A 45,418-nucleotide genomic window follows, 5' to 3' on the forward strand; every position below is an offset into this window, starting at 1 on the left:
CCGCATCATAACAAGTTCACGACGGGTATAAAACATAATCATATTTTTAATCCTCCAAGAAGATCCTTCACATCTGCATAAACGTCTTGAATGTCCTGCTGGCCATTCACGTTTGCAAGATAACCTTTCTCTGAATAGAAATCGAGTAAAGGCTGAGTTTGCTTCATGTTTACCTCAAGCCGTTTAGAGACTGTTTCCTCATTATCATCTGCCCGTTGATAGAGTTCGCCTCCGTCTTTATCACAAATACCCGGCGTTTTCGGCGGATTAAAGACTAAATGATAGGTTGTGCCGCAAACACTGCAAATTCTGCGTCCAGTCAGACGTTCCATAAGAGCGTCTTTGTCGACTTCAATGTTAATGACATAATCAATCGGCTTGCCGTATTCCTCAAGAATTTCTTCAAGAGCTTCGGCTTGAGCGACTGTTCGCGGAAATCCGTCCAGAAGAAAACCTCTTTCACAATCATCTTTGCCAAGTCTCTCTTTTACAATTCCGATTGTGACTTCGTCAGGTACGAGCTCTCCCTTATCAATATAAGATTTTGCTTCGAGTCCGAGTGGTGTTTCTTCTTTCATAGCAGCACGGAACATATCTCCTGTTGAGATATGAGGAATCCCATAATCCTCAACAATTCGTTCGCCCTGTGTGCCTTTACCGGCACCAGGAAGCCCCATTAAGACTAAGTTCATTCGGATTTCCCCCGTCCTCTCTTTATTAAGAGGGAATGGATAAATCCATTTCCTCTAGTTTTTCATAAATCCACGGTAGTTTCGTTTCACCAACTGGCTTTCTAGTTGTTTCATTGTCTCCAAGGCTACCCCGACAACAATTAACAAAGATGTTCCGCCAATTTGTGCACTTTGAGGCAATCCAGCGAATTGAATGAAAAAGATAGGAAGAATGGAAATCACGGCTAAGAATATAGAACCCACAAACGTAAGTCGATACAAAATGCTCGTAATTCTATCTTGAGTCATTTTCCCTGGACGAACCCCCGGGATATAGCCACCCTGTTTTTTAAGGTTATCAGCCATTTGTTCAGGGTTTACCTGTACAAAAGCATAAAAGTACGTAAAGGCAATAATCAACGCAACATATATCGCCATACCCACCGGATGCGTATTATCAAAGTTGTTTTGAATCCACTTTGTCACATCGTTTGTTCCAAAGAATGACGCGATCGTCCGCGGCGTTATCAAAAACGCAACCGCAAAGATTACCGGAATAACCCCTGCAGGATTCACTTTCAATGGAAGGTGTGTAGACTGACCTCCGCCAGCAGGTGAACGACCTGTGCCTTTAGCATATTGAATCGCAATTTTCCGTACGGCTTGCTGAATGAAAATAACTCCAACAATAACTGCTAAAATCGCAATCACAAGAAGTGCGACTTTCACAATATGAATAAACAACTGATCGTTGCTGCCGACAAATTGAGTCTCATATATTTGCCCAATTGTTTTTGGAATACTAGACACAATCCCCGCGAAGATAATGATCGATATTCCGTTGCCTACTCCATGAGAAGTAATTTGTTCCCCAAGCCACATTAAAAAGGCAGTTCCGCCAGTGAGCACTAAAGCAATGATAAGATATGTCGATACACCGGATTTTTCGATCAGCATACCGTTTGCCAGATTGTTGAATCCATATGACATACCTAACGCTTGGATGAAACCAAGCACAATCGTAAAGTACCTTGTGAACTGAGCTAATTTACGGCGGCCAACTTCACCTTGCTTAGACCACTCAGTAAACTTCGGTACAACATCCATCTGAAGCAGCTGAATGATGATCGAAGCCGTGATATAAGGAGTAATTCCCATTGCGAAAATGGAAAATTGGTAAAGCGCACCGCCGCCAAATGTATTAAGGAGATCAAAAACACCCATTTGAGACTGCGCCTGTAACGCTTCAGCGTTAACGTAAGGCACAGGAATAAACGCACCTATGCGAAAGACGATAAGCATGAGTAAAGTGAATATGATTTTATTCCTGATATCACTCACACGCATAAAGTTGGAGATTGTTTTAAACAAGTTAGATCACCTCAGCTGTACCGCCAGCAGCTTCAACAGCTTCTTTCGCAGAAGCAGAGAATTTATTGGCTTTTACAGTTAATTTTTTCTCTAATTTACCGTTGCCAAGAATCTTTACTCCTGCATTAAGTTTGCTAATAACACCAGTCTCTAGAAGAAGTTCAGGAGTGACTTCCGTTCCTTCTGCAAAACCGTTCAATTTGTCTAGGTTGACTACAGCGTATTCCTTGCGGTTGATGTTAGTGAAACCGCGTTTAGGAAGACGTTGGAATAAAGGCATTTGTCCCCCCTCGAATCCAGGGCGTACACCGCCGCCAGAACGAGCGTTTTGACCTTTGTGACCTTTACCAGCTGTTTTACCGTTGCCAGAACCAATACCACGACCTACGCGATTACGCGTTTTGCGTGAACCTTCTGAAGGTTTTAATTCATGAAGTTTCATTAGGACACCTCCTTATCCGATCAAATATTTTTATTGTTCTTTAACAGAAACTAAATGAGATACTTTATTAATCATACCACGGATCGCAGCGTTGTCTTCATGAACAACAGTTTGGTTTGTTTTCTTTAAACCAAGTGTTCTTACAGTAACGCGTTGGTCTTCCGGGCGACCGATTACACTTCGTTTGAGGGTAATTTCTAATTTAGCCATTAATGTTCCCTCCTTATCCTAACAGTTCTTCTACAGATTTTCCACGAAGCTTCGCAACGTCTTCAGCACGTTTAAGTTCACTTAAACCTTGAAGTGTTGCACGAATCATGTTGATCGGTGTGTTAGAACCTAAAGACTTAGAAAGGATATCAGCTACACCAGCTAGCTCAAGTACCGCACGTACAGGGCCTCCAGCGATAACTCCAGTACCTTCAGAAGCAGGTTTTAACAAGATGTTACCTGCACCGAAACGTCCGATGATTTCGTGTGGAATTGTAGTTCCAACCATTGGTACTTCAATCAAATTCTTTTTCGCATCTTCAACAGCTTTGCGGATCGCTTCTGGTACTTCTTGTGCTTTACCAGTACCGAATCCTACGTGTCCGTTTTTGTCACCGACAACGACTAGAGCTGCGAAGCGGAAACGACGACCACCTTTAACAACTTTCGCTACGCGGTTAACCGTAACTAAGCGTTCTTCTAACTCTAATTTGCTTGGGTCAATACGACGCATAATCATGTGTCCCTCCTTCTTTTATTAAAATTTAAGTCCAGCTTCACGAGCGGCATCAGCCAAAGCTTTTACACGTCCATGGTATAAGTATCCGCCACGGTCAAATACTACGTCAGAAATGCCTTTTTCAGCAGCGCGTTTTGCAACTAATTCTCCAACTTTAGTAGCAGCAGAAGTATCTCCAGTGCTTTCAACGTTCAAGTCTTTATCGAGAGTAGATGCACTAGCAAGTGTTACACCATTTACATCATCGATGATTTGAGCGTAAATGTGCTTGTTAGAACGGAAAACGTTCAGGCGCGGTCTTTCAGCAGTACCGGAAAGTTTAGCGCGAACACGAGCGTGTCTTTTAAGACGAGCAGCATTTTTGCTAGTTTTCGTAATCATCTAGGTCACTCCTTTCTTCACTTTAAGCGATCTTACTTAGCAGATTTACCTTCTTTACGGCGAACAACTTCACCTTCGTAGCGGATTCCTTTACCTTTGTAAGGCTCTGGAGAACGTACAGCGCGGATGTTAGCAGCAATAGCTCCTACGCGTTCTTTGTCTGTACCTTTTACAACTACTTTTGTTTGAGAAGGAACTTCGATTTCGATGCCTTCTTCAGGAACGATCTCAACAGGATGAGAGTATCCAACGTTTAAAACAAGTTTATTTCCGGATTTAGAAGCACGGTAACCGACACCGACTAATTCCAAACCTCTTTCAAATCCTTTAGATACACCTTCAACCATGTTGCCAAGCAGACTGCGAGTCGTACCATGCAGGGCACGGTGCTCTTTTTGATCAGAAGGACGAGCGACTGTAAGCACATTGTCCTCTACTTTAATCTCCATATCAGGGTGAAACGTACGAGTTAATTCTCCTTTTGGTCCTTTCACAGCTACAGTGTTGTTATCATTTAACGTTACTGTAACATCAGAAGGAATCTCAAGTAGCTTCTTACCTACACGAGACATACCAAACACCTCCATTCATGTTAAACTTCTTACCAAACGTATGCTAGAACTTCTCCACCAGCTTGTTTTGCACGGGCTTCTTTGTCCGTTAAAACACCTTGTGATGTAGAAATAATCGCGATTCCAAGACCGTTAAGTACGCGAGGTACTTCATTAGATTTAGCATAAACACGCAAACCAGGCTTGCTGATTCTTTTAAGACCAGTGATAACGCGCTCGTTGTTTTGTCCGTATTTCAAGAAAACGCGGATGATACCTTGTTTGCTGTCTTCTACGAACTCAACGTCACGAATGAAACCTTCACGCTTTAAAATTTCAGCAATTTCTCTTTTCAATTTAGAAGCAGGAATTTCAAGCTTCTCATGACGTACCATGTTTGCATTGCGAATACGAGTTAGCATATCTGCAATTGGATCTGTCATAACCATTATATAATTACCTCCTTCCCTTTCTTGGGGATTACCAGCTGGCTTTTTTCACGCCAGGAATTTGTCCTTTATATGCAAGCTCACGGAAACAAATACGGCAAAGTTTAAATTTACGAATGACTGAATGCGGACGTCCGCAGCGTTCACAGCGTGTGTACTCTTGTACTTTAAACTTTGGTGTACGTTGTTGTTTCGCAATCATAGACTTTTTAGCCACGATTTCGCCTCCCTTTCATTGATTATTTCTGGAACGGCATACCTACTTGAGTTAATAGCTCACGAGCTTCTTCGTCAGTATTAGCAGTTGTTACGATAACGATGTCCATTCCGCGAACCTTTGTTACTTTATCGTAGTCAATTTCAGGGAAGATTAACTGTTCTTTGATACCAAGTGTGTAGTTACCGCGACCGTCGAAAGATTTTTTAGAAACCCCGCGGAAGTCACGTACACGCGGTAAAGATACAGAAATAAGTTTATCAAGGAAATCATACATGCGCTCTCCGCGAAGAGTTACTTTCGCACCGATAGGCATTCCCTCACGAAGACGGAATCCAGCAATTGATTTCTTCGCACGAGTAACGACAGGTTTTTGACCTGCGATAAACGTTAATTCTTCAACAGCACTGTCGATTGCTTTGGCGTTTTGAACAGCGTCACCAACACCCATGTTGATTACGATTTTTTCGATTTTAGGCACTTGCATAACTGAATCATAGTTGAACTTAGTCATTAAAGCAGGTGCAATTTCTTTATTGTACTTTTCTTTAAGGCGGTTCATGAGATAGACCTCCCTTCCTTTTAATACTATTTATCTAGAACTTGCCCAGATTTTTTTGCTACACGAACTTTTTTGCCATCTTCCACTTTGTATCCTACGCGAGTCACTTCACCTGTTTTAGGATCGAGCGGCATAACGTTTGATACATGAATTGGCGCCTCTTGATTAGAAATACCGCCTTGAGGGTTAGCTTGAGTTGGTTTAGAGTGTTTCTTTACCATGTTAACACCTTCAACTAAAACGCGGTCCTTTTTAGGGAAAGCAGCAAGGATTGTTCCTTGTTTGCCTTTATCTTTACCAGAGATAACCATAACTTTATCGCCTTTTTTTACATGCATCCTGATCGCACCTCCTTGAGTAAGGCATTTATTTCATTAGATAACTTCTGGAGCTAGAGAAACAATTTTCATAAAGTTGTTTTCACGCAATTCACGAGCAACTGGTCCGAAGATACGAGTTCCGCGTGGGCTCTTGTCGTCACGGATGATAACACATGCATTCTCATCGAAGCTGATGTATGAACCGTCACTTCTGCGCGCTCCGCTTTTAGTGCGAACGATAACAGCTTTTACGACTTCACCTTTTTTGACAACGCCTCCTGGTGTTGCTTGTTTAACCGTGCAAACAATTACATCACCAATGTTAGCTGTTTTACGTCCAGAACCACCAAGAACTTTAATAGTAAGTACTTCACGTGCGCCAGAGTTGTCAGCTACTTTTAAACGAGTCTCTTGTTGAATCATTATTTGTTACCTCCCTTCGGAAAAAGAATTCCGAACTTTATTAGATAATAACAGCTTCTTCGACAACTTCAACTAGACGGAAACGCTTAGTTGCAGACAATGGACGAGTTTCCATGATCTTAACGATGTCACCGATTTTAGCTTGATTATTTTCATCATGTGCTTTGAATTTTTTTGAGTATTTTACGCGTTTACCGTAAAGTGTATGTTTTTTGTATGTCTCAACAACAACAGTAATGGTTTTATCCATTTTGTCAGAAACAACACGGCCTTGGTAAACTTTGCGTTGGTTACGTTCGCTCATGCTCACGACCTCCCCTCAGTGATTATTTATTAGCAGCAATTTCTCTTTCACGAATCACAGTTTTCATGCGCGCGATAGCTTTGCGCACTTCACGAATGCGAGCAGTATTTTCAAGTTGTCCTGTCGCTAATTGAAAGCGAAGATTGAAAAGTTCTTCTTTAAGAGACTTTACTTTTTGTTCAATTTCAGCAGTGGTAAGGTCACGAATTTCATTAGCTTTCATTTGATTCACCACCAATTTCTTCACGTTTTACGAACTTCGTTTTAATTGGCAATTTGTGAGATGCAAGGCGAAGCGCTTCACGAGCAACCTCTTCAGACACACCAGAAATTTCAAATAAAACTTTGCCCGGTTTTACAACAGCTACCCAACCTTCTGGAGCCCCTTTACCGGATCCCATACGTACCTCAAGTGGTTTAGCAGTGTAAGGTTTAGAAGGGAAAATTTTGATCCAAACTTTACCGCCACGTTTCATGTAACGAGTCATCGCAATACGTGCAGCTTCGATTTGACGGTTAGTAATCCAAGAAGCTTCTAGAGCTTGGATACCGAATTCTCCGAAATGTACTTCAGTACCGCCTTTCGCACGGCCACGCATTTTTCCGCGATGCTCTCTGCGATATTTAACGCGTTTTGGTAATAACATATTATTTTCCTCCTTCCTCAGTTTTCTTCTTAGTAGGAAGAACCTCTCCACGATAGATCCAGACTTTTACACCAAGCTTACCGTAAGTAGTATCAGCTTCAGATGTTGCATAGTCAATGTCCGCACGCAATGTGTGCAATGGAACAGTTCCTTCACTGTAGTATTCAGAACGAGCGATATCTGCACCGCCAAGACGACCAGAAACCATTGTTTTCACACCTTGTGCTCCAGCACGCATAGTACGTTGGATTTGTTGTTTCTGCGCACGGCGGAAAGAAACACGGTTTTCTAATTGACGAGCGATGTTGTCAGCAACTAGCTGTGCATCAAGATCTGCTCTTTTGATTTCAAGAATGTTAATGTGTACACGCTTGCCAGTAAGGCTGTTAAGGGCTTTGCGAAGTGCTTCGACTTCAGAACCGCCTTTACCGATAACCATACCAGGCTTAGCTGTGTGGATCGTAATGTTAACGCGGTTTGCTGCACGCTCGATTTCTACTTTAGAAACAGAAGCGTCAGAAAGGCGTTTGCTAATGTATTCACGAATTTTTAAATCTTCGTGCAGGAAGTCAGCGTAATCTTTACCAGCGTACCACTTAGATTCCCAATCACGAATGACTCCGATACGAAGACCGACTGGATTTACCTTTTGACCCACTACTTATCCCTCCTTCTTTTCTGATACAACGATTGTAATGTGGCTCGTACGTTTGTTGATTTGGCTCGCACGTCCCATAGCACGTGGGCGGAATCTTTTTAACGTAGGGCCTTCGTCAACGAATGCTTGAGAAATAACCAGGTTGTTAGCGTCCATTTCATAGTTATGCTCAGCATTTGCAATAGCGGATTTTAATACTTTCTCGATAATTGGAGAAGCAGCTCTTGGTGTAAGGTTCAAGATTGATACTGCCTCACCTACTTGCTTGCCTCGAATCAGGTCCATTACTAGACGTGCTTTACGAGGAGCAATACGGACTGTTCTTGCAACAGCTTTAGCTTGCATTTAAAAGCCTCCTCTCTTAGCGTCTTGTTTTTTTGTCATCACTAGCATGACCTTTGTACGTACGAGTTGGAGCGAATTCACCCAACTTGTGCCCTACCATATCTTCAGAGATGAATACAGGCACGTGTTTACGTCCGTCATAGACTGCGATTGTGTGACCAATAAACTGTGGGAAAATAGTAGAACGACGAGACCAAGTTTTTACGACTTGTTTCTTGTCTGTTTCATTTAATTTCTCGATTTTAGTCATCAAGTGTCCATCGACAAATGGTCCTTTTTTTAAGCTGCGAGCCATTTTGGAACCTCCCTTCGTGATTGCACTACGGTCCGAAAAGAACCGTAGACAACCCCGTTATTTATTTTTACGACGACGTACGATAAATTTATCGGATTTGTTCTTTTTCTTACGAGTCTTGAATCCAAGAGTTGGTTTGCCCCATGGAGACATTGGTGATTTACGTCCGATTGGCGCACGTCCTTCACCACCACCGTGTGGGTGATCGTTAGGGTTCATTACAGAACCACGAACAGTAGGACGGATGCCTTTCCAGCGAGAACGTCCAGCTTTACCAATGTTGATAAGTTCGTGCTGTTCGTTGCCTACTTGACCGATAGAAGCACGGCAAGCAGAAAGGATCATGCGAACTTCACCAGAGTTAAGACGTACAAGAACGTATTTACCTTCTTTACCAAGAACCTGAGCAGATGTACCAGCTGAACGTACAAGCTGTCCGCCTTTACCAGGTTTTAATTCAATGTTATGCACAACTGTACCAACAGGGATGTTGATAAGTGGAAGTGCATTACCTACTTTAATGTCAGCTTCAGGACCTGACATGATTTCAGTACCTACTTGAATTCCTTTAGGAGCAAGAATGTAACGTTTTTCTCCGTCTGCATAGTTGATTAGAGCGATGTTAGCTGAACGGTTTGGATCGTATTCAACTGTAGCAACGCGTCCAGGTATACCATCTTTATCGCGTTTGAAGTCGATAACACGGTATTGGCGTTTATGTCCGCCACCTTGGTGACGTACAGTCAATTTACCTTGGTTGTTACGTCCGCCTTTTTTGTGAAGGGGAGCAAGCAAGGATTTTTCCGGCTTGTCAGTCGTGATTTCAGCAAAATCTGAAGTTGTCATGCCACGACGTCCATTAGAGGTCGGTTTATACTTTTTAATCGCCATTTTGAATTTCCCTCCTTCTTTTTACAGATAATTAAGCTTCAAAAATTTCGATTTCTTTGCTGTCTGCAGTAAGTTTTACGATCGCTTTTCTGCGACGGCTAGTCATACCAGTGTAGCGTCCAACACGTTTTGATTTACCTTTGTAGTTCATGATGTTGACTTTGTCAACTTTCACTCCAAAGATGCTTTCAACCGCGTCTTTCACTTCTGTTTTGTTAGCTCTTACATCAACTTCAAAAGTATATTTCTTTTCAGTCATTAAATCAGCAGAACGTTCAGTAATGACGGGGCGCTTTAGAACATCACGAGGATCTTTCATTATGCAAGCACCTCCTCTACTTTTTCAACCGCTGCTTTTGTAATCAGAAGCTTCTCGTGGTTGACAACGTCTAAAACGTTGATTCCGTTAGCTTCAACAACAGTAACTCCAGGAATGTTACGAGCAGATAAAGCTACTGCTTCGTTTGCATCCGCAGTTACGATTAAAGCTTTTTTCTCAACAGATAATCCTTTAAGGATAGCTGCCATTTCTTTTGTTTTAGCCGTATCAAGAGTAAGATCTTCAAGAACGATGATGTTGTTGTCGTTCACTTTAGAAGACAATACTGATTTGATTGCCAAGCGGCGAACTTTTTTAGGTAATTTATAAGAATAGCTGCGTGGTGTTGGGCCGAATACGACACCACCTCCGCGCCATTGCGGTGAACGGATTGAACCTTGACGGGCACGTCCAGTACCTTTTTGACGCCATGGTTTACGACCTCCGCCGCGTACTTCAGAACGATTTTTTACTTTGTGAGTTCCTTGACGTAAGGAAGCTCTTTGCATAAGAATAGCGTCGAATACAACACTCTCATTTGGTTCGATACCAAATACAGAAGCGTTTAATTCGATGTCACCAGCAGTAGAACCGTTTTGGTTGTATAATGCTACTTTTGGCATAATCAATTTCCTCCTTTCCTAAGAGAATTATTTAGATTTAACAGCACTTTTAACAGTGATTAAAGATTTCTTCGCACCAGGTACGTTACCTTTGATCAAAAGAAGATTGCGTTCTGCATCAACTTTTACGATTTCAAGGTTTTGAACAGTGATTTGCTCTCCGCCCATACGTCCAGGTAATAATTTACCTTTGAATACACGGTTAGGATCTACAGGTCCCATTGAACCAGGACGACGGTGGTAGCGTGAACCGTGAGACATAGGTCCGCGAGATTGTCCGTGGCGCTTGATCGCACCTTGGAAACCTTTACCTTTAGATACTCCTGTTACATCTACGATTTCTCCAGCAGAGAAAATTTCAACCTTGACTTCCTGACCAACTTCATACGCATCCATTTCCACTCCGCGTAATTCTTTAACGAAGCGCTTAGGAGCAGTTTCCGCTTTTGCAACGTGCCCTTTTTCAGGTTTGTTAGAAAGCTTTTCACGCTTGTCGTCAAAACCAAGCTGGATTGCTTCATAACCGTCGTTTTCAGCTGTTTTCTTTTGAAGAACAACGTTTGGAGCAGCCTCGATAACAGTTACCGGAATAAGATCACCATTCTCAGCGAATACTTGCGTCATACCAATTTTTCTTCCTAAGATTCCTTTGGTCATTCGTCACACCTCCTATTAAGATCATTCTATATTTTAGAATTAAAGTTTAATTTCGATATCGACACCAGATGGTAAGTCTAATCGCATAAGAGCATCAACAGTTTGTGGTGTTGGGTTCACAATGTCGATTAAACGTTTATGTGTACGCATTTCAAATTGCTCACGAGAATCTTTGTATTTGTGCACCGCACGAAGGATTGTGTAAACTGATTTTTCAGTTGGCAACGGAATCGGACCAGATACGCTGGCACCAGAACGTTTTGCCGTTTCAACAATCTTCTCTGCAGATTGATCAAGGATTCTATGATCATATGCTTTCAAACGAATACGAATTTTTTGTTTTGCCATTATTTTCCCTCCTTTTCGCCTACATCACGTTAGACAGTTCTCCGCGAGAAAAACCTGAACACCTTGCCATGGCAAAGCGGCCGGGTGTGTCAGCAACCTCTCACTTCATCGCAGTCAAAGACCAACATACACCATTATACAGAAAATAGGCGCATGTTGCAAGACTTATTTAAAATATGCATGGTTTGCACACTTTTTTTATTATACAGGGGTTTTTCTTATTTATCAAGGATCTATCATAAATGGTGTCGTGCATGTCGACTTAATGTGTTCGCGAATAATGACGGTTCCTCAATATGCGGGGTGTGAGCTGATTTCTCAAATTGAAACCAGCGCTTTTCGGGTGCCTCAAGTTTATGATAATACTGTTTCGATATTTCAGCAGGAACAATTAAGTCATGTTTCCCTGAAATGAAAACACACGGTACTTTAATAGAAGGAACTGATGTAAAAGCATTAAACTGGTACAACTCATCAGTTAAATGTTTTTTACTGTAGCGCAATCCATTAAGGAAGCTGTGCATGTTCCGCACTCCATACTCATTGCCAGTAAGCATTTGAAATAATACAGCTAGAGATTGACGATGACGGCGAGTGAAGCCTCCCCTGCTTAGCTCGACACAAAACCGATAGATAAGGTGCTGGATATCCTGCTTCCAAGGCGGAGCACCAATGAAACGTATGAGGAAAGATAATAAGCTGGCTTTTTTTGATTCAGAAATTTCACGAATATGTTGATAAGCAGTTGATTCTTCATCGTGGGGGTTAACAACCTGGCTGATTCCATAATACGCGTAAAATAAATCAGGACACTGCTGCAGCACATGAAGCGCCAGTATTGACCCCCACGAATGACCGGCTAGGTAAAGTTTTGATTTTGAAAAATGAGCTAAAAGCCATTGAGTGACTTGGATTGTATCTTTAATGAAGTGATTTATTGTCATAGAGTGATGCGAAATTCGCTTAGAATAAGAAAGCCCCGATCCTCTCTGATCCCAATGAACTACTGTAAAATACTGTTCCAGCTCTTTTTGATAATGTCTAACATATCCGATTTGCGGCGTTCCCGGCCCGCCATGTAAAAAAAGCAGCAATGGATTTTTCACATCAACTCCATTAATCATTAGCATTTGCTTTGTATTCCCAATGCTTAGTTCTTTCATGATTGCGATTGATTTCTTTTCAGGAATCATAAATATTAGCCCCTCGAATATGATAGATCCTATTATACAAGAAAAAGATAAGCAAACAAAAAACGAGACCCGTAGGGGTCTCGTTTAAAATCATACTATTACTCAGTGATTGTAGAAACAACGCCTGAACCAACAGTACGTCCGCCTTCACGAATAGAGAAACGAGTTCCTTCTTCGATAGCGATTGTAGAAATAAGTTCAACGTTCATTTCAGTGTTATCTCCAGGCATAACCATTTCTACGCCTTCTGGAAGATGGATGATACCAGTTACGTCAGTTGTACGGAAGTAGAACTGAGGACGGTAGTTAGAGAAGAATGGAGTATGACGTCCACCCTCTTCTTTAGAAAGAACGTAAACTTCAGCTTTGAATTTGCTGTGTGGAGTGATTGTACCTGGTTTAGCAAGTACTTGACCACGTTGGATTTCTTCACGAGATACACCGCGAAGAAGGGCACCAATGTTGTCACCAGCTTCAGCGTAATCAAGAAGCTTACGGAACATTTCAACACCTGTAACAGTTGTTTTCTTGTTCTCTTCTTGAAGACCGATGATTTCAACTTCGTCACCGACTTTAACTTGTCCGCGTTCTACACGGCCAGTAGCAACTGTACCACGACCAGTGATTGAGAATACGTCCTCAACTGGCATCATGAATGGTTTTTCAGTATCGCGTTCTGGAGTTGGGATGTACTCATCAACCGCATCCATAAGTTCGAAGATTTTAGCTTCCCACTCAGCGTCTCCTTCAAGAGCTTTAAGAGCAGAACCTTTAACAACTGGTACATCATCACCAGGGAAGTCGTATTCGCTAAGAAGATCGCGAACTTCCATTTCAACTAGTTCAAGAAGCTCTTCGTCGTCTACCATGTCGCATTTGTTTAAGAATACAACGATGTATGGTACACCAACGTTTTTAGAAAGAAGGATGTGCTCACGAGTTTGTGGCATTGGGCCATCAGCAGCAGATACTACAAGGATAGCTCCGTCCATTTGAGCAGCACCAGTGATCATGTTTTTAACATAGTCAGCGTGTCCTGGGCAGTCAACGTGTGCATAGTGACGAGTTTCAGTTTCGTACTCAACGTGTGCAGTAGAGATTGTGATACCGCGCTCACGTTCTTCTGGAGCACCATCAATTTGATCGTACGCCATAGCTGTACCTTTACCAGATTTCTTATGAAGTACTGTTGTGATAGCAGCAGTTAAAGTTGTTTTACCATGGTCAACGTGTCCAATTGTACCAATATTGGCATGTGATTTGGAACGGTCGAATTTTTCTTTAGCCATTCTAAAATCCTCCTTAAGAGCTTTTAATTAGTAATGTATAGAGTGATAGGAAGTGAAAGAAAGCTTTCACTTCCTCATCTTACAATAGTAGTTATACTTGAGTTAAGCGGCAAAATCAATTATTCGCCTTTATTTTTTTTGATAATTTCTTCTGCGACGCTCTTCGGCACTTCTTCGTAGTGATCCATGTGCATAGTGAACGTACCGCGACCTTGCGTATTAGAACGAAGTGCAGTAGCGTAACCGAACATTTCAGCAAGAGGAACCATAGCGCGAACAACTTGAGCGTTACCGCGTGCTTCCATACCTTCTACGCGTCCGCGACGTGAAGTGATATCACCCATGATATCTCCCATGTATTCTTCTGGAATAACCACTTCTACTTTCATGATTGGTTCAAGAAGAACTGGGTTACATTTGCTGACTGCATTTTTCAATGCCATAGAAGCAGCAACTTTAAATGCCATTTCGTTTGAGTCAACATCATGGTAAGAACCGTCGAAAAGTTTAGCTTTAATGTCGATAAGCGGGAAGCCTGCTAGTACACCATTTTCAAGTGCATCTTCCAGACCTGCTTGAACAGCTGGGATGTATTCACGAGGAACAACCCCACCGACAATCGCATTTTCAAATTCAAAGCCAGCGCCTTCTTCGTTTGGTTCGAATTCGATCCAAACGTGTCCGAACTGACCGCGTCCACCAGACTGACGTACGAATTTACCTTCAACTTTTGCACCGGTACGGAATGTTTCACGGTACGCAACTTGAGGAGCACCAACGTTGGCTTCTACTTTAAATTCGCGTTTCATACGGTCAACAATGATATCAAGGTGAAGTTCACCCATACCAGAGATGATCGTTTGGCCAGTTTCTGGGTTTGTTTGAGTACGGAATGTAGGATCTTCTTCAGCAAGTTTCGCTAAAGCGATACCCATTTTATCTTGGTCAGCTTTTGATTTAGGCTCAATAGCAACGTCGATAACTGGTTCTGGGAATTCCATTGACTCAAGGATAACAAGATCCTTCTCATCACATAGAGTATCTCCAGTAGTTGTATCTTTTAGACCTACAGCAGCTGCGATATCCCCTGCGTATACAGTAGAGATTTCTTCACGGCTGTTAGCGTGCATTTGAAGAATACGTCCAACACGCTCACGTTTGCCTTTAGTAGAGTTTTTCACGTATGAACCAGAATCAAGTGTTCCAGAGTACACACGGAAGAACGTCAACTTACCAACGTAAGGGTCAGTCATAACTTTAAATGCTAATGCAGAGAATGGCTCTTCGTCAGAAGAATGACGCTCAATCTCTTCATTTGTATCAGGACGTGTACCTTTGATTGCAGCAACGTCAGTTGGTGCAGGAAGGTAGTCAAGAACAGCATCAAGTACTAGTTGAACACCTTTGTTTTTGAAGGCAGAACCAACAAGAACAGGGTAGAATTCAACATTTAATGTACCTTTACGAATTCCTGCTTTTAACTCGTCAATTGTGATTTCTTCACCCTCAAGGTACTTATCCATAAGCTCTTCATCAAGCTCACATACAGCTTCAATAAGGCTGTTGCGAAGCTCTTCAGCTTGCTCTTTGTACTCTTCAGGGATTTCTTTTGCATCAGAACGAGTTCCGAGGTCATCTTCGTAGAAATACGCAACGTTTTCTACAAGGTCAATGATGCCTTCGAAGTTATCTTCAGCACCGATCGGCAATTGAATTGCATGAGCGTTTGCTTGAAGACGGTCTCTTAAAGTTCCTACAGAGTAAAGGAAGTCTGCACCGATTTTGTCCATTTTGTTAACAAAAACGATACGCGGTACTCCATAAGTTGTTGCCTGACGCCAAACAGTTTCTGTTTGAGGCTCAACGCCTGATTGCGCGTCAAGTACAGCAACAGCACCATCAAGTACACGAAGAGAACGTTCAACTTCAACTGTGAAGTCTACGTGTCCTGGAGTATCGATGATGTTTACGCGGTATCCTTTCCACTGTGCAGTTGTCGCAGCGGAAGTGATTGTGATACCACGTTCTTGTTCCTGCTCCATCCAGTCCATTTGTGAAGCTCCTTCATGAGTTTCACCAATTTTGTGGATACGACCAGTATAGAACAAGATACGTTCTGTAGTTGTCGTTTTACCGGCATCGATGTGAGCCATGATACCGATATTACGAGTTTTTTCTAAGGAGAACTCTCTTGCCATTGGGTAATTTCTCCTTCCTTATTAGGAAATTGTGTTTTGTTAATCTATAAATCCTACCAGCGATAGTGAGCAAATGCTTTGTTTGCTTCAGCCATCTTATGAGTGTCTTCACGTTTCTTAACAGCAGCACCAGTGTTGTTAGCTGCGTCAAGGATTTCGTTAGCTAAACGCTCTTCCATCGTTTTTTCTCCGCGAAGACGAGCGTAGTTAACTAACCAGCGAAGTCCAAGAGTCGTACGACGTTCAGGACGAACTTCTACAGGAACTTGGTAGTTCGCACCACCTACACGGCGTGCTTTTACTTCAAGTACAGGCATGATGTTTTTCAATGCTTGTTCGAAAACCTCCATTGCATCATTGCCAGTACGTTCTTTAATGATATCGAATGACTTGTATAGGATTGTTTGAGACTTACCTTTTTTACCATCGATCATCATTTTGTTGATTAGACGAGATACAAGCTTAGAGTTGTAAATCGGATCAGGTAAAACATCTCTTTTTGCTACAGGACCTTTACGTGGCATCTGAATATCCTCCCTTCATCAATTATGCGTATTTTCGTATATTATTTTGCTTTAGGTTTTTTCGTACCGTATTTAGAACGGCCTTGTGCACGGTTTTCAACTCCAGCAGTATCAAGCGCACCACGAACGATGTGGTAACGTACCCCTGGTAAGTCTTTTACACGTCCGCCGCGGATAAGTACAACACTGTGCTCTTGTAGGTTGTGACCGATACCAGGAATGTAAGCAGTAACCTCGATTCCGTTAGTCAAACGAACACGAGCATATTTACGAAGTGCTGAGTTCGGTTTTTTCGGTGTCATTGTACCAACACGAGTACATACCCCGCGTTTTTGTGGAGAAGATACGTTAGTGTGCTCTTTTTTAAAGCTGTTGTATCCTTTGTTAAGTGCAGGAGACTTTGAGTTTTCTACTTTACTCACGCGTCCTTTGCGAATTAGCTGATTAATTGTAGGCATGAATTTTTCCTCCCTTCATTACGTTTTATAACCCACATACCCAGGTGGTTCATCAAAAGGCAAAAAACAATGTCTTTACACAAGATGGAATCTTACGCAAAAACAAAAGTACGTTATAAAATAATGGCAACAGCGGCTGCTCCTACCTCAATTCCGCAGGCTTTGCCGAGCTTTTTCATGGATTCAACCATTGAGACAGAGATACCTTGATCTTCAGCAAGTGAAACAACACTTGACGTGAGTATCGGATCTGCGTCTTTTGCAACGACTACTTCCTTTACTGAACCTCGCTTTAGAGCTTTCACTGTTTGCTTCGTACCAATAATAATTGATTTGGCCTGTGATACTTTATCATAAGACATAAACATATCCTCCAAAGTAACAGGTTTATTTCGAGCACCTTGGTTATATTATCATTCTAGGAGACGAATGTCAACAAGGTATGACATTTTTTAGTTTCGTTCTTCTCATAGAGTGACTTTTTCATAAATATATCTGCTGAAAGACTGTTTTTGCAGTCTTTCAGCAGCATTAAATCAGTTATTCAACCGGAACCATATCGTCAGTCGGCTGAACATTTGATACTGGTTTTACTTTACGGTATTTCATCATTCCTGTACCAGCTGGAACAAGCTTACCGATGATAACATTCTCTTTCAAGCCGAGAAGCTCGTCACGCTTACCTTTGATCGCTGCATCTGTAAGGACACGTGTTGTTTCCTGGAAGGAAGCAGCAGATAAGAATGAATCAGTTTCAAGAGATGCTTTTGTAATACCGAGTAAGACAGGACGGCCTGTGGCAGGTCGATTGCCTTCAAGTAATACCTTTTTGTTCGCTTCAGTAAATTGGTGAATATCAAGCAATGTACCTGGAAGTACATCAGTGTCACCGGCATCAATTACGCGTACTTTGCGAAGCATCTGGCGAACCATTACTTCTACGTGTTTATCACCGATTTCAACACCCTGCATACGGTAAACCTTTTGAACCTCATGGAGAAGATACTCTTGAACAGTCGTCAGGTCAGTCACTTTAAGAAGTTCTTTCGGATCGATTGAACCTTCTGTCAGTACTTGGCCTCGAGTAATTTTATCTCCTTCCGCTACTTTCAGGCGGGAGTTGTAAGGTGCCGTATAAGAACGTGTTTCCACTGCGCCTTGAACCACAATTTCCTGTTGCTTATCACGAACTTCATTGATCTCAACGACTGTACCGTCGATTTCTGTAATTGTTGCCTGACCTTTCGGATTACGCGCTTCGAAAAGCTCTTGGATACGCGGAAGACCCTGTGTGATGTCGTCTCCAGCAACCCCGCCTGTATGGAATGTACGCATTGTTAACTGTGTACCAGGCTCACCGATTGATTGGGCAGCAATGATTCCGACAGCTTCACCGACTTCAACATCGGAGCCAGTTGCAAGATTTCGGCCATAGCATCGTTTACATACACCATGAGGCGTATTACATGTGAAGGCAGAACGAATCCACACTTCTTCAATGCCGGCTTCGACAATCTCCAGTGCTTTATCTTCATCGATCAGTTCGTTTTCATTCACAAGCACTTCACCTGTTTCAGGGTGCTTCACTTGTTTTCTTGCAAAACGTCCGATTAAGCGTTCTTCTAAGCGCTCAATTGTTTCGGTTCCTTCTTTAAGAGGCTTAGCAAGAATGCCTCGGTCAGTTCCGCAATCAGTTTCACGGATGATAACATCCTGCGCAACGTCAACGAGACGGCGTGTAAGGTAACCTGAGTCAGCAGTTTTAAGAGCGGTATCGGCAAGACCTTTACGCGCACCGTGTGTGGAGATAAAGTACTCCAATACTGTCAGACCTTCACGGAAACTTGATTTGATCGGCAACTCAATGATACGTCCAGCCGGGTTGGCCATCAGGCCGCGCATTCCGGCAAGCTGCGTAAAGTTAGATGCGTTACCACGGGCACCAGAGTCACTCATCATGTAGATCGGGTTGAGTTCATCAAGTGATTTCATCAGTTTGCCTTGGATAACGTCTTTTGCAGCACTCCAGATAGAGATGACTCTCTCATAGCGTTCTTCTTCAGTGATAAGACCGCGGCGGAACTGCTTCATAACGTTGTCAACTTTGCTTTGCGCTTCCTCAAGAATTTCTTGTTTATCATCGAGTACGACGATGTCAGAAACCCCAACTGTAATACCAGCTTTAGTTGAATATTTGAAGCCTAGGTTTTTCATGCGGTCAAGCATTTTAGACGTTTCCGTAATATGGAATCGTTTAAAGATTTCCGCGATGATTTTACCCAGAATGCCTTTTTTAAACGGCGCATTGATTGGCTGCTGTGCGATAACAGCTTTAACGTCAGCACCTTTTTCTAAGAAGAAACGGTCAGGTGTTTTCTCTTCAATGTTGCTCTTCGTTGGTTCATTCATGTAAGGGAATGATTCCGGAAGAATTTCATTGAAGACAAGCTTACCGACAGTTGTAATTAACAATTTTGAGCGCTGTTCTTCGGTAAATGTCACATTCTTAAGTGAGTTAGCTGCAACAGCTACTCTCGTATGAAGGTGAACATATCCGTTTTGATAAGCAAGAAGCGCTTCGTCTGTATTTTTGAAGACCATACCTTCACCGACAGCACCGGCACGCTCAAGTGTCAGGTAATAGTTACCTAGTACCATATCCTGAGACGGTGTTACAACCGGTTTACCATCTTTAGGGTTCAAGATGTTTTGAGCAGCAAGCATCAAGATGCGTGCTTCAGCTTGTGCTTCAGCAGATAATGGTACGTGAACCGCCATTTGGTCACCGTCAAAGTCAGCGTTGTAAGCTGTACATACGAGCGGGTGAAGACGGATTGCGCGTCCTTCAACAAGCGTTGGTTCAAACGCCTGGATACCTAATCTGTGAAGTGTAGGGGCACGGTTCAGCAGTACCGGATGCTCCTTAATAACTGATTCTAGTACATCCCAAACTTCAGGCTGTACGCGCTCAATTTTGCGTTTCGCACTCTTAATGTTGTGAGCAAGACCTTTTTCAACAAGTTCTTTCATAACGAAAGGTTTGAAAAGTTCAAGCGCCATTTCCTTCGGTAATCCGCATTGGTACATTTTCAAATGAGGACCAACAACGATTACAGAACGTCCGGAGTAATCGACACGTTTACCAAGAAGGTTTTGACGGAAACGGCCTTGCTTCCCTTTCAGCATGTGAGAAAGAGATTTTAACGGTCTGTTACCAGGGCCTGTTACAGGGCGTCCGCGGCGGCCGTTGTCAATTAAGGCATCGACAGCCTCTTGAAGCATACGCTTTTCGTTTTGAACAATGATGCTAGGTGCACCAAGGTCCAAAAGGCGTTTCAAACGATTGTTACGGTTGATGACACGACGATAAAGGTCATTCAAATCAGAAGTCGCAAAACGTCCGCCATCTAGCTGAACCATCGGTCTAAGCTCCGGAGGAATAACAGGAAGCACATCAAGGATCATCCAAGAAGGCTTGTTTCCTGAGTTACGGAAGGCTTCTAAAACTTCAAGACGTTTGATCGCACGAGTACGGCGTTGTCCTTGTGAAGTTTTTAGCTCTTCTTTTAACATATCAACTTCTTTGACAAGATCGATATCTTGAAGAAGTTTATGAATTGCTTCAGCACCCATAGATGCTTGGAATTTATTACCGTATTTATCAAGATAAGCACGGTATTCTTTCTCAGACAGAAGCTGTTTCTTTTCAAGCGGTGTATTCGCCGGATCAGTTACAACGTAAGAAGCAAAGTAAATGACTTCTTCTAAAGCACGAGGTGACATATCCAGCACAAGACCCATACGGCTTGGAATACCTTTGAAATACCAAATGTGGGAAACTGGGGCAGCCAGTTCAATGTGCCCCATTCTCTCACGACGGACTTTAGCCCGTGTTACTTCGACTCCGCAGCGGTCACAAACTACGCCTTTATAACGAACTCGCTTGTACTTCCCGCAATGACATTCCCAGTCCTTAGTAGGTCCGAAAATGCGCTCGCAGAATAGACCGTCCTTTTCAGGTTTTAACGTACGATAGTTTATCGTTTCAGGCTTTTTCACTTCACCAAAAGACCATGAACGGATTTTATCTGGTGAAGCAAGACCGATGTTCATATACTCAAAATTGTTCACATCTAGCAAGGGGCCTACCTCCCTTTTTATCTTCGGATTAACCGATGTCACTTGCCTTTATAACTAGAGATTATTCTTTTGTTACTACATCGCGTTCAACGTCTGCAGATGCTGTTTCTTCCGGCTCTTCATCACCTGATAATGCCAGGCCGTCAGCTTGTTTCGCATCTTCTTCGTCTTCTAAATCTCTCATTTCTATTTCTTCTTCATCACCAGAAAGGATTTTGACATCCATACCTAAGCTTTGAAGTTCTTTGATTAATACTTTGAATGATTCCGGAACACCTGGTTCAGGAACATTGTCGCCTTTAACGATGGCTTCGTATGTTTTCACACGTCCAACCACGTCATCAGACTTAACAGTCAGAATTTCTTGAAGAGTATAAGCCGCACCGTAAGCTTCAAGTGCCCAAACCTCCATCTCACCAAAACGCTGTCCGCCAAATTGCGCTTTACCGCCAAGAGGCTGCTGCGTAACAAGTGAGTAAGGACCTGTAGAGCGTGCATGAAGTTTATCGTCAACCATGTGAGCTAGTTTGATCATGTACATGATACCGACAGATACACGGTTATCAAACGGCTCTCCAGTACGTCCGTCGTAAAGCACTGTTTTGGCGTCACGAGACATGCCGGCTTCTTCAAGTGTTTCCCAGACATCCTCTTCTCGCGCTCCGTCAAATACAGGAGATGCAATGTGAATGCCAAGGTAACGAGCGGCCATACCCATGTGAAGTTCCAATACCTGCCCGATGTTCATACGTGATGGTACGCCCAGCGGGTTAAGCATGATATCAATTGGTGTGCCGTCAGGAAGGTAAGGCATATCCTCTTCAGGAAGAATCTTAGAGATAACACCTTTGTTACCGTGACGACCGGCCATTTTATCCCCTTCAGAAATCTTACGTTTCTGAACGATATATACGCGTACTAACTGGTTAACACCTGGAGGAAGTTCGTCTCCGTCTTCACGGTTGAAGACTTTAACGTCATGGATAATTCCGCCGCCGCCGTGAGGCACACGAAGAGAAGTATCACGAACCTCGCGGGCTTTCTCGCCAAAAATGGCGTGAAGAAGGCGTTCTTCTGCAGTCAGTTCAGTTACGCCTTTAGGCGTTACTTTACCAACAAGAAGATCTCCGTCTTTTACTTCTGCCCCAATACGGATGATTCCACGGTCATCAAGATTGCGAAGCGCATCTTCACCGACGTTTGGAATATCGCGAGTGATTTCTTCAGGTCCAAGTTTCGTATCACGTGCTTCTGATTCGTATTCTTCAATGTGGATAGATGTATAAACATCATCCTTCACTAGGCGTTCACTCATGATGATGGCATCCTCATAGTTGTAGCCATCCCATGTCATGAAGCCGACCATTACGTTACGGCCAAGTGCAAGTTCACCGAGCTCCATAGAAGGACCGTCAGCAAGGATTTCTCCTTTTACCACTTCATCGCCGACACTTACGATCGGACGCTGGTTGTAGCACGTACCTTGGTTAGAGCGGACAAATTTCAGCAGGCTGTATTTATCCAGGTTTCCTTTTACTTTTTGACCGTCTACTTCTTCATAACGGCGAACCCAAACGTTTTTCGCTTCTACGCGTTCAACGATACCAGGGTGTTTACAAATAACAGCGGCACCAGAGTCTTTTCCTGATACGTATTCCATACCAGTTCCAACAAATGGCGCTTCCGGCTGCATCAAAGGCACAGCCTGACGCTGCATGTTCGCTCCCATGAGGGCACGGTTGGAGTCATCGTTTTCTAAGAACGGGATACATGCTGTCGCAGCAGATACAACCTGCTTAGGCGATACATCCATGTAGTCTACACGGTTTCTGGAAACAACAGTGTTCTCCCCGCGGAAACGAGCTACGATGCTGTCATCAATAAAGGCGCCTTCGTCATCAAGACGAGCATTCGCTTGAGCGACAACATAGTTATCCTCTTCATCAGCAGTTAAGTAATCGATTCTGCCCGTTACCTTCCCTGTTTCAGGGTCAACGCGGCGATATGGCGTTTCAATAAAGCCAAAACGGTTTACTTTTGCATAAGATGATAGTGAGTTGATCAAACCGATGTTCGGACCCTCAGGCGTTTCAATCGGACACATACGGCCATAGTGGGAGTAGTGAACGTCACGCACTTCCATTCCGGCACGCTCACGTGTCAATCCGCCCGGTCCTAATGCTGACAGACGACGCTTGTGCGTTAATTCAGCAAGCGGGTTCGTCTGATCCATGAATTGAGAAAGCTGTGAGCTTCCAAAGAACTCTTTAATGGACGCAATAACAGGACGAATATTGATCAGCTGCTGAGGCGTAATTGTATTCGTATCTTGAATTGACATTCTCTCACGAACCACACGCTCCATACGGCTTAAACCGATACGGAATTGGTTCTGGAGAAGCTCGCCTACAGAACGTAAACGGCGGTTTCCAAGATGATCGATATCATCTGTGTCGCCTACTCCGTGCAGCAAGTTGAAGAAGTAGCTGATTGAAGAAATAATATCAGCAGGCGTGATGTTTTTAATCTCTTCTTCGATGTAAGCATTGCCGATTACATTAATAACCTGTTCTCCTTCTTGATCAGTCGGAGCAAAGATTTTAATTGATTGAAGAGTCACTTCATCTTCAACAACACCGCCATTCGGATACAGCTTTCTAAAACCGATTCCGTTTTCTAAGTATGGCAGTACTTTATCAAGTGTTCTTCTATCAAGAATCTGGCCTTTTTCAGCAAGGATTTCTCCTGTTTCAGGATCAACAAGCGTTTCAGCAAGTCTCTGATTGAAGAGGCGATTCTTAATATGAAGTTTTTTATTAATTTTATAGCGTCCTACATTGGCAAGATCGTATCGTTTCGGATCAAAGAAACGAGAATCAAGCAAGCTTTTCGCATTTTCTACTGTAGGCGGCTCTCCAGGACGGAGACGCTCGTAAATTTCCAGCAACGCTTTGTCGCTGTTTTCTGTGTTATCTTTATCAAGCGTATTTCGCAGGTATTCGTTTTCTCCTATGAGATCAAGAATCTCTTGATCGGAGCCGAAGCCGAGAGCACGCAAAAGAACCGTAACCGGCAACTTACGTGTGCGATCAATGCGGACATAAACAACATCTTTCGCATCAGTTTCGTATTCTAACCATGCGCCACGGTTTGGAATGACAGTTGCGGTAAAACCTTTTTTACCGTTTTTGTCTACTTTACCACTGAAATATACACTTGGAGACCGAACAAGCTGGGAAACGATAACACGTTCCGCACCGTTAATGATAAAAGTACCTGTATCTGTCATAATAGGGAAATCACCCATGAAGACATCTTGGTCTTTTACCTCTCCAGTTTCTTTGTTAATTAAACGAACCTTCACTCTTAGCGGAGCTGAGTAAGTCACATCACGTTCTTTTGATTCCTCTACAGGATATTTAGGCTCACCTAAACTATAATCAATGAACTCAAGAGAGAGGTTACCAGTGAAATCCTCAATTGGTGATATGTCTTGAAACATCTCTCTAAGACCCTCATCAAGAAACCACTGATAAGAAGAGGTTTGAATTTCAATGAGATTTGGTAATTCTAACACTTCGCTAATGCGAGCATAGCTTCTGCGCTGGCGGTGTCGTCCATACTGAACTAGTTGACCTGTCAACTGATTCACCCCTCAAATCATGCGTATTATATGTGTAATAAGCATTTCTTCCAAAGAAAGAAAATACTTTTACAAGACAAAAGAAAAAAGGGTTTCTAATTAAGAAAACCACATCCAAAAACAAATACCGATTTTATTAGCATTTCCATACTTGTATAATTTATACATAGATATTGACAATTCATCATATCAAGCAAAATATATACATTGGCATTTTACAATATTAACATAGTTAAAATACCGAGTCAAACTTTTTTTGCTTTTATGATATAATAGCCTTTCTTTTTTTGAACGACGGAAACTTCATCGAACAGTTCCTCGAGCTTTTCAATGGCAGAAGGCGCGCCTTGCTTTTTCTGTATGACGATCCACAATTCACCTGAAGCTTTTAAGTGTTCAGCGCTTTTCTCAAAGATAGCATGGACAACTTTTTTTCCGGCTCGGATTGGGGGATTTGTAAGAATAGAAGCAAATGTTTGAGCAGAATCAACGTTTGAAAACAAATCGCTTTGATAAATCTTAACGTTTGTTATTCCGTTTTGTTCCGCATTTTCATTTGATAGTTCTACGGCTCTCTCATTAACGTCAATCATGTGGATAGTCCGGTCTTTAAAGTCGCTGGCGAGCGATAAACCAATCGGGCCGTACCCGCAGCCTACATCCAAAATGCCGCCCTCAACCTCAGGCTCTTCAAAAGAATCAATCAGCAGGCGGGAGCCGAAATCAACTTCTTTTTTAGAAAAAACCCCGCTGTCGCTGGTAAACGTGAAATCTTTATTCCGAAGCCTAAAAGACCAGGTTTGCTTGTTGCTTTTTACTGAAGGTTTTTCTGAATAATAGTGCTCACTCATTATTAGAACCTCCTTTTTTCATGGCTTAAAGAATGGCAAAGAAAAAGCTCGCCTCATAAAAGCGAGCTTCCCCTACAGGTAAGTGAAGATTACTTAACTTCTACAGAAGCGCCAACTTCTTCAAGTTTAGCTTTAAGCTCTTCAGCTTCTTCTTTAGCAATACCTTCTTTAAGTGGTTTTGGAGTGTTGTCAACAAGTTCTTTAGCTTCTTTCAAGCCAAGACCAGTGATTTCACGTACAACTTTGATAACTTTGATTTTTTGAGATCCTGCACCAGCAAGGATAAGATCGAATTCGCTTTGCTCTTCAGCAGCTCCGCCTGCAGCAGCTCCGCCAGCTACAGCTACAGGAGCAGCAGCAGTTACGCCAAATTCTTCTTCGATTGCTTTTACTAGGTCGTTCAATTCAAGTACAGTTGCTTCTTTAACGGAAGCAATGATTTCTTCGATATTTAAAGCCATTTGTAATTCCTCCATTTTGTTTTAATTTATGAAAAACTGATTAGATTAAGCGCCTTGTTCTTCCTTTTGTTCTGCCACAGCTTTTGCAGCAAGAGCAAGGTTGCGAACTGGAGCTTGAAGTACGCTAAGCAACATAGAAAGCAAGCCTTCGCGTGATGGAAGTTCAGCAAGAGCTTTCACTTCTTCAACAGTAGAAACTTTACCTTCGATAACGCCAGCTTTGATTTCAAGAGCTTCGTGATTTTTAGCGAAGTCATTAAGAACTTTAGCCGGAGCGACAACATCTTCAGTGCTGAATGCGATCGCGTTCGGTCCAGTTAAGAAATCATTCAAACCATTAAGCTCAGCTTGTTCAACCGCACGGCGAGTCATCGTATTTTTGTAAACTTTGAACTCAACGTTAGCTTCGCGAAGCTGTTTACGAAGTTCAGTTACTTCAGAAACGTTAAGTCCGCGATAGTCAACGATGATCGTTGATTTACTTTCTTTCAGTTTAGAAGCAATTTCTTCAACAACAACTTTTTTTGTTTCAATTGCGCTGCTCATGGTTACACCTCCTGTAGATTCTTGTGTAACACTTATACCGTTAGGTGATCACGACTGAGACGACGGATTCCATATAAAAAGCCTCCATGAGACATGGAGGCTGTATATACAAGCATACGTAACGTAATAGCTGTGATAATATACACCTCGGTAGGATAATTAAGCGGTTAGGCCCCTACTGTCTACGGTATAAATGATATTCTATTTTACAACATTTTGAATAATATCAGAATGTTGATGTCATGTCAATATTATTTTACGTTAAAAGTTGAAGAGTCTACTTTGACACCAGGTCCCATAGTAGAAGTTACAGCAACGTTTTTCACGTAAACGCCTTTAGCTGCAGCAGGTTTAGCTTTAAGGATTGTATCGTACATTGTTGTGAAGTTCTCAACAAGTTTTTCATCCTCGAAAGAAACTTTACCGATAGGAACATGAATGTTTCCAGCTTTATCAACGCGGTATTCAACTTTACCAGCTTTGATTTCGCCGATCGCTTTTTCAACTTCGAAAGTAACTGTACCAGTTTTAGGGTTTGGCATTAAACCTTTTGGTCCAAGTACACGACCGATTTTACCAACTTCACCCATCATGTCAGGTGTAGCTACGATAACATCGAAATCGAACCAGCCTTGTTGAATTTTGTTGATGTAGTCAGTATCGCCTACGAAATCTGCACCAGCAGCTTCAGCTTCTTTCGCTTTTTCGCCTTTTGCGAAAACGAGAACGCGCTGAGTTTTACCAGTTCCGTTTGGAAGAACAACTGCTCCACGGATTTGCTGGTCGTTTTTACGAGGGTCAACCCCTAAACGGAAAGCCACTTCAACTGTAGCGTCGAATTTAGCTGTGTTTGTTTTTTTAACGAGAGCTACTGCTTCAGAGACGTCGTAAGCTTTAGAACGGTCTACAAGCTTAGCAGCTTCAACGTACTTTTTACCTTTTTTAGCCATTTTAAAATTTCCTCCTTATGTGGTTATAGCGGAATAACCTCCCACGAATAAGGGTTGCGAACTTGTTAAAACTCGCAACCCGACAAGAAACAAATTAATCCTCGATTACAATACCCATACTGCGGGCAGTACCTTCAACCATGCGCATTGCCGCTTCAACGTCTGCTGCGTTTAAGTCAGGCATTTTCGTTTCAGCGATTTCGCGTACTTTATCGCGCTTAACGGTTGCCACTTTATTACGGTTTGGTTCACCAGAACCAGACTCAATTCCAGCTGCTTTTTTAAGCAATACTGCAGCAGGTGGAGTTTTTGTAATAAATGTAAATGAACGGTCTTCGTAAACCGAAATTTCAACAGGAATGATTAAACCAGCTTGGTCAGCTGTACGAGCGTTAAACTCCTTACAGAATCCCATGATGTTAACACCGGCTTGACCAAGTGCAGGTCCAACTGGTGGTGCTGGGTTAGCTTTTCCAGCAGGAATTTGCAATTTTACAACTTTAACTACTTTTTTAGCCACGAGACACACCTCCTTAAGTCCGTGATGTGGTAATAGGGTAAACCCTCCCACTCAAGGTTTCATTCTTTATATGAATGACGAAATATCATGCTAGTTGCCTTGGATAAGTCCAAGACGTACCTTTGCTATATTATCATTTATATATAGCAATTTCAAGTTTTTTCACATTACAATTTATCGATTTGGGTAAATTCCAGCTCAACCGGCGTTTCACGGCCAAACATATTAACGAAAACTTTGACCTTGCTTTTATCATAATCAATCTCTTCAATTGATCCTGTAAAGTTAGCAAAAGGTCCGTCTATTACTTTCACTGTCTCTTTCAGTTCAAAGTCAATATCAGTTTTTCGTTCATCCATGCCCATTCTCTTCAGAATGGTTTCTGCTTCCCCCGGAAGAAGCGGCGTCGGTTTTGAACCTGACCCGGCAGATCCTACGAATCCAGTAACGCCCGGCGTGTTGCGGACAACATACCAAGAGTCGTCTGTCATTACAATTTCAACAAGCACATAACCAGGGAATACTTTCTTTTTCACGACTTTTTTCTTGCCGTTTTTGATATCCGTTTCTTCTTCTTCGGGTACGACTACACGGAAAATTTTATCCTGCATCCCCATTGATTCAACACGCTTTTCCAAGTTGGCTTTTACTTTATTCTCATAACCAGAGTACGTGTGAACAACATACCAATTCTTTTCCATTCTATTCAGGACTGTCCAGTCCTTCCCTCCCCGCATTTGGTTTTAGTGAATTACCATAACGCTTCAAAAAATAGGCGGCAAGCCTATGATAACTTTCATTTTAAGCCACAATAAAAAACCCGCTGAACGGGTTTTGGCAAGTAATATTATGATCTATTATAGCACGTATTGCTGATCATTATTCAACTATTAAACGAATTAATTGAGAAATTCCTGTGTCAAGGAGGGCAAAAAAGATAACAAAAAAGATAACTGTTGAAATTACCGTAATGGTATAACGCGTTAACTCTTTTCCTTTAGGCCAGCTTACCTTTTTCATTTCTTTCCCAACATCTTTAAAGAATTTCATAATACGCATGTAAAAGACCTCCACAATTTAAAAGCGCAAAAACTATTTTGTTTCAAGATGAGCTGTATGTGAATTGCAAGTACTGCAGTATTTCTTTACTTCTAATCGCTCAGCCGCTGATGCAGAGCTCTTCATTGTCGTATAATTACGGTTTCCGCATGTCTTGCATGCTAACGTAATCTTTTTTCTCATGTCATTACACCTTTTTCTAAATAGACATTAGTTCTTATCTTTAGTAACATATCATAGTCAGAAAAATACTGTCAATATAGCATAAATTCCTATTACAAACTGATTTCACGAATTTCCAAGTACTTCTCCAGCTTGCGTTTCACACGCTGAAGGGCATTGTCGATCGATTTCACATGTCGGTTCAGTTCATCAGAAATCTCTTGGTAACTTCTCCCGTCGAGATATAAGACGAGTACTTTTCTCTCTAAATCACTTAATAGTTCTCCCATTTTCATTTCAATATCATCAAATTCTTCCTGATTAATGATCATTTCCTCAGGATTTAAGGTTTTCGCTCCTGAAATGACATCCAGCAGCGTTCGGTCTGATTCTTCATCAAAAATCGGTTTATCTAATGAGACGTAGGAATTCAAAGGAATGTGTTTCTGGCGAGTAGCTGTCTTTATTGCGGTAATAATTTGGCGGGTAATACATAATTCTGCGAAAGCTTTGAATGAGGTAAGCTTGTCCTCTTTGAAGTCACGAATAGACTTATAGAGGCCTATCATGCCTTCCTGAACAATATCCTCTCTGTCCGCCCCTATTAAGAAATAGGATCTTGCTTTTGCCCGAACAAAGTTTCGGTACTTCGTAATCAAGTAATCTAACGCATCACTGTCCCCAACATGAACCTTTTCAATGACCTGCTCGTCCTCCAACTGGCAAAACTGCTCTTTGTTGAATTTTCCCTTGTTGTTCTGTAGATTCACTCCGATCCCCCCGGCGCACGTAGATAGAAATATTATACAGTATTGGGCAAAAAAGCGTCAACTTAATCTAAGTCTCCCCGCCTCCACTTTTCAAACGTTTTCAAAACCTCTTCCGATAAAGCAATTTTACCCGCCGGCTTTTCGGAAGTGATTTTTCTTACCCGTCTCTCTATTCGCCTTTCAATCGTTTCTACCTCTCTCAAAAGCTCCCGGGCCGATTTCCGCAATGCCCCCTGTCCGAAAATCGCCCACTGCTCAGTATAGTCAGAGGTCGCAACGTGAATTTGAGTCGCAATATTATTCAAAGCCTGAGCGAGCTTTTCTATCCGCTCATCAGCCGTCTCATTTTCTTTTGTAAAAATTACTTCAACTCTATGGTTGGTCTGTTTTTTCTCAAGCCCTTTTACGAGATGCGCGTCAAAAACAACAATAACCCTGTTTCCTGTATACGATTGATATTCCGCCATTTTCTGAATCAGTACGTCTCTCGCCTCTTCAAAACTGTTCGCTTTTAAATCCTTCAGCTGCGGCCAGGCTCCAATCATGTTGTACCCGTCTACTAACAGGATATCCATGGGTCTTTATTCTCCCAGAGGGTTTCGTTTCCGGTAGACTTCATACATCAAAAGACCAGCCGCGACAGATGCATTTAGTGAAGTTACCTTTCCGGCCATCGGGAGTTTAATGAGAAAATCGCACTTTTCTTTCACAAGGCGGCCCATCCCTTTTCCTTCACTTCCGATGACTAGAGCCAAAGGCATATTGCCGTCCATATTACGGTAATCCTCACGCGCGGACGCATCCGTTCCGACAACCCAGATTCCCCGCTCTTTCATCTCTTCTAACGTCCGTGCCAAATTGGTGACTCTTGCTACAGGAATGTGCTCAATTGCTCCTGTTGAAGCTTTTGCCACTGTTGTTGTCAGCCCGACAGCTCTCCGTTTTGGAATGACGATGCCATGAGCGCCGACCGCATCTGCTGTCCTCATAATGGAACCAAGATTATGAGGGTCTTCAAGCTCGTCCAGAATGAGGAAGAAAGGCTGTTCATTTTTTTCTTCGGCTGCTTTATATAAATCGTCCAGTTCTGCATATTCATACGCTGCAACCTGTGCCACTACGCCCTGATGCTGTCCTGTCACCATTTGATCGAGTTTTTTTCTCGGGACGTATTGAATCGTGATTCCCTGCTTTTTGGCAAGCTCAATCACTTGCTGTGCTTGTCCCTTTACGGTGTTTTCCGCCATCCACAGCTTATACAGCTTCCGATCAGATTTTAACGTCTCGATCACTGCATTTTTCCCTATGACGTAATCATGTTGCTGACTCATTTGTTTTCCTCCCTGACGTCCCGAATTGTATAGCTTCGGCTACGAGCTGACTAAGTCGTTCCTCTTTTTTCTCTAGAAAAAGGTAGCCCAGAAGCGCTTCAAATGCTGTACTGTAGCGGTACGTCTGAACATCTGTATTTTTAGGTATTGTCCCTGACTTGGCATTTCTGCCTCTTTTCAGCACCGCTTCCTCTTCTTCCGTAAAAAATGATTGATTCTGCAGAAAAAATAGGATCTCAGCCTGTGACTTTGCTGAAACAATCCGGCTTGATTTCTTATGAAGATCATTTGGTTTGGTAAAGCCCTGCTTAAGCAGGTGATGCCTGACATACACTTCAAAAATGGCATCACCTATATAAGCAAGCGCAAGACCGTTAAGCTGCTTAGAATCTTTTATCGTATCAAATTCAAGCATCTGTTATTGTCCCCGTTTCCAGCGAGTGCCTTGAGCCGTATCTTCAAGAATGATATTCATGCTTTTCAGCTGGTCGCGGATCTGGTCTGACAATGCAAAATCGCGATTCCGGCGCGCTTCATTTCGCTTTTCGATTAAGTCTTCAATCTCTTGATCGAGAAGTTCCTGCTCACCCAACGAAAAACCGAGGACAGAAACAATACGGTCAAACATCTCGATAAACGCCGTAATTACATGATCAGCTGTATGGTCTTTCTGAAGATAGTAATTGGCGTGTTTCGCTAAGTCGAACAAGACAGAAATCGCATTCGCCGTATTAAAATCATCGTCCATCGCTTCTTCGAATGCTTTGCGGTGTTCTTCAACTTTTTCAAACCATTGATCGTCATCTTCGGTTAAATTCGTACTGCTGTTCAGACGGTGCTGAAGATTGCTGTACGCTGTTTTTAAACGGTTGAACGCGCTTTTCGTATTCTGCAGAAGCTCTTCTGAATAGTTAATCGGATGGCGATAATGAACAGATAGCATAAAGAATCTCAAAAGCTGCGGATCATGCTGTTTAATGATGTCATGCACAAGCACAAAGTTGCCTAGTGATTTTGACATTTTTTCATTATCAATATTGATATAACCATTATGAAGCCAGTACTTCGCAAACGTTTTGCCTGTCAGCGCCTCAGATTGCGCAATTTCGTTTTCATGGTGAGGGAATGTTAAATCCTGTCCGCCCGCATGGATATCAATCTGGTCACCGAGATACTTTTTCACCATTGCTGAGCATTCAATGTGCCAGCCCGGACGTCCTTTCCCCCAAGGGCTATCCCAAGAAATTTCTCCTTCTTTTGCCGCTTTCCACAGTGCGAAATCAAGAGCATCTTCTTTTTTCTCGCCGACTCGGATGCGTGCACCTGATCTAAGTTCATCGATTGATTGCTGAGAAAGCTTTCCGTACCCTTCAAATGCTCTGGTTTTGAAATATACGTCACCTTCTGATTCATATGCGTAGCCCTTTTTCACGAGCTGATCTACGAATTCGATAATGGCATCCATGTTCTCCATTACTCGCGGATGAAGGTCGGCTTTTCGGCAGCCGAGCGCACCTACGTCTTCAAAGTATGCTTTAATAAAACGCTCTGAAATGGTGGGTACATCCTCACCGAGTTCATTTGCCGCTTTAATTAATTTATCGTCTACGTCTGTGAAGTTAGAGACATACTGCACATCATAGCCTTTATACTCTAAATAGTTTCGAACCGTATCGTAAACGATTGCCGGACGCGCGTTCCCGATATGAATGTAATTGTAAACCGTGGGTCCGCATACATACATTTTCACTTTTCCCTCTTCAAGAGGAACGAATGTTTCCTTCTGTCTAGTCAATGTATTATAAAGTGTGATTGTCATTTTTGATTGATCCTTTCTTTTCTGTCTTCAAGTTCTGCCTTCAGCTCTAAAATCTGCTGTTCCAAAGACTTAAAGCGGTCAGCAACTGGATCGGGCAAATCCTGATGGTTTAAATCGCGTCTTACTTTCTTGCCATTTTGTACAACGACCCGTCCAGGGATACCGACAACTGTTGAAAAATCAGGAACATCATGCAGCACTACTGAACCAGCCCCAATCTTTGAGCCTTCACCGACCGTAATAGAACCGAGCACTTTAGCACCTGTGGCTATCAATGCGTCATCTTTAATCGTTGGGTGCCTTTTTCCCTTTTCTTTCCCCGTTCCCCCGAGGGTAACCCCCTGAAAAACGGTTACGTTATTGCCGATTTCACATGTCTCCCCAATGACAACCCCCATGCCGTGGTCTATGAAAAATCTTCTCCCGATTGTAGCGCCGGGGTGGATTTCTATCCCGGTAAAAAATCGGCTTACTTGAGATATAAGGCGTGCAAGGAAATAAAATTTTCGTTTATATAAAGCATGTGCAATCCGATGCGCCCATATAGCATGTAAACCGGAATAAGTTAAAATCACTTCAAAATAGCTTCTTGCTGCGGGATCTTGATCGAACACAGTATCAATGTCTTCTTTGAGCATTCTAAAAAACACATGCTTCCCCCCGTTTCTCTATCTGATTTCCTCTACCCAATAAAAAAAGCGTCTCTGCATGTAAACATGACAGAGACGCTTTAACCGCGCGGTTCCACTCTGTTTGAAAAGCAGACTTCTGCTCTCCCAACTTCAGCCTGTAACGGCGGCGGCCGCCTTTGAATACTGGTTTCAAAAAACGTTCTTCAAAGGTCTTAAGGGCGCACTTCTAAAACCCGGCTCATGGATCTCTCTCAGCCAATGGAGATCCTTTCTGTAATGGCCTAAAGCTTTATACTCTTCCCTGTCAACAATCATTTATTTAGATATTTTTTAAACGCTGAATTGCAGTCTCTTTACCGATCAATTCAATTGATTGCGGCAGTTCCGGACCGTGAGTTTGCCCTGTTACAGCAACACGAATCGGCATAAACAGTTTTTTCCCTTTATGGCCAGTTTCTTTCTGCACTGCTTTGATCGATGCTTTGATGTTATCCGGAGTGAACTCCTCAAGCTCTTCAAGCTTCGCTGCGAATGTACTGAGCACTTCAGGAACCTGTTCTTCTTCCAGAACAGCTTTCGCTTCTTGATTATACTCGATCTCATCCGTAAAGAACAAATCAGTCAGCTCAACAATTTCCGCACCGTAGCTTAATTGCTCATGATACAGGGAAATCAGTTTGCGAACCCATTCTTGTTCTTCAGCAGAAAGCTCAGTGCCAACTTTGCCGGCTTTTTGCAAATGCGGAAGCGTCAATTCAACAACCTGATCAAGATCCAGCTTCTTCACATATTGGTTGTTAACCCATTTTAGCTTATGCATATCAAACAAAGCTGGTGATTTAGATAAACGATTTACATCAAAAATTTCAATAAACTGCTCTTTTGTGAAAAGCTCTTCTTCTCCAACCGGTGACCAGCCTAACAGGCCGATAAAGTTGAACAGTGCTTCTGGCAGGTAGCCAAGCTCTTTGTACTGCTCGATGAATTGAATAATGGATTCATCACGTTTACTGAGCTTTTTACGACTTTCGTTTACGATCAGCGTCATGTGTCCGAACTGAGGAATATCCCATCCGAATGCTTGATAAATCATAATCTGTTTCGGTGTGTTAGAAATATGATCCTCACCGCGCAGCACGTGTGTCATTTTCATTAAGTAGTCATCAATCGCTACCGCGAAGTTGTAAGTCGGCGTTCCGTCCTTTTTCACAATAACAAAGTCGCCGATGCCATCTGATTCAAAAGAAATTTCGCCTTTTACGATATCATTGAAGGCGATAATTTTTCCTTCCGGCACGCGGAAACGAATACTTGGTTTTCTGCCTTCAGCGATAAATTTCTCCTGTTCTTCCTGAGTCAGGTCTCTGTGTTTTCCGGAATAACGAGGCATTTCTCCGCGGGCAATCTGTTCTTCACGCTCTTTTTCAAGCTCTTCTTCCGTACAGTAACATTTATAAGCAAGCCCTTTTTCAAGAAGCTCTTCATAGTACACTTTATAGATATCGTTACGCTCGGACTGACGGTATGGGCCGTACTCTCCTCCGACATCCACACTCTCATCCCAGTCAATACCTAGCCACTTCAGATAATTCAGCTGGCTTTGTTCTCCGCCCTCAATATTGCGCTTTTTATCTGTATCCTCAACTCGAATGATAAACTTACCGCCTTGATTGCGGGCAAATAAATAATTAAAAAGCGCCGTTCTGGCATTTCCAATATGCAAATGTCCGGTTGGACTCGGTGCATAACGGACGCGTACTTCGTTTCCCATTTTCAAATACTTCCTTTCATGTCATGTATGGCCTCAGGCAAAAATGTATGAATCTATTCTACCACCAAATAGACCCGGCATCAAAACAAGTTAGCCTTTTTGTATCAGTACTGTCGCCTGAGCCGCTATTCCTTCCGCCCGGCCTGTAAATCCAAGCTTTTCTGTCGTTGTTGCTTTTACATTTACTTGAGAAACATCTGCCTCAAGGCCTTCAGCAATTCTTTTTCTCATATCTTCTATGTACGGCAGCATCTTCGGCTTTTGCGCTATGATGGTGCAATCAATGTTCCCAAGGACATACCCCTTCTGTTTCACGATTCCCCAGACATGCTGAAGTAATTTGAAAGAATCTGCGTCCTTGAACTCGGGATCTGTGTCAGGAAAATGCTTGCCGATGTCTCCTTCACCCACAGCTCCCAGGCAGGCGTCAGCGACGGTATGCAGCAAAACGTCTGCATCAGAGTGGCCAAGCAGCCCTTTTTCGTACGGGATTTCAATTCCGCCAATAATGAGAGGACGGCCCTCAACTAATTGATGCACATCAAATCCTTGTCCAATTCTAAACATGTTTATTCCCACTTTCTGATTCCATGATAGCTTCAGCTGACGTCAAATCGTCTGGCGTCGTCAGCTTAATATTTGTATAGCTGCCTTCTACAACACGGACCGAACCGCCCTCCATCTGTTCAACGAGGCTGGCGTCATCCGTCCCTAAAAATCCCTTGCGCTCGGCCTCAGCGTGAGCCTTCATCAATAAAGAAAGACGAAAAGCTTGTGGCGTTTGGACAGCCCACAAGCTTGAACGTTCAATCGTCTCACTGACTTGTAAATCTTGAACGCGTTTAATCGTATCTTTTACCGGAACAGCAAGGATGGCCGCTCCTGTCTGTTCCGCCTCTGCGATCAGTTCGTCAATTTGTTCATGTTTTATAAATGGGCGGGCACCGTCATGTACAAGGACAATCTTTTCCTGCTTTACGGCTTTCAGCCCCTTATACACACTGTGCTGACGCTCATCTCCGCCTGCAACAAGCTCAATCGATGTTTGAAACGGATAATCGGTCAGCATTTGCTGAAAGTGCTCCCGCTCCTGCTCGTTAATCACCAAGATGATTTTTTCGCACTGCCGGTGGCTGTCAAACACTCTTAACGTGTGTATGATCACCGGGTCTCCTTTCAGCTCAATGAACAGTTTATTTCTCCCTGCCTTCATCCGCTTTCCCTGACCGGCTGCAGGAATCACCACATCATAACTCATTGTTTTTTCTCCCTTTACAGCGCCTTCTCCAACAGCTTAGGCTTCGCAAAAATCATTCGTCCCGCTGCTGTCTGCAGCACACTTGTGACGAGTACATCAATATGCTTGCCGATATAATTGCGTCCTTCTTCAACGACAATCATCGTACCGTCATCCAAGTAGGCAACTCCCTGATTATGCTCTTTCCCGTCCTTAATGACCTGAACATTCATTTCCTCGCCAGGAAGCACAACAGGCTTGACCGCATTGGCAAGGTCATTAATGTTTAATACTGCTACCTTCTGAAGCTCGCACACTTTATTTAAATTAAAATCATTCGTCACAACGACCCCGGATGTCAGCTTAGCAAGTTTGACGAGCTTGCTGTCAACCTCCTGAATATCTTCAAAGTCGCCTTCGTAAATTTCAACTTCAATGTCTAATTCTTTCTGAATGCGGTTCAGGATATCAAGACCGCGGCGTCCTCTGTTTCGTTTTAAAACATCTGAAGAGTCTGCAATATGCTGCAATTCCTCAAGGACAAACTGCGGAATCACGATAACTCCCTCTAAAAAACCAGTCTGACAAATATCTGCTATTCTCCCATCAATAATAACACTAGTGTCCAAAATTTTCAGCTTCTTGTCTTGAACCTCATGTTCTTCATCAGCTGTTCCTTTTTTCTTTTGCATTCTGGCGGAAATGGAAAACAGGCTGATCAATTCATCCTTTTTCTTAAAGCCCACCTGGAAGCCGAGATAACCGAGGAAGAAAGCCAAAAATACAGGAATTATTGTGCTGAATATGCGGTAAGGTATATTGTCTAAAGGAATAACATTTACGATAAGATAAGCAATTATAAGTCCAAAAACTAAGCCAAGACTTCCAAATAACAAATCTGGAACCGGCGCTTTTAACAATGAATCCTCTATCCACTTCACCCAGTTCACAACGTATTCTGTACCCCATATACTGATGAGAAAAAAGATAATTGCTCCTATTGCCGCAGACGTATATGCGTTTGTTATTAAAGGTATGTCCTGTATATTTAACAGTACAAACAATTCAGGTATCAAAAATATACCAACAACGCCGCCAAAAATAATGAAGAACGCCTGAACTATTCGTTTTAACATACCCCCACCTCCTTTTTTAACATTTTAATTTCACAAAGTCTTATGCATCCTACGAATATCAGAATAAACAAAAACCAACATTAATATACCCGTATTCATAAGGTTTTAACCGAAATCACAGTTGTCTGTCTAAATAATGCTTCTCTTGCAGGCGTTTTAATCCTTTTTTGATTTTTTGGGCTCGTACTTCACCGATTCCCTCTACCTCATCTAATTCTTCTGCACTCGCCTCAATAATCCTTGGCAGGACTCCAAATGCTTCTACAACATTTTCAACAATCGGCATCGGAAGACGCGGTATCTTATTTAACAGCCTGTATCCTCTCGGCAATACATAATCATCAAGATTAGTAGAAGCAGGGTAACCGAGAAGCTTATACACAATGGAATCATCCAGCAGATCATAACTGGACATATCCTGCAGCTCCTTCAAGAGAACAAACGGATCTTTAATCTTTTCTTTTACATAGTCCTTAATAAATAAAGCAGCCTCTTCTTCCATATCCGTAATCAATTCAATGACTTGCAGTTTGATCAGATGTCCTTCTGTCCCCAGCTCTTTGATATACATATTAATTTCGTTTTTGATTCTCAGGACCATTTCATAACGATGCATGACAGACAAGACATCACTAAAGGTAACAAGTTCCTCAAACTCTAACGCGTTCAGTGCATTAATCGTTTTATCGAGGATTGTCTTATATTTTTCAAGTGTTTGAATGGCTTGGTTCGCCTTGGTTAAAATAAATCCTATGTCTTTTAGTGTATACTTCATGTTTTCCTGATATAACGTTATGACATTTCTTCTTTCAGAAATAGCGATTACAAGACAGCCAGTTTGCTTAGCTACTCTTTCGGCAGTTCTGTGCCGCATTCCTGTTTCTGATGAAGAAATTGTAGCATCCGGCATCAGCTGAGTATTCGCGTAGAGGATCTTTTGACCCGAATCACTTAAAATGATCGCTCCATCCATTTTAGCCAACTCATATAAATGCGCCGGAGAAAAAGCCGTGTTTATGTGAAAGCCGCCGTCCACCACTTCTTTTACTTTATCATTATATCCAACAACAATCAGACCGCCTGTATTTGCTCTCAAGACGTTTTCCATCCCCGCTCTGAGCGGTGTACCCGGAGCAACAAACTGCAATATAGATGACAGGTCTAACTCGTGTTTCGCCCCTTTTTTCTCTTTTTCCATCTATTATCCTCCTAATGAAGTACGAAGCGCTTCTGCAACATTTGCTACTCCGATAACCTCAATCCCTTTTGGTTTTGTCCATCCGTCCAGATTTGCCGCGGGTATGATCATGCGTTTAAAACCAAGCTTTGCCGCTTCTTTTACACGCTGTTCAATTCTTGAAACCCGCCGGACTTCTCCGGTTAATCCCACTTCTCCAATAAAACAATCTGCAGGATTTGGAGGTGTGTCTCTAAAGCTTGATGCGATACTAATCACAATCGCAAGATCAATTGCCGGTTCATCAAGCTTAACGCCGCCAGCCACTTTCAAATAAGCATCCTGATTTTGCAGCAGCAGTCCAACTCTTTTTTCTAACACAGCCATTAACAGAGAAACCCTGTTATGGTCTATTCCCGTTGCCATACGCCTTGGGTTGCCAAAGCTTGTTGGCGAGATGAGCGCCTGAATTTCAACGAGAATCGGTCTAGTGCCCTCCATAGAGGCAGTGATACTCGAGCCTGCGGAACCAGCAGAGCGTTCTTCTAAGAAAATTTCCGAAGGATTCAAAACCTCAGTGAGCCCCTCTTCCCGCATTTCGAAAATGCCCATTTCGTTTGTAGATCCGAAACGGTTTTTTACAGCCCGCAAAATACGGAAAGTATGGTGGCGTTCTCCTTCAAAATATAAAACAGTGTCAACCATATGCTCCAACAGTCTCGGACCTGCAATAGACCCTTCTTTCGTCACGTGCCCTACGATAAAAATCGGAATACCTTTTGTTTTTGCGATTTTCATCAGCTCAGCAGTACATTCTCTGACCTGTGACACACTGCCTGGAGCCGATGTAATATCGCTTTGGTAAACCGTTTGAATAGAGTCAACAACGACAAACGCTGGATTCATCTCTTGTATAGCAGACGAAATATACTCCATATCGGTTTCAGATAAAACATGCAGTGACGGATTATTAATGCCGAGACGGTCTGCTCGCAGCTTCGTTTGCTTTACAGATTCTTCTCCCGAAATATACAGGACACTGTTTGATGAGCCTGATAATTGAGCGGAAACCTGCAGTAATAGCGTTGACTTTCCGATACCAGGATCACCGCCAATTAAAACGAGGGAGCCTTTAACGACACCTCCGCCGAGTACTCTGTTAAACTCGCCAAGCTGGGTTTTGACGCGGGGTTCTTCTGATGTTTCGATTGATGTAATAGGTGAAGGTTTCTGTACAGTTTGAACAGAATGAGAAAAAGCCGCTCTCCGATTGGCCGGTGCTTTTTTAATCATTTCTTCCACCATTGTATTCCAAGCACCGCAGCCCGGACATTTCCCCATCCATTTTGGAGACTCGTAGCCGCAGGATTGGCAGATGAATTTCGATTTTGTTTTAGCCATATATAGTGTAAGACCTCTCCCTTGTTCTATTTCTTGATATGAAAGTGAGGCATACACTTACATGCTGTATGCCTCATTTCCGTCTTCTATATTAATTCGTTTTAGCAGTGGTTTTTACGACAAATTCGCCATCTTCTACATCAAGAACAATATGCTGTCCTTTATGAATATTTCCTCTGAGGAGTTCTTCAGATAAACGATCCTCGACATGTTTTTGGATCGCTCTTCTTAACGGACGGGCACCGTATTCCAGGTCAACGCCCTCTTCCGCGACTTTCGCTTTTGCAGCATCTGTCAATTCGATAGAAAGATCTTGTTCTTTTAAGCGTTTCGTTAATTGATCAGACATTAATGACACAATTTCAGTAAGATGTTTTTTCTCAAGTGAATGGAAGACAATGATTTCATCAATACGGTTGATGAACTCAGGTCTGAACGCTCGTTTCAATTCACCCATCACTTTATCTTTCATGTCTTTATGATTTTGAGTTTCATCCTGAACGTTAAAGCCGACATATTTATTGCGTTTCAGCTCACTTGCTCCGACGTTTGATGTCATGATCAGAATGGTATTGCGGAAATCGACTGTGCGTCCTTTAGAATCAGTCAATCGTCCGTCTTCAAGAACTTGCAGAAGGATATTGAAGACATCAGGGTGTGCTTTCTCGATCTCATCAAGAAGCACGACAGAGTAAGGTTTTCTTCTGACTTTCTCTGTCAATTGACCGCCTTCATCATATCCCACATATCCTGGAGGTGAACCAACAAGTCTTGAAGTTGAGTGTTTTTCCATGTATTCAGACATATCAATTCTGATCATGGATTCTTCATCGCCAAAAATGGATTCAGCAAGTGCTCGTGCAAGCTCTGTTTTACCTACACCTGTAGGGCCTAAGAAAATGAATGAGCCGATTGGGCGTTTAGGATCTTTCAATCCTGCTCTCGCACGTCTGACGGCTTTTGCAACAGCTACAACCGCTTCATCCTGGCCGATGACGCGGGAATGAAGAATGTTTTCCATATTGAGAAGCTTATCAGTTTCAGTTTGGGCGATTTTAGATACAGGCACACCGGTCCAGCTGGATACAACCATCGCAATATCATCCACAGTAACCTCTGAGTTTTCCTGCCCTTGCTTCTCTTTCCATGATTTCTTCGTATCCTCTACTTGCTCGCGCAGGCGTTGTTCAGTATCACGCAAGGAAGCAGCTTTTTCAAACTCTTGGCTTTGCACTGCCGCATCCTTCTCTTTGCGAACCTCATCAAGCTTCTGCTCAAGCTCTTTTAAGTTAGGAGGCGTTGTAAATGAGCGCAGTCTCACCTTTGAACCTGCTTCATCGATCAAGTCAATTGCTTTATCCGGAAGGAAGCGGTCAGAAATATATCTGTCAGAAAGCTTAACCGCAGCTTCAATGGCATCATCAGTGATAGAAACGCGGTGGTGGGCTTCGTATCTGTCACGCAGACCTTGTAAAATTTGAATACTTTCATCTACAGATGGCTGATCAACCTGAATCGGCTGAAAACGGCGTTCCAGTGCTGCATCTTTTTCAATATATTTACGGTACTCATCAAGAGTCGTTGCACCAATACATTGGAGTTCGCCGCGAGCAAGTGAAGGTTTTAAAATATTAGATGCATCAATAGCACCTTCTGCTCCGCCTGCCCCGATTAATGTATGGAGCTCATCGATGAATAGGATGATATTTCCTGCCTGGCGAATTTCATCCATGACCTTCTTCAGGCGATCCTCAAATTCTCCGCGGTATTTTGTGCCGGCAACAACTGTTCCCATGTCTAATGTCATCACACGTTTATCACGCAAAATTTCGGGTACTTCATTATTGATAATTTGCTGTGCCAAACCTTCTGCGATAGCCGTTTTACCTACACCTGGTTCCCCAATGAGGACAGGGTTGTTTTTCGTTCTGCGGCTTAATACTTCAATGACACGCTGGATCTCCTTGCTTCTGCCGATTACAGGGTCAAGGCTGTCTTCCTTCGCAATAGCAGTTAAGTCTCTTGCCAAGCTGTCAAGCGTAGGCGTATTCGCATTGCTGTTTGTTCCTGCCGCTGATGATCCTGTTTCATTACTTCCTAGAAGCTGGAGCACCTGCTGTCTTGCTTTATTTAAGCTGACACCGAGATTATTCAGAACTCTCGCAGCAACACCTTCTCCTTCACGAATCAGACCAAGAAGAATATGTTCTGTTCCAACATAAGAATGACCGAGTTTTCTTGCCTCATCCATTGAAAGCTCAATGACTTTTTTAGCTCTAGGAGTATAATGAATCGTTTGAGACATTTCCTGCCCGCGCCCGATCAAACTTTCTACTTCTTTCTGAATTTTATCTGAACCGAGTCCAAGCGCTTGAAGAGCTTTAGCAGCAATGCCCTCTCCTTCTCTTACCAGTCCTAATAAAATATGCTCAGTGCCAATGTTATTATGACCTAACCGAAGTGCTTCTTCCTGTGCTAGCGCCAGTACTTTTTGAGCTCGTTCTGTAAATCTTCCAAACATCATATCGATTCATCCTCCTGTCTTTTCCCATTCATTTCTAAGTGAAGCCGTTCTCTGATGAGAGCCGCTCTTCGAATGTCCCTTTCGTTCGGACGCAAAGCGCCTCCCGAGTATTGCTGTAAAAATCCTGGCTGCGTCAAAATCATAAGTTCGTTAAGTATGTTGCTTGAAAGTCCTTTTATAATGCCTAGGTCTATGCCTAACCGAACATCTGAAAGGCACTTTGCAGTTTCTTTCGATTCTATCATCCGGCAATTAGACAAGACCCCATAAGACCGATATACCCGATCCTCAAGTTCGATTTTAGAAGTTTGATAAATCGCTTCTCGGGCAGATCGTTCTTGTTCAATCAACTGAGCAGCAACACTGTTAAGATCCTCTACAATATCCTGCTCTGACTTACCAAGCGTGATCTGATTTGAAATTTGAAAGATATTCCCTACTGCTTCGCTGCCTTCCCCATAAATTCCTCTAACAACTAAGCCTAATTGATTAATTGCCGGTATAATTCGATTTATTTGCCTAGTTAAAACTAGTGCCGGCAGATGCATCATGACCGAAGCCCTTAAACCTGTACCTACGTTTGTAGGACAGCTGGTTAAGTATCCTCTTTGCTCATTGAATGCATAATCAACTTTTTCTTCGATCCAGTCGTCGACCTGGTTTGCGGCTTTCATTGCTTCTAAAAGCTGAAATCCAGGGAAAAGACACTGAATTCTAATATGGTCCTCTTCATTTAGCATGACGCTTACTTCCTCATTTTCAGAAAGCAAACAGCCGCCAAAAGGAGACTCTGTCAGATTCGGACTGATTAGATGTTTTTCAACAAGTACACGCTTCTCTAAAGGCTGTGCATCATTCATTCTAATCAAAACAAATTTGCCGATTCCGGGAATTTCTTGCTCTGAAAACTGATCTTCAAATTGCTGTATGATGGATGAGGCTTCTTCATTGGAATACCGCGTAGGGAACCGAATATGCTCAAAGTTCCTTGCTAAACGTATGCGGCTGCTGAGTACAATGTCACTTTCAGGTCCTTTCTGCTTCATCCAACTGCTTAGTGCGTCCTGAATAAAATGCTTTAGCGACATTACTCCTGTTCCTCCTCACTATCTGTACTTTTGAGTGATTGTTCTAATGAACGAATTTGATCTCTTACATGAGCTGCATTTTCAAATTCTTCTTGATGGATTAAGGATTCTAATTCTTTTTTTAGCATATCAATCTGCCGTCTGACATGAAGATTGCCGCCTATTCGTTTCGGTATCTTACCTGCATGCACAGTGTTTCCGCTGTGCACTTTACGTAGGATTGGTGTAATGTTGCTATGAAATGTTTTGTAACATTCAGAACATCCAAAACGGCCAATTTTTCTGAATTGCTGAAAAGTCATTCCGCATTTCGGACAAGCAGATATTTGCTCCGAGTGACTGAACATTTGAGTTCCTGCATTTTGAAATGAAGAATCCATGTTCAGTAAACCCGAAAGTAAATTATGAATAGAGAAACCCTGATTTGCACTTATACCATATGAATCACTATTTTCTTTGGCACATTGTTCACAAATATGAACTTCTATTTTTTCTCCGTTAACAACCTTTGTAAAGTGAAAAGTGGCTGGTCTCTCGTGGCACTCTTGACAAATCAATCTTTTCACCCGCTTATTTTAATTTTAAAGAAGTCAGCATTGCCTTCATCATTCTCGCTCTTAATTCATCACGTTCAGGTAAGTCAATGTGTAAAACTGAGCGGTCCATTACGCTGACCATCATTTTTGCTTCTCTTTCTGAAATTACCTTGTCTTCTAATAGCCTTAAAATAATGTCATCAGAGGCTGCTTGAGACAAATGGGTATTAATTTGAGAAATTATATTATTGATCAGGACAACTTCATTGTTCATTTTAATTTTAATGATTCTGATGTAACCGCCGCCCCCGCGTTTGCTCTCAACAATATATCCTCTTTCGCTTGTAAATCTGGTGTTGATGACATAATTTATTTGGGAAGGAACGCATTGAAATTTATCTGCAATTTCACTTCGTTTAATCTCTAAAATTTCCTTGCCATTTTGATCTAACACTCGTTTTAAATATTGTTCAATGATGTCAGAAATATTATGTCCCACTCAACCCCCTCCTTTACTGACTTTGACTATATTTGACTATAATCTTACTATAAGCCGTTTCTCGAGAATTTTCAACTTTCTCGCTCTATCCTTTATTATTTCCATTTTCCCGGTCCACAAAACCTGATTGCTGATTTAAAATTCGGTATAAAGTTATTATATTATACAGTTAAGTGGAATTTTATGATACCAATAAACCAAAATACAAAAAACCCAGCTCAATGAGCTGGGTTTAAGCTTGCTTGGCGGCGTCCTACTCTCACAGGGGGAAACCCCCGACTACCATCGGCGCTGAAGAG

The 45,418-nt window shown here is 42.4% G+C and carries 55 protein-coding genes and 2 other annotated features; all 55 genes read right to left on the reverse strand.

Annotated elements, in window-relative coordinates:
* Nucleotides 1-38 precede the first annotated feature (38 nt).
* Complete coding sequence (locus tag FB592_RS20375) at nucleotides 39-692, reverse strand: adenylate kinase (RefSeq protein WP_141950097.1); 654 nt, start codon at nucleotides 690-692, stop codon at nucleotides 39-41.
* A gap of 54 nt (nucleotides 693-746) precedes the next feature.
* The gene (secY, locus tag FB592_RS20380; RefSeq protein WP_004399662.1) at nucleotides 747-2,042 is read right to left on the reverse strand and encodes a preprotein translocase subunit SecY; all 1,296 of its coding nucleotides are present in this window, start codon (nucleotides 2,040-2,042) and stop codon (nucleotides 747-749) included.
* Between the two features lies 1 nt (nucleotide 2,043).
* Entirely contained in the window at nucleotides 2,044-2,484 is a 441-nt protein-coding gene (gene rplO / locus FB592_RS20385; protein ID WP_003225819.1) for a 50S ribosomal protein L15, read from the reverse strand.
* Nucleotides 2,485-2,514: 30 nt separating this feature from the next.
* On the reverse strand, nucleotides 2,515-2,694 hold the full coding sequence (gene rpmD / locus FB592_RS20390) for a 50S ribosomal protein L30 (protein ID WP_003156497.1): 180 nt from the start codon (nucleotides 2,692-2,694) through the stop codon (nucleotides 2,515-2,517).
* Nucleotides 2,695-2,707: 13 nt separating this feature from the next.
* Nucleotides 2,708-3,208, reverse strand: a complete 501-nt coding sequence (rpsE, locus tag FB592_RS20395; protein WP_003328273.1) for a 30S ribosomal protein S5 — start codon at nucleotides 3,206-3,208, stop codon at nucleotides 2,708-2,710.
* 24 nt (nucleotides 3,209-3,232) lie between these two features.
* Nucleotides 3,233-3,595 (reverse strand): 50S ribosomal protein L18, encoded by a 363-nt coding sequence (gene rplR / locus FB592_RS20400; protein ID WP_003225816.1) that lies wholly within the window; start codon nucleotides 3,593-3,595, stop codon nucleotides 3,233-3,235.
* 32 nt (nucleotides 3,596-3,627) lie between these two features.
* Nucleotides 3,628-4,167 carry a 50S ribosomal protein L6 gene (gene rplF / locus FB592_RS20405; protein ID WP_004399690.1) on the reverse strand — a complete coding sequence of 180 codons (540 nt, stop codon included), beginning with the start codon at nucleotides 4,165-4,167 and terminating at the stop codon, nucleotides 3,628-3,630.
* Nucleotides 4,168-4,196: 29 nt separating this feature from the next.
* Nucleotides 4,197-4,595, reverse strand: coding sequence for a 30S ribosomal protein S8 (gene rpsH, locus FB592_RS20410; RefSeq protein WP_003241998.1), 399 nt, complete (start codon nucleotides 4,593-4,595; stop codon nucleotides 4,197-4,199).
* Between the two features lie 31 nt (nucleotides 4,596-4,626).
* A complete protein-coding gene (gene rpsN, locus FB592_RS20415; protein ID WP_003156488.1) occupies nucleotides 4,627-4,812 on the reverse strand; it encodes a 30S ribosomal protein S14 in 186 nt (61 codons plus the stop codon).
* Between the two features lie 22 nt (nucleotides 4,813-4,834).
* Nucleotides 4,835-5,374 carry a 50S ribosomal protein L5 gene (gene rplE / locus FB592_RS20420; protein ID WP_003225809.1) on the reverse strand — a complete coding sequence of 180 codons (540 nt, stop codon included), beginning with the start codon at nucleotides 5,372-5,374 and terminating at the stop codon, nucleotides 4,835-4,837.
* Nucleotides 5,375-5,400: 26 nt separating this feature from the next.
* Nucleotides 5,401-5,712 carry a 50S ribosomal protein L24 gene (gene rplX / locus FB592_RS20425; protein WP_003156486.1) on the reverse strand — a complete coding sequence of 104 codons (312 nt, stop codon included), beginning with the start codon at nucleotides 5,710-5,712 and terminating at the stop codon, nucleotides 5,401-5,403.
* 36 nt (nucleotides 5,713-5,748) lie between these two features.
* Nucleotides 5,749-6,117, reverse strand: coding sequence for a 50S ribosomal protein L14 (rplN, locus tag FB592_RS20430; RefSeq protein ID WP_003225805.1), 369 nt, complete (start codon nucleotides 6,115-6,117; stop codon nucleotides 5,749-5,751).
* 40 nt (nucleotides 6,118-6,157) lie between these two features.
* Nucleotides 6,158-6,421 (reverse strand): 30S ribosomal protein S17, encoded by a 264-nt coding sequence (gene rpsQ, locus FB592_RS20435; protein ID WP_003225804.1) that lies wholly within the window; start codon nucleotides 6,419-6,421, stop codon nucleotides 6,158-6,160.
* Nucleotides 6,422-6,443: 22 nt separating this feature from the next.
* Nucleotides 6,444-6,644 carry a 50S ribosomal protein L29 gene (gene rpmC / locus FB592_RS20440; RefSeq protein ID WP_003156482.1) on the reverse strand — a complete coding sequence of 67 codons (201 nt, stop codon included), beginning with the start codon at nucleotides 6,642-6,644 and terminating at the stop codon, nucleotides 6,444-6,446.
* Nucleotides 6,634-7,068, reverse strand: a complete 435-nt coding sequence (gene rplP / locus FB592_RS20445) for a 50S ribosomal protein L16 (RefSeq protein ID WP_003225801.1) — start codon at nucleotides 7,066-7,068, stop codon at nucleotides 6,634-6,636. Before rplP ends, rpmC begins: the two co-directional genes overlap by 11 nt.
* Nucleotide 7,069: 1 nt before the next feature.
* Complete coding sequence (gene rpsC / locus FB592_RS20450; protein WP_003242001.1) at nucleotides 7,070-7,726, reverse strand: 30S ribosomal protein S3; 657 nt, start codon at nucleotides 7,724-7,726, stop codon at nucleotides 7,070-7,072.
* 3 nt (nucleotides 7,727-7,729) lie between these two features.
* Complete coding sequence (gene rplV, locus FB592_RS20455; RefSeq protein WP_003156475.1) at nucleotides 7,730-8,071, reverse strand: 50S ribosomal protein L22; 342 nt, start codon at nucleotides 8,069-8,071, stop codon at nucleotides 7,730-7,732.
* A gap of 16 nt (nucleotides 8,072-8,087) precedes the next feature.
* A complete protein-coding gene (rpsS, locus tag FB592_RS20460; RefSeq protein ID WP_003156472.1) occupies nucleotides 8,088-8,366 on the reverse strand; it encodes a 30S ribosomal protein S19 in 279 nt (92 codons plus the stop codon).
* A 57-nt stretch (nucleotides 8,367-8,423) separates the two neighbouring features.
* Nucleotides 8,424-9,257 (reverse strand): 50S ribosomal protein L2, encoded by an 834-nt coding sequence (gene rplB, locus FB592_RS20465; protein ID WP_003225795.1) that lies wholly within the window; start codon nucleotides 9,255-9,257, stop codon nucleotides 8,424-8,426.
* 31 nt (nucleotides 9,258-9,288) lie between these two features.
* Nucleotides 9,289-9,576, reverse strand: a complete 288-nt coding sequence (gene rplW, locus FB592_RS20470; RefSeq protein WP_003156467.1) for a 50S ribosomal protein L23 — start codon at nucleotides 9,574-9,576, stop codon at nucleotides 9,289-9,291.
* Nucleotides 9,576-10,199 (reverse strand): 50S ribosomal protein L4, encoded by a 624-nt coding sequence (rplD, locus tag FB592_RS20475; protein WP_003225792.1) that lies wholly within the window; start codon nucleotides 10,197-10,199, stop codon nucleotides 9,576-9,578. The genes rplW and rplD overlap by 1 nt, the downstream gene beginning before the upstream one ends.
* Nucleotides 10,200-10,226: 27 nt before the next feature.
* Nucleotides 10,227-10,856: a 50S ribosomal protein L3 gene (rplC, locus tag FB592_RS20480; RefSeq protein ID WP_004399671.1), complete on the reverse strand. Its 630-nt coding sequence runs from the start codon at nucleotides 10,854-10,856 to the stop codon at nucleotides 10,227-10,229.
* Nucleotides 10,857-10,895: 39 nt separating this feature from the next.
* The gene (rpsJ, locus tag FB592_RS20485) at nucleotides 10,896-11,204 is read right to left on the reverse strand and encodes a 30S ribosomal protein S10 (RefSeq protein ID WP_003156464.1); all 309 of its coding nucleotides are present in this window, start codon (nucleotides 11,202-11,204) and stop codon (nucleotides 10,896-10,898) included.
* A 236-nt stretch (nucleotides 11,205-11,440) separates the two neighbouring features.
* Nucleotides 11,441-12,397 carry an alpha/beta fold hydrolase gene (locus tag FB592_RS20490; protein WP_038827780.1) on the reverse strand — a complete coding sequence of 319 codons (957 nt, stop codon included), beginning with the start codon at nucleotides 12,395-12,397 and terminating at the stop codon, nucleotides 11,441-11,443.
* A 98-nt stretch (nucleotides 12,398-12,495) separates the two neighbouring features.
* Complete coding sequence (tuf, locus tag FB592_RS20495; RefSeq protein WP_003235058.1) at nucleotides 12,496-13,686, reverse strand: elongation factor Tu; 1,191 nt, start codon at nucleotides 13,684-13,686, stop codon at nucleotides 12,496-12,498.
* A 119-nt stretch (nucleotides 13,687-13,805) separates the two neighbouring features.
* Nucleotides 13,806-15,884 (reverse strand): elongation factor G, encoded by a 2,079-nt coding sequence (gene fusA / locus FB592_RS20500; protein ID WP_003235056.1) that lies wholly within the window; start codon nucleotides 15,882-15,884, stop codon nucleotides 13,806-13,808.
* Between the two features lie 53 nt (nucleotides 15,885-15,937).
* A complete protein-coding gene (gene rpsG / locus FB592_RS20505; protein ID WP_003225784.1) occupies nucleotides 15,938-16,408 on the reverse strand; it encodes a 30S ribosomal protein S7 in 471 nt (156 codons plus the stop codon).
* 41 nt (nucleotides 16,409-16,449) lie between these two features.
* Complete coding sequence (gene rpsL, locus FB592_RS20510; RefSeq protein ID WP_003225781.1) at nucleotides 16,450-16,866, reverse strand: 30S ribosomal protein S12; 417 nt, start codon at nucleotides 16,864-16,866, stop codon at nucleotides 16,450-16,452.
* A 113-nt stretch (nucleotides 16,867-16,979) separates the two neighbouring features.
* On the reverse strand, nucleotides 16,980-17,228 hold the full coding sequence (locus FB592_RS20515; RefSeq protein WP_003225778.1) for a 50S ribosomal protein L7ae-like protein: 249 nt from the start codon (nucleotides 17,226-17,228) through the stop codon (nucleotides 16,980-16,982).
* A gap of 178 nt (nucleotides 17,229-17,406) precedes the next feature.
* A complete protein-coding gene (rpoC, locus tag FB592_RS20520) occupies nucleotides 17,407-21,006 on the reverse strand; it encodes a DNA-directed RNA polymerase subunit beta' (RefSeq protein ID WP_004399688.1) in 3,600 nt (1,199 codons plus the stop codon).
* A 61-nt stretch (nucleotides 21,007-21,067) separates the two neighbouring features.
* On the reverse strand, nucleotides 21,068-24,649 hold the full coding sequence (rpoB, locus tag FB592_RS20525; RefSeq protein WP_009966326.1) for a DNA-directed RNA polymerase subunit beta: 3,582 nt from the start codon (nucleotides 24,647-24,649) through the stop codon (nucleotides 21,068-21,070).
* Between the two features lie 245 nt (nucleotides 24,650-24,894).
* Nucleotides 24,895-25,500 carry a class I SAM-dependent methyltransferase gene (locus FB592_RS20530; protein ID WP_003235045.1) on the reverse strand — a complete coding sequence of 202 codons (606 nt, stop codon included), beginning with the start codon at nucleotides 25,498-25,500 and terminating at the stop codon, nucleotides 24,895-24,897.
* Nucleotides 25,501-25,589: 89 nt separating this feature from the next.
* A complete protein-coding gene (rplL, locus tag FB592_RS20535; RefSeq protein WP_003156436.1) occupies nucleotides 25,590-25,961 on the reverse strand; it encodes a 50S ribosomal protein L7/L12 in 372 nt (123 codons plus the stop codon).
* 45 nt (nucleotides 25,962-26,006) lie between these two features.
* A complete protein-coding gene (rplJ, locus tag FB592_RS20540; RefSeq protein WP_003235042.1) occupies nucleotides 26,007-26,507 on the reverse strand; it encodes a 50S ribosomal protein L10 in 501 nt (166 codons plus the stop codon).
* Nucleotides 26,508-26,572: 65 nt separating this feature from the next.
* Nucleotides 26,573-26,713: a sequence feature (ribosomal protein L10 leader region), on the reverse strand.
* 45 nt (nucleotides 26,714-26,758) lie between these two features.
* Nucleotides 26,759-27,457, reverse strand: a complete 699-nt coding sequence (rplA, locus tag FB592_RS20545) for a 50S ribosomal protein L1 (RefSeq protein ID WP_003235040.1) — start codon at nucleotides 27,455-27,457, stop codon at nucleotides 26,759-26,761.
* Between the two features lie 94 nt (nucleotides 27,458-27,551).
* Nucleotides 27,552-27,977 (reverse strand): 50S ribosomal protein L11, encoded by a 426-nt coding sequence (gene rplK, locus FB592_RS20550; protein WP_003156430.1) that lies wholly within the window; start codon nucleotides 27,975-27,977, stop codon nucleotides 27,552-27,554.
* A gap of 167 nt (nucleotides 27,978-28,144) precedes the next feature.
* On the reverse strand, nucleotides 28,145-28,678 hold the full coding sequence (gene nusG, locus FB592_RS20555) for a transcription termination/antitermination protein NusG (RefSeq protein ID WP_003225764.1): 534 nt from the start codon (nucleotides 28,676-28,678) through the stop codon (nucleotides 28,145-28,147).
* Nucleotides 28,679-28,856: 178 nt separating this feature from the next.
* Nucleotides 28,857-29,036, reverse strand: a complete 180-nt coding sequence (gene secE / locus FB592_RS20560; protein ID WP_004399676.1) for a preprotein translocase subunit SecE — start codon at nucleotides 29,034-29,036, stop codon at nucleotides 28,857-28,859.
* Nucleotides 29,037-29,069: 33 nt separating this feature from the next.
* Nucleotides 29,070-29,219 (reverse strand): 50S ribosomal protein L33, encoded by a 150-nt coding sequence (gene rpmG, locus FB592_RS20565; protein ID WP_003156421.1) that lies wholly within the window; start codon nucleotides 29,217-29,219, stop codon nucleotides 29,070-29,072.
* Between the two features lie 92 nt (nucleotides 29,220-29,311).
* On the reverse strand, nucleotides 29,312-29,968 hold the full coding sequence (sigH, locus tag FB592_RS20570) for an RNA polymerase sporulation sigma factor SigH (protein ID WP_003225758.1): 657 nt from the start codon (nucleotides 29,966-29,968) through the stop codon (nucleotides 29,312-29,314).
* A gap of 62 nt (nucleotides 29,969-30,030) precedes the next feature.
* Nucleotides 30,031-30,543 (reverse strand): ribosome-dependent mRNA decay endonuclease Rae1/YacP, encoded by a 513-nt coding sequence (gene rae1 / locus FB592_RS20575; protein WP_003235032.1) that lies wholly within the window; start codon nucleotides 30,541-30,543, stop codon nucleotides 30,031-30,033.
* A gap of 6 nt (nucleotides 30,544-30,549) precedes the next feature.
* The gene (gene rlmB / locus FB592_RS20580; protein WP_014475598.1) at nucleotides 30,550-31,299 is read right to left on the reverse strand and encodes a 23S rRNA (guanosine(2251)-2'-O)-methyltransferase RlmB; all 750 of its coding nucleotides are present in this window, start codon (nucleotides 31,297-31,299) and stop codon (nucleotides 30,550-30,552) included.
* The gene (locus FB592_RS20585) at nucleotides 31,283-31,714 is read right to left on the reverse strand and encodes a mini-ribonuclease 3 (RefSeq protein ID WP_014475597.1); all 432 of its coding nucleotides are present in this window, start codon (nucleotides 31,712-31,714) and stop codon (nucleotides 31,283-31,285) included. Before FB592_RS20585 ends, rlmB begins: the two co-directional genes overlap by 17 nt.
* A gap of 3 nt (nucleotides 31,715-31,717) precedes the next feature.
* Nucleotides 31,718-33,118: a cysteine--tRNA ligase gene (gene cysS / locus FB592_RS20590; protein WP_141950100.1), complete on the reverse strand. Its 1,401-nt coding sequence runs from the start codon at nucleotides 33,116-33,118 to the stop codon at nucleotides 31,718-31,720.
* Nucleotides 33,115-33,768: a serine O-acetyltransferase gene (gene cysE, locus FB592_RS20595; RefSeq protein WP_003225749.1), complete on the reverse strand. Its 654-nt coding sequence runs from the start codon at nucleotides 33,766-33,768 to the stop codon at nucleotides 33,115-33,117. Before cysE ends, cysS begins: the two co-directional genes overlap by 4 nt.
* Nucleotides 33,769-33,836: 68 nt before the next feature.
* Nucleotides 33,837-34,067, reverse strand: a binding site (T-box leader).
* 2 nt (nucleotides 34,068-34,069) lie between these two features.
* Nucleotides 34,070-35,521 (reverse strand): glutamate--tRNA ligase, encoded by a 1,452-nt coding sequence (gene gltX / locus FB592_RS20605; protein ID WP_014478617.1) that lies wholly within the window; start codon nucleotides 35,519-35,521, stop codon nucleotides 34,070-34,072.
* Between the two features lie 90 nt (nucleotides 35,522-35,611).
* Nucleotides 35,612-36,088, reverse strand: coding sequence for a 2-C-methyl-D-erythritol 2,4-cyclodiphosphate synthase (gene ispF, locus FB592_RS20610; protein ID WP_003225745.1), 477 nt, complete (start codon nucleotides 36,086-36,088; stop codon nucleotides 35,612-35,614).
* Nucleotides 36,081-36,779 carry a 2-C-methyl-D-erythritol 4-phosphate cytidylyltransferase gene (gene ispD / locus FB592_RS20615; RefSeq protein ID WP_032726598.1) on the reverse strand — a complete coding sequence of 233 codons (699 nt, stop codon included), beginning with the start codon at nucleotides 36,777-36,779 and terminating at the stop codon, nucleotides 36,081-36,083. The genes ispF and ispD overlap by 8 nt, the downstream gene beginning before the upstream one ends.
* Nucleotides 36,780-36,793: 14 nt before the next feature.
* A complete protein-coding gene (locus FB592_RS20620; RefSeq protein WP_003235014.1) occupies nucleotides 36,794-37,894 on the reverse strand; it encodes a PIN/TRAM domain-containing protein in 1,101 nt (366 codons plus the stop codon).
* Between the two features lie 115 nt (nucleotides 37,895-38,009).
* Nucleotides 38,010-39,092: a DNA integrity scanning diadenylate cyclase DisA gene (gene disA, locus FB592_RS20625; protein ID WP_003225736.1), complete on the reverse strand. Its 1,083-nt coding sequence runs from the start codon at nucleotides 39,090-39,092 to the stop codon at nucleotides 38,010-38,012.
* 3 nt (nucleotides 39,093-39,095) lie between these two features.
* Complete coding sequence (gene radA / locus FB592_RS20630) at nucleotides 39,096-40,472, reverse strand: DNA repair protein RadA (protein WP_014475593.1); 1,377 nt, start codon at nucleotides 40,470-40,472, stop codon at nucleotides 39,096-39,098.
* A 91-nt stretch (nucleotides 40,473-40,563) separates the two neighbouring features.
* Complete coding sequence (clpC, locus tag FB592_RS20635; RefSeq protein ID WP_014475592.1) at nucleotides 40,564-42,996, reverse strand: ATP-dependent protease ATP-binding subunit ClpC; 2,433 nt, start codon at nucleotides 42,994-42,996, stop codon at nucleotides 40,564-40,566.
* Nucleotides 42,993-44,084 (reverse strand): protein-arginine kinase McsB, encoded by a 1,092-nt coding sequence (gene mcsB, locus FB592_RS20640; protein ID WP_003235007.1) that lies wholly within the window; start codon nucleotides 44,082-44,084, stop codon nucleotides 42,993-42,995. The genes clpC and mcsB overlap by 4 nt, the downstream gene beginning before the upstream one ends.
* The gene (gene mcsA / locus FB592_RS20645; protein WP_015252993.1) at nucleotides 44,084-44,641 is read right to left on the reverse strand and encodes a protein-arginine kinase activator protein McsA; all 558 of its coding nucleotides are present in this window, start codon (nucleotides 44,639-44,641) and stop codon (nucleotides 44,084-44,086) included. Before mcsA ends, mcsB begins: the two co-directional genes overlap by 1 nt.
* Before the next feature lie 13 nt (nucleotides 44,642-44,654).
* A complete protein-coding gene (gene ctsR, locus FB592_RS20650) occupies nucleotides 44,655-45,119 on the reverse strand; it encodes a transcriptional regulator CtsR (protein WP_003225724.1) in 465 nt (154 codons plus the stop codon).
* Between the last annotated feature and the right edge of the window lie 299 nt (nucleotides 45,120-45,418).

The sequence above is a fragment of the Bacillus sp. SJZ110 genome (assembly GCF_006715455.1).
Lineage (GTDB): Bacteria > Bacillota > Bacilli > Bacillales > Bacillaceae > Bacillus > Bacillus subtilis.

What these genes read in the sequence shown, in the direction of transcription:
- disA (WP_003225736.1), bottom strand. Translation starts at nt 39,092, where the DNA reads ATGGAAAAAGAGAAAAAAGGGGCGAAACACGAGTTAGACCTGTCATCT.
- rplN (WP_003225805.1), bottom strand. Translation starts at nt 6,117, where the DNA reads ATGATTCAACAAGAGACTCGTTTAAAAGTAGCTGACAACTCTGGCGCA.
- rpsG (WP_003225784.1), bottom strand. Translation starts at nt 16,408, where the DNA reads ATGCCACGTAAAGGTCCTGTAGCAAAAAGAGATGTTTTACCTGATCCG.
- rplJ (WP_003235042.1), bottom strand. Translation starts at nt 26,507, where the DNA reads ATGAGCAGCGCAATTGAAACAAAAAAAGTTGTTGTTGAAGAAATTGCT.
- rpsE (WP_003328273.1), bottom strand. Translation starts at nt 3,208, where the DNA reads ATGCGTCGTATTGACCCAAGCAAATTAGAGTTAGAAGAACGCTTAGTT.
- FB592_RS20620 (WP_003235014.1), bottom strand. Translation starts at nt 37,894, where the DNA reads ATGTTAAAACGAATAGTTCAGGCGTTCTTCATTATTTTTGGCGGCGTT.
- rplD (WP_003225792.1), bottom strand. Translation starts at nt 10,199, where the DNA reads ATGCCAAAAGTAGCATTATACAACCAAAACGGTTCTACTGCTGGTGAC.
- rplA (WP_003235040.1), bottom strand. Translation starts at nt 27,457, where the DNA reads ATGGCTAAAAAAGGTAAAAAGTACGTTGAAGCTGCTAAGCTTGTAGAC.
- radA (WP_014475593.1), bottom strand. Translation starts at nt 40,472, where the DNA reads ATGGCTAAAACAAAATCGAAATTCATCTGCCAATCCTGCGGCTACGAG.
- FB592_RS20585 (WP_014475597.1), bottom strand. Translation starts at nt 31,714, where the DNA reads ATGCTTGAATTTGATACGATAAAAGATTCTAAGCAGCTTAACGGTCTT.
- rplP (WP_003225801.1), bottom strand. Translation starts at nt 7,068, where the DNA reads ATGTTATTACCAAAACGCGTTAAATATCGCAGAGAGCATCGCGGAAAA.
- rpsJ (WP_003156464.1), bottom strand. Translation starts at nt 11,204, where the DNA reads ATGGCAAAACAAAAAATTCGTATTCGTTTGAAAGCATATGATCATAGA.
- FB592_RS20375 (WP_141950097.1), bottom strand. Translation starts at nt 692, where the DNA reads ATGAACTTAGTCTTAATGGGGCTTCCTGGTGCCGGTAAAGGCACACAG.
- FB592_RS20490 (WP_038827780.1), bottom strand. Translation starts at nt 12,397, where the DNA reads ATGATTCCTGAAAAGAAATCAATCGCAATCATGAAAGAACTAAGCATT.
- rplF (WP_004399690.1), bottom strand. Translation starts at nt 4,167, where the DNA reads ATGTCTCGTGTAGGTAAGAAGCTACTTGAGATTCCTTCTGATGTTACA.
- rplC (WP_004399671.1), bottom strand. Translation starts at nt 10,856, where the DNA reads ATGACCAAAGGAATCTTAGGAAGAAAAATTGGTATGACGCAAGTATTC.
- rplL (WP_003156436.1), bottom strand. Translation starts at nt 25,961, where the DNA reads ATGGCTTTAAATATCGAAGAAATCATTGCTTCCGTTAAAGAAGCAACT.
- rplO (WP_003225819.1), bottom strand. Translation starts at nt 2,484, where the DNA reads ATGAAACTTCATGAATTAAAACCTTCAGAAGGTTCACGCAAAACGCGT.
- clpC (WP_014475592.1), bottom strand. Translation starts at nt 42,996, where the DNA reads ATGATGTTTGGAAGATTTACAGAACGAGCTCAAAAAGTACTGGCGCTA.
- gltX (WP_014478617.1), bottom strand. Translation starts at nt 35,521, where the DNA reads ATGGGAAACGAAGTACGCGTCCGTTATGCACCGAGTCCAACCGGACAT.
- nusG (WP_003225764.1), bottom strand. Translation starts at nt 28,678, where the DNA reads ATGGAAAAGAATTGGTATGTTGTTCACACGTACTCTGGTTATGAGAAT.
- rpsL (WP_003225781.1), bottom strand. Translation starts at nt 16,866, where the DNA reads ATGCCTACAATTAATCAGCTAATTCGCAAAGGACGCGTGAGTAAAGTA.
- secE (WP_004399676.1), bottom strand. Translation starts at nt 29,036, where the DNA reads ATGCGTATTATGAAATTCTTTAAAGATGTTGGGAAAGAAATGAAAAAG.
- rlmB (WP_014475598.1), bottom strand. Translation starts at nt 31,299, where the DNA reads ATGAGTCAGCAACATGATTACGTCATAGGGAAAAATGCAGTGATCGAG.
- rplB (WP_003225795.1), bottom strand. Translation starts at nt 9,257, where the DNA reads ATGGCGATTAAAAAGTATAAACCGACCTCTAATGGACGTCGTGGCATG.
- fusA (WP_003235056.1), bottom strand. Translation starts at nt 15,884, where the DNA reads ATGGCAAGAGAGTTCTCCTTAGAAAAAACTCGTAATATCGGTATCATG.
- rplW (WP_003156467.1), bottom strand. Translation starts at nt 9,576, where the DNA reads ATGAAAGATCCTCGTGATGTTCTAAAGCGCCCCGTCATTACTGAACGT.
- rpsH (WP_003241998.1), bottom strand. Translation starts at nt 4,595, where the DNA reads ATGGTTATGACAGATCCAATTGCAGATATGCTAACTCGTATTCGCAAT.
- FB592_RS20530 (WP_003235045.1), bottom strand. Translation starts at nt 25,500, where the DNA reads ATGAGTGAGCACTATTATTCAGAAAAACCTTCAGTAAAAAGCAACAAG.
- mcsB (WP_003235007.1), bottom strand. Translation starts at nt 44,084, where the DNA reads ATGTCGCTAAAGCATTTTATTCAGGACGCACTAAGCAGTTGGATGAAG.
- ispF (WP_003225745.1), bottom strand. Translation starts at nt 36,088, where the DNA reads ATGTTTAGAATTGGACAAGGATTTGATGTGCATCAATTAGTTGAGGGC.
- rpsS (WP_003156472.1), bottom strand. Translation starts at nt 8,366, where the DNA reads ATGGCTCGCAGCTTAAAAAAAGGACCATTTGTCGATGGACACTTGATG.
- rae1 (WP_003235032.1), bottom strand. Translation starts at nt 30,543, where the DNA reads ATGGATATCCTGTTAGTAGACGGGTACAACATGATTGGAGCCTGGCCG.
- tuf (WP_003235058.1), bottom strand. Translation starts at nt 13,686, where the DNA reads ATGGCTAAAGAAAAATTCGACCGTTCCAAATCACATGCCAATATTGGT.
- rplX (WP_003156486.1), bottom strand. Translation starts at nt 5,712, where the DNA reads ATGCATGTAAAAAAAGGCGATAAAGTTATGGTTATCTCTGGTAAAGAT.
- cysS (WP_141950100.1), bottom strand. Translation starts at nt 33,118, where the DNA reads ATGACAATCACACTTTATAATACATTGACTAGACAGAAGGAAACATTC.
- rpmG (WP_003156421.1), bottom strand. Translation starts at nt 29,219, where the DNA reads ATGAGAAAAAAGATTACGTTAGCATGCAAGACATGCGGAAACCGTAAT.
- rpmC (WP_003156482.1), bottom strand. Translation starts at nt 6,644, where the DNA reads ATGAAAGCTAATGAAATTCGTGACCTTACCACTGCTGAAATTGAACAA.
- rpsQ (WP_003225804.1), bottom strand. Translation starts at nt 6,421, where the DNA reads ATGAGCGAACGTAACCAACGCAAAGTTTACCAAGGCCGTGTTGTTTCT.
- rplV (WP_003156475.1), bottom strand. Translation starts at nt 8,071, where the DNA reads ATGCAAGCTAAAGCTGTTGCAAGAACAGTCCGTATTGCTCCTCGTAAA.
- ispD (WP_032726598.1), bottom strand. Translation starts at nt 36,779, where the DNA reads ATGAGTTATGATGTGGTGATTCCTGCAGCCGGTCAGGGAAAGCGGATG.
- FB592_RS20515 (WP_003225778.1), bottom strand. Translation starts at nt 17,228, where the DNA reads ATGTCTTATGATAAAGTATCACAGGCCAAATCAATTATTATTGGTACG.
- rplR (WP_003225816.1), bottom strand. Translation starts at nt 3,595, where the DNA reads ATGATTACGAAAACTAGCAAAAATGCTGCTCGTCTTAAAAGACACGCT.
- rplE (WP_003225809.1), bottom strand. Translation starts at nt 5,374, where the DNA reads ATGAACCGCCTTAAAGAAAAGTACAATAAAGAAATTGCACCTGCTTTA.
- rpmD (WP_003156497.1), bottom strand. Translation starts at nt 2,694, where the DNA reads ATGGCTAAATTAGAAATTACCCTCAAACGAAGTGTAATCGGTCGCCCG.